Source organism: Chitinophaga costaii (assembly GCF_900094705.1).
GTDB lineage: Bacteria > Bacteroidota > Bacteroidia > Chitinophagales > Chitinophagaceae > Chitinophaga > Chitinophaga costaii.
Map to the genome: position 1 here is coordinate 57,672 of NZ_FMAR01000001.1, position 57,671 is coordinate 115,342.

Below are 57,671 nucleotides of genomic sequence, written 5' to 3' on the forward strand. Positions count from 1 at the left end.
TAACACATTACCGGTACAAAGTTTAGTAAATGTATTCTCTAACAGCTAAAGCAAAAGGTATGAAAAGGATTTCTGTTTTTTTGATAACTGCAATATTAGGGGTAATATCCGCTCGTGGAAATTATAGAGCACAGCAAAGAGATCATATATGGGTAGCTTATGATGGCGGATATAAGGAAATAGATATATATGATCCTGGAAACTGCATAATAGCCCCTGGTACATATTGCACTTATATAACAACAGTAAATTTTATTGAAAAACAAATGCCAGATTCGCTGTTTCACTATTATGATAGCATAGGTGTTTTTCAAGGTCAGAAAAAAGATTATATATACTCCGAATAATAATGTAATGGGCGTCCGATAGCCTGCAAACTTATTGCTCCTAACGAAAGATGTATTTCACCCACACAGTCTTCAAATTAGCTTGCGCAAGGTAATCTATAGTTAAATTTCAATTTTTCACTCTAAAAACAAAAAAACATGAACAAGGTTAAAATCTCTCTATTTGCCCTCGCTGCAGTAATGGCAGTAGGTTCAGCCTATGGCGGTGCAAAACGTGCAATTAAGTACTACGTCCAAGACGATCCCGGTTCAGGAAAAGTGTGGCGGGTCCTCACTACTCTATATGATCCAGGGCAATGTACTCTGGATAACGATACGTACTGCATTTATACGGTCGTTTCGACTGCGGTCCTTCCTACGAACCCCACTACTACCCAGCTGGTGACAGCAGGTGCTACACATCACATTTCTAACAAAGCATACGACTTATAATCGTTAGCTTAAAAAGATAACGGCGCCTCATATCATATGGCGCCGTTTTTCTATATGGCTGAGCGAACAATTTCAATAAAACGATTTGTTGTTTGAGGTCTCGACGGTATTGGCGGTTCTGAATAAAATATTCTTCCATCTTTTCCAATTAACATAAGTTGTGGAAACCCCCTAAAATTATAATACTTAATTAATGGATGCTCTTCCGCCATACCATTGGTATAAAGGTCAATACTTTTGCTTGCATATACTCCGCTTAGTACACTTTTTCTCCATTCATTTATGTCTTTATCTACTGAGATACTCACAAAGATCACATCCTTGGACGAGTCAAACACCTCATGAACTCTTTTCATAGCATTTGCTAGTTGTTTACAACCAGTGCATCCAGTAAACCAAAAATCTAATATTATTACCTTCCCTTTAAGTTTCTCTATGTAAAATGTCTGATTACTTGTGTCTTTTAGTGCATAATTTGGAACAGTTGCCCCTCTTCCAAATTTTGTTTTTATGTTATGAAGAATATTGTAACAATAATTATTTGAAGGTATTTCCTTTAGCGCAGCATCAAAATATTGATCGGTACTGTCTTTAACGATGAAATCAGTCAATGCGCAAACCAACAAAGCATATTTGGTTTGCCCGTCATAATCAGATAAAATGGATGAGAATATATATGAAAAATTAGTTCTATATATATCACCAGGTTGGGTGGGGTGAAACATCATATTTATATTTCTAAGCATTTTAAATACAAAGTCATAATAATATGGTGAATTTGTTATCAAGGTGCTATCATTCAAGCCTTCAAGGAAATGAGAGCTGTATTTAAAAAACGATGGTTTTATAACTTTCTCTATTGTATCATTATTGAGTGTTAGTAGCATTTTATTAATACATCTATTATATTCGTAATTTTCTTTGCATTTGAGGTCAAATTCAATTTGTTTTGTTACTCGAGCGGGTAATCGATTGCTTAATTGATGAAGTATTTCCATTCTTTTTAGAAAGGCTGTATTATAGGCATTATACACATAATCCATCATTTCCTCGCTCATACCGTCAAATGGTTGACTAAGTATAGGCTGTATTTTGGCGATTTTATTTGAAAAAAAATACCTTTCGGAATCTTTGCCTGTGAATATAAAATCCGTAGAATCAATTTTTAAATCGATGTTGTCTCCGGGGGATGCAACAAATATCTCTTTTGACAATTGATAGTAATTACTGTATTTACTATAATCTATTTTAATTTTTATAAATGCCGTGTTATTAAATTTTGGACTTGAGTAGTCGAATCTTCTACCATTCACAATAATTTTTTTTAAAATGCAATTTTTCCCTGTTAAATCAAAGAAATAATGGTTATAAAATTCAATGGTTAATGTCCCTATGTCCGGCGCATTGGGGCTTAAACTGCCATGAATGGTTAAGCGGCTATTGTTTGCATTTGCTAATGTATTACTAAATAGTGCTAAATTGAATATTATTAGCAGGACTACATTTTCTTTTCTAAACATGGTTTATATTTTAATTTTAGTCGAATCTTTCATTCTGCGTCACCTTATTACTTAAGTCAATTTCATCTTGCGGTATTGGCATAACATATTTTGAAGAATTTGGTTTTAGTATATACGTTTTACCTTCAATATTCCTGCTTAGCGTTATATTTTCACCCTCTTCATTTAGTCGTTTTATGTCTGCCCACCGAGTTGATCTCCATACTAATTCCTTTTTCCTTTCGGAATAGATAATCGACAATAATTGTGTCTTATCGGTGTACTGAATATTTGTATATGTTCCAGATTTGTACCTAGTTATTAAAAGATCATTTATAATTTTCGAAGCAACTTCCAATTCTCCTGACCTGGCAAGGCATTCGGCTTTAATAAGATAAATTTCATCAACAGCAAGGCCTGAAAAGGGATAACCAGTTGTAGTACCATTGTAGCCTCTTTTTACCGTATAATAGGTCTCATTTTCAATTTTAGTTGTTCTAAAAAATATTTTTTTACGTAGGTCATCGTCACTGTAGGATCGAATAATGTTAGTGTCAATTTTTGCAGTAGCCGAATTCCCAACATAGGTTTTGCTATAATCGAAAACCTGTGTCGTTCTTAGTATAACTTCATCGTTTAGCATTGGAAACGGAGAAGTGGATGATGTGCTTATCGTATTGTAATCTATCAGTTTATTGTATAGATTTAGGGTACTATCCGCGAAGGAATTTGCTTTTTCATAATCATGAATGTTTAAATAAATTCTTGACAAAAGTGCGTAAGCAGCTATTTTACTACCTCTATTCCTGTTTAATACTGGAAAGGTGTTATTGAATAATTGACATGAATAATTTATATCCGCGAATATTTGGTCGTAAGTTTCCTTAAGTGATGATCGCGCTTGTATTTCGTCGATGTTTGGTGTTAATTTTAAGGGGAGCCCTGGAGATTGATAGTTTTCAGAAGTATATGATTTGGCGAATGTTTGAACAAGAGCATAATAGTTCCAGGCACGCACAAAATATGCTTGAGCTCTTATTTGTTTACCTTCTTGTGATTGTTGGGATGATTGCTCCAATTGGTTAATTCCGTAAATAACCTCGTTGGCGTAAAAAATCGATTGATACGGCGTGTTCCAGTCAAGTCTGTTAATTTCACCTCCAAAAATATCCGTTGCCCAAATAAAGCTGTTTTTTTCCGTCACAGTGGACAATGAATTATATTCATTTAAAGTTGGAATAAAATATTCGTCACCTGATAAAGTTGGTAGTGCGGGTGTTTGATTTAAAAATGTCGTATTATCCAGCAGTGCTTGAAAATCTTGCAAAGTGCTTGGTATTACTAGGCTGCTACTTGGTTTTTTGTCAAGAAACTTATCTTTGTTGCAGTTGCAAAAAGTTGCCAGGATTGCACCACAAATAAATATGTAACCTATTTTATTCATATGACACTTATTGAATAATTAGAAAATACATTTCAGGCCAAGAGAATATGCTATTGGGGTTTTCAGCGAATAGCCGCCTGATGAAAAATCTGGGTCTATGTGTTGCTTATTTGCCGTATATAACAAAAAGTTGATATTGTTAATATAAATGTAAGCCTGGAGAGTTGGAAGCCCTCTTTTTAAAGGGACTGTATAACTAGCTTGAACATCTTTAAGACGGATATTATCTCCCCGCTCAACTAATTTATCTGAACCTCTAAAAAAAACATTTCTATTACCATCTATCGGATACAAGAGAGATGGTACAATCGTACGTTCTTCATCACTTGGTTTGCGCCACGCCTTATCAAAATCTGCTTGAAGTGATGAGCTGCCAAGCGTGTAAGAACCACGCCGGAAAAAATACCCCCCCTGGTACGCAAGGTTGAACGACAACTCAAGGGCATGATAAGTCAATGTATTGATTAGCGATCCGTAGGTTGTAGGCGTTGCTGAGCCATTATAAATGAGTTCATTAATATCTGTAGAATTGAGTATCGCAGCGTAGTCTTCCGTCAACTTACCCGATAGGTATCCTTGTGGATTACCAGCATTGTCAAGCATCCCAGACCGGTAACTAAGTATAGCAGAGTAAGGTTTACCCTGAATTGGGTTTTCATAATTCTGAGTGACGTAATACTGATTTGCGCCTTGGTTTGCGTGGTTGATTAGGATTTTGTCTTTGAGATAACTCAAAAGTAAGGTTGAACTCCAACTTAATTTTCCAGTTGTTATAACAGCTGTAATGTTCAGATCAATTCCTTTTGTTAACACGCTCGAATAATTTCCCGTATATTGAACGAATCCTGTTTGCGGTGCCACCGGGCTCTGGCCGATAAGATCCGTTCCTTTTTTGCTAAACATTTCAATACCTGCTGACAGGCGATTGTTTGTTGTGGTGAGTTGAAGTCCAATATTTTTAATATTCACTTTTTCCCATTTTAGGGACGGGTTGGGTGGATTTTGTATCTCTTCATAAGGAGTTCGAAAGATATTTAAAGTATTTGCATCATATACTCTAGCGGTCGTTAAGGCACTCAGCGATTTAAAAATGTTTCCGTTATAACCATCCGTCAACTTTATTTTTACTCTGGGAAAGTTATGAATGTCTTTAAAGATATTTTCCTTTGATAGCTCCCATGAAAAGCCGACTGACCAAAGTGGTACACCCTTTTGGTTTGCTTTTACACCGAAGAGATTGGATTCATCTTTTCTCGCACTTGCAAAAAGAGTATATTTATTGTTGTACGAGTAAGACGCATTACCATAATAGGAGACGACATTGTCGATGGTATAACTTGAGGTAGGTCCGCCAGGAATGTTAACCGTACTACCTGAAACAAACGTAGGGAATTGTGTCGCATAGTCAACATTGACAGTGGATGCTGTTTCTGGGTTATAGCCGTACAATGTATAGGTATTTCCCTGGGAATGAAAGTTACGAACTTCAATACCAGCAATGGCACTGATAAAGTTTTTACCTTTTAATTTGTTATAATTTAACTGTCCGCGAGTATAATTAACGGCGTAGCTATTTAAAATGTAACTAACAATATTCCCTAGGGGTACAGGCCTAACAACAGTACCGGAAGCATAATCAACCTGAGAGAATGAATTTATCAGGTTACGGGCTGTATAGGTAGATGTGTCAAGGTTCACAACATTTTCAGATGTACCACTTGTGTATTGATAATTAACGGATGCATTTAAATCTCGTGTGATCTTATAAGTTGCTGTTAAATTAATTTTGTATTCCGATGATTTCGTTGCATTGTTACGGTTATGCAGTTCATCGAGTGGCACGTAATTCCAGTTTAGCAGGTATCCTTGCCCTGCCGTGTCTATGAATGATTTCCGATAGTCTACATAAACAGGTATGTTATTACCTGATGCGTCTTTCAATGATTCATATGGGTAGGCTGGAGAGTAACCGCCGCCATTCTGGTAAGATTGGGTTTTATTATAAAAAATGTCGCTTGCTATGTTGAGCTTTTTATTAAAGAAGTCGAATCCGTTGCGGGCATTTAGGGTTATACGGTTGTTTTTATTAGGCACTATTGAAGCAATGTCTTTATCATACCCCACTGAGTAATAATATTGAGAATTTTCAGCACCTCCATTTATATTGATGTTGTATTGTTGATGCACTGCGGTAGTGTAAAAGTATTTTGAAAGCTCGTTACGGATGTCTGTTTTAGCTAGTTGTCCGAGAATGTCCGCAGAATCTTTCGCTGATATAAGACCCTGCTCTCTTTTTTCCAAAATGTCCACTACTGGCGATTCGATAGCCGTGGGATTGAATTGTAAATTTCCGCTATAGTAGCCGTTTGAATAAAGGAATTTTTCTACATCAATGTATTGCGCAGATGACAGCTGCGGTATACTCCAAAGGTTTGGCTTTGGAGAAAGCGTGATATTAGAATTAAAGGTTACTCTCGGTGCCTGATTATTATTCCCTTTTTTTGTTGTAATAACGATAACGCCATTACCAGCACGCACGCCCCATATAGAGGCGGCGGCAGCGTCCTTTAGGATGGAAATAGATTCAATATCGTTCGGATTAATATTATTTACATCACCGTCATAAGGAAAATTATCCAGGACGATCAAAGGTGTGGTGTTTGCGAATATGGTGGAGCGACCTCGTATACTTATGGCAGGGTCGTTACCAACGGGGTTGGTATTGAAGTATACCCCGCTTGCGACGCCATTGAGGCGACTCAATACATCGGAACTTACCGACCGGTTTAACAATTTATTGTCGATAAAATCAAAAGATCCAGTAGCACGTTCTTTTGCTATTTTCTGGTAACCGGTGGAAATCTCTATGCCATTAAGTTCACCAATTGCGGGAGATAAGGGGATGGTAAGGTTGGTATTTGATAAAAAAACCTTAAAAATACGCTTTGTAAAGCCAGTAAAACTGACTTCAATATTGCTATTTACCGGGACATTTTTGAGAAGGAAGGCACCACTTTCATCTGTTGAAGTACCTCTTTTCGTTCCTTGAAGGATAACAGTAGCGCCAGGCAAAGGAGTTCCTTTATCGTCCGTTACAATACCGGTAGCGCTTACTGTTGCTGAAGTGTTTCCCTCCTGTATGGTGGAACTAGTATTTGAGCCTTCCCGTTTACCATCCCCCCCCTGCTTCCTAGCCACAATAAAAATCTTATTTCCACTAATTTTATAATCATACTCCTCCCCCAATAACCGATGCAACACCTGTTCCGTAATAGGCCCTTTATAACTCACCGAAGCCAGCGCTTTGTCATCAACAATCTCATTATTATACTGAAATTCGTACCCCGTTTGTTTTGCAATCACATCCATCAAAGCTTTCTTCGACAAATTTTTATATTGCAAATTCACCAACTTTCCCCCAGCGGCTGTTTGCCCATCAGCAGACAACCAGGTTGATAGGGTTACTACAGTAATAAATAACATGGCAGCGCGCCGGTACAGTCGGTAAAATTTCTTCATAGACCCACTTTTGTAATTTAAATGAATGAAAAAAGATGACTTGCACTAGCCAGGAAGCCGTCTGGCTCCTGGCCCTACCTTCCTCAAAATTTTTCATAGGCAAAGGAATAGCGATAGCCGCCTGGAGAGCAGTGTATGCACATTAAAATAGCAATAGCAATAAATGGAACGTGAGATGAATAAGACAACCACTTACACAACTGATTAGTAAATGCTTGTGTAAGGCTTTCATTTAAAAATAATAGCACTAGAAAATAGGCAACATTGCCGGTAGCGATCCATTACTACCTATGTGCCACCCTATTATCCCTTTCAGGAAATCACCCATCTGAAAAAAACACTTAATCCGCAAGCGAAAAAACTGGGAGGTTTATCCGCATGAAGGCGGTTCCGGGATCTCCACCCCAGCCACCCAATTACTAATAAATACCTTGTTTGAAAAATCCAGCCACCAAACGACCGGAGACGCATACCGCAAGCACATTGTCTACGCAGCTATCCTCCAAAGACAGCGGCTTACGAATTGACTTATTTGCTGAACCATGAATGAGAGAACTGGCCCCTTGCAGAAAGACAACGCTACATGCTACAGGCATAGCACCGCGAACGATAACACTTTTCCCAAACATGACAATCTTTGCATTTAATAATTCAGTACCCCTTCATAAATGTTGTGTCTCTAAATGGCAACGAAGGACTGACGTGATACGAATATATTTCAAACAAGTAAAATAACAGATCGGCTACGGCAATAGCATTCCATGACTACTACTATACTATACGCCCCAACCAAAAAATAGTAACATCCAAAAACAAAAAAAAAGCTATTTCCCCTCCGATTTAGACATTTTCAAATTAAACCCCCTTTTTTAATATATTTATCAACAACATCCCCCTCCACCGCTTCACAAAAAGTTAACATTTCCATCCCAACTTCCTATTATATTTGTCTAAGCATGCGTGTTGAACATGAATGAACAAGATAGCATACAGCAACTAAAAGCAGGAAATGCCACCGCATTTGCCCATATATATGAGCAGCACCGTACCCATGTATTTGCGTACGCCATGCACCTGTTAAAAAATCATGAGATGGCGGAGGACATCACCCAGGAGGTTTTCATGAAATTATGGAACGACCGGGCCAGCCTGCGCCCGGATACGGAGCATCTGGGCCCTCTCCTGTCTGTTATGACCAAACACCGGTGTTTCGACGAGTTCCGGAAAACGGAGCGCCTTACCGCCGGCAGTAAGCACTATGCCTACCACAAGCAATATGCACAAGCAACCATACCGGTAGAAGACAAGGAAATGGGCCATATCATTGCCACAGCGGTGGCGCAGCTGTCTCCCGTAGACCGGAAAGCATTTACCTTATCCTACCTGGAAGATAAATCCAACCGGGAAGTGGCCCAGGCGTTGGGCATAGAATACGGCTCCGCCAAGAACCGTGTGAGCAAGGCCCGGCAGGCGGCGAAAGCCATTATCCTCACCATTGTGGGAAAGGGGAATGACCTTTTACGGTAATGATCGTATTAATAATAGTAATTCATTTATGAGAACCCAGGAACGACAAGCAGACATAACACCCCTCATTATCCGGCACCTTCACCACGACACCACGGAGGAGGAGGAGGCCTGGCTACAGGAGCAGCTCGATAAAGACCCTTCCGTGAAGGCGTTATTCGCACAGCTCCAGGAAGAATTCCGCCAGCCGGAGCTGCAACGCCTGGTGGCGGAGCTACCAGACCGGCTGCCCACGGCCACCATGTATGCTTTTGCCCAACGGCAAAAGCGGGTGATCTTCCTCAAGCGGTTCTATACCATCGCCGCCGCGCTGGTCATCATCTGCCTGGCATCCTGGTTCTTTATGTTTCCGAAAAGGAATACCGCGGTATCGCTCGTTACATCCCCTAATAAGATGCACCACGTGCAGCTACAGGTGGGCACTGCCACCATCGATCTTTCCCAGGATCGCCAGCAAGTGGTAGGCCAGGCCCAGGTAAGCGCCCAACAAAAAACAGTAGCCATCACCGCCCCTACAGATCATGCGGAATCTGCCACCCTCACGGTACCCGCCGGCAAGTTCTACAACCTGCACCTGCCCGATGGCAGCAAGGTGTTTGTGAATTCGGCCACCACGGTTACCTTTCCCACTGCGTTTACAGGAAACAGCCGGGATATTACGATTGATGGGGAAGCTTTTGTGGAAGTAGCGCCCAATGCCCACCTACCCTTCCTGGTGCATTTCCCCCAGGGAACGGTACGTGTTTTAGGAACATCCTTTAATATTAACACCTATACCCCCCACCAGGCCAACATTGCCCTGGTGAAGGGGGCTGTTCAGGTAAATGCGGGCGGCGATGCGGCGGTACTACGCCCCGGTTATGCCGCTGCTTATAGCGAACAAAGCGACAAGCTGCAAGTGGCTCCTTTTGATACCAGGATACTAAGCTGGAAGGATGGCACTTATTATTTTCATAACACCCCCTTACCGGATCTCTGCCAGGCACTGGCCCGCTGGTACGGCGTGGAGGTGGTGCTGGATAAGGCAGCCCTGAGCGGCATCCGCCTCACCGGCACCATCCACCGCGATGAACCAGTAGATACCTTTTTAGATAATATTAACCTCACCAGCGGGTTAACTTTTTATCAAAAGGATGGTGCTATTCATATAAAATAAACGCTCTCCTCCTCCTTCCATGGCAGGGCAAACAACCTGGCGTACACTGCCTCCCTTCCATCAACCACCCGGATAAAAAAAAGCCTGCACAAAGTGCAGGCATGAAACGAATAAGGCGGTGTAAGGGGGCGATCAATCCAACTTACGATATAACCTTTACCCGTCTTTCAAACTTTCGTCCCGGAAATTTCTCCCAAGATCCAAGCGCCATATATACCAATGCGTCCAAACCTGTAACCCATATGATGGATCGGTGTATTTCAGACTTTCCAACAAAACTTTTTCGAATGCTGTTTTAAAATTGTACTGATTGTTTTGATTCCACGCTTTCAAATAATCATGAATTCTTTTTTGAACTTTTGTAATCATAGTTTTTATTGTCTATTGATTAAAAAATAATTCTTCTGCTTAACAAAAAAATAAAACCAATTTTATGTTTTCAGCATGATTGGGCAGAATAAAAAGATGATTGTTCATTTTGACTACAACAACAGTCGTTTTGGTTACGCATTATTTGGGGCTATGTTGCATTTTTGCATTTACAAAAAAGTAAATGAACATAGAAATGAAAAAAACACCTTTAATAGCATTAGGCACTTGGTCTTGGGGAGCAGGCGCTGGAGGCGGAGACCAAGTTTTTGGTAATGATCTTACCGCAGAAAATTTAAAACCCGTCTTTGATTTAGCAATTCAATCAGGGCTTAATCTTTTTGATACCGCTTTGGTTTATGGAATGGGTTCATCTGAAAAAATTTTGGGCGTATTGGTAAAACAGTATGCTCGTGAAGATTTGATTTTATCAACCAAATTCACACCACAACTTGCTCCCAAAACAGCAAATCCTATGGAAGAAATACTCAACCAAAGCCTTGCAAATTTACAAACAGATTACATTGATTTTTATTGGATACACAACCCGACTGACGCACCACAATGGGTATCGGGACTAATTCCACTTCTCAAAAGTGGTAAGGTAAAAAACGTAGGCGTTTCTAACCATAATTTGAAACAAATAAAAGAGGCAAATGCAATTTTAGCAAAATACGGATTTAAGATCTCAGCAGTTCAAAACCATTATAGTTTGCTTTATCGTTATTCTGAAGAAGCAGGCATTATTGATTTCTGCAAAGAAAATAACATCATTTTCTTTTCTTATATGGTATTAGAACAAGGTGCATTATCGGGTAAATACAATGCCCTAAATCCACTTCCCGAAAGTAGCGGAAGAGGTAAATCCTACAACCCAATGTTTTCACAGTTAGAAGTCTTGATTGAAGCACTTAAAAAAATGGGCGATGGTAAAAATGCTACTGTCGCACAGATCGCTATTGCGTGGGCTATTGCAAAAAACACATTGCCAATAATAGGCGTAACCCAAGTAAAACAAGTGGAAGAAGCTGTAAATGCTTCCAAAATTATTTTAACTTCACAAGAGATAAGTGATATTGAAGTACTTGCAGCCAAAGTAGACGTTGATACACGAGGGTGGTGGGAAAAACGATAATTTAAAATAAATAAAAATGAATAATCAAAATACGAAACCAATTAGGATAAAAACGATAACGGAATTTCACAAATTGCGATGTTTGTCAAAACCGAAACATCCCTTAATTAGTGTAGTAGATTATTCGCAAGTTAAACATTTACCAAATGAAAGTGCAACAATATTTGATTTCTATTCGGTGTCAATAAAACGAGGTGTCAGTAAAATGATTTACGGACAGCAGCAATACGATTTTGATGAAGGTATAATGTATTTCATAGCACCAAATCAAACATTCAAGGTTGAAATAGATGAAGCGTATAAGCCGTCAGGGTGGATGTTACTTATTCACCCTGATTTTTTATGGAACACAACGCTTGCAAAAACTATCAGACAATACGAATATTTTGGTTATTCAGTAAATGAAGCATTGTGGCTTTCAGAAAAAGAAGAAGGAATAATTAGCGGAATTATTGCAAACATTCAAGAAGAATATCATTCAAATATTGATAAATTTACCAAAAATATCATCATTTCACATCTTGAAAATTTGTTGAGTTATTCCCAAAGGTTTTACAATCGTCAATTTATCACACGAGAAAAAGCCAATCATCAAATTTTAGAACGTTTAGAAGAATTGCTAAACCATCATTTTAATGATGATGATTTGATTTCAAAGGGTTTACCTACAGTTCAATACGTAGCAGGAAAATTAAACGTTTCTTCCAGTTATTTAAGCAGTTTACTTAGGATGCTTACAGGACAAAATACCCAACAACTTATCCACGAAAAACTAATTGAAAAAGCAAAAGAAAAACTGTCAACTACAGATTTTTCCGTCAGCGAAATTGCTTACGAACTGGGCTTCGAACATCCGCAATCGTTCAGCAAATTCTTTAAGATGAAAACAAGCCAAAGCCCGTTGGACTTCCGGGCTAGTTTTAATTAAATTTAACATTGACAGGTTAGTTCTCCCAATAGAAAAAGTTATTGGAGTAAATGCTGATTTAGTATGGCTACAAAGTTTCTAACATTCCGGTAGGCTATTTGCCTGGGGTTGCTGATCACCTGGACAATGGTATTAAAAAAATGATTTTGTAGTTCCATAGCGGTTAATGGGAGAAATTAAGAATTTCCTGTATCAGCTCGTCACTTTCTTTTCCAATGCCAGCTTATCTGCTGTAATCTCTTCCAGGTTACGTAAAGGCTGGTGACGATAAAAATATTTATGGAAGCTGATCTCGTAACCTATCTTAGTAGCTTCCACATTTATCCAGGCTTCTGGTACATGCTGCAGCACTTCTTTTTGGAAATAGTTGTAAATGCATAATAGCCTCTCATAACTAGGCGTAGGCCCTTCTTGACTGCTCATGCCTTTCCTAGGGGCTACCAGGCAGCAAGATAGAGTGCTGCGCCCTTCTTTACCCCATTCACGTAGATTTCTCTGGCTACCTTATTCAATGACTGTCTATAAACAAGCAGTTCAGCAACTCTTTAGTCCTGGTTACATTCGAACCGCTGAAGGGATATTGCAGTGAGTTTTGGTATCTTACATAAGCATTTGCAGGTCTAGACCCGTGAAGGCTGAACCGTCAATGCGGAATAAAATTTTTTTCATTTATCCATCGACCACTGCTTTTCAGCGGTGGTCTTTTTTATAGGCCTCAGTTATTACTGGCTGATCTGCGGCGTCAGTTGGTTCCGGGTGGCAGGTGTGTCAGCGCATGGGTGGTGGGTACCTAAGCGCTGCATCCAGCCGTATCCATTGGGCTGCTGTAATACAGGACACTTATAATGAGTTAAAAGTTTCCATTGGAACTTTTCTGATTCAATTGAAAAATTATTTTTAAATTTAATAAATGACTACCGCAGCATACGATATCGTAAAAAAGGAGCTCCTTAAAAAGAAAGCCCAAGTGAAGGCTTCACCAGCTGCTGCCAAAAAGGTATTGGTAGAAAGTGGTTTATGGAATTTACTCAAAGACGATACTACCGTAAAGCCCCCAAAGTCTCGTGATGCTTCCCAAGTCCCCCCTACTAAGAAACACGCCTAATTAAAGTTGACCTAGTCCTGTCTAAATAAATCGATCTATTTTTTCCCCACTGTAATGGCCAATATTTTATATAATGCCGAGCCCGGTTTGATTATTTATTTCAGGGCTGCGAAAAAGCTGTGTAAATCTTTTACTTTCCAAATTTTCTCGGATAATAGGACAGTGTAAACAAAAAATACTGTTTCAATGCACTTTCACTTCCGTGGGTAAGCAAGTTGCTACTGCCATAGTTGATGATCCCCATATTCTGATGAAGCATATCCATGGCAGTTAATTTTACTTCCACGTTTTTCTGTTTCAAAAAACGATACGCAGCCGTGGCATTCCAAACGAAAAAATGGGTGGCATTACTGCTGGTAGCGGTGGTATAATTGTAGTCTATATTGGAAGAAATATTGAGACTTTCGAACAAATTTAAAGTAGCGCCGAGTTTAACTACATTCAGATAATTCCGGAATAGATTGTTGGCTGACCAACTTTGAGAAGACTGGTAATAGGAAAATTCCTCTGCTATTACTATCTGCAGCTCATTATGCGTATAGGTTGCATGTAGACTGGAGGTAGCGTTCAGGTTATCCGACCAGTTTTTTCTACCATTGATATAGGAAGGCGTATGCGATAAATTCAGTTTGGGATCGAACGACAGTGTTATTTCATTTTTATTAATGTCAAATGCTTTACTGATAGCCCCTTCCAGGTTTAAGTATTTATAACCATCCGCATTCACCGTATAATACGTGCTTCTGCCCAGTTGATCAGTAAAACTGCTATCTGCAAAACTATTTTTAATGATCCCGGCTTTGGTACTGAAGCTATAATTTAAGACGTTTCTCCTGTTAAAGCTTGAATGATTCCAGTTGAATGCCAATTCCTTTTTATCCGTGGGCTGCAGCTTTGTATTACCTACTCTCAGGATATACTGGTTACTGCTATCCGTTAAGGGCACTAATTGGTTGATGCCAGGATAATCACTGGTGAAATTCATGTTCAGGCTTATCTGATCCAGGTATTTACCCCATTGGGCATTTGTGTAATTTATACCTATGGTTGGGATCAGCTTTTTATATTGCCGATCCAGCTCCTGGAATGCATGATTGGAGCTATTTTTAAGGGTATAGAACTGTGCCTGCGCTAAAAACCCAAATGAAAGGTTTTTGGAGTAACGATCGCTTAATATCCAGTCAAATGATTTTCCAAGATTGATGCCGGGCATTTCATTGATGATAGCCGCATTACTTTTTACAGTGAGGTATTGATTTATGAAATGACCGCCCGAATCTGTTACCATATTATTCACATCCTCTGTGTTCAATATAAGCCGGTTCTGTAGTTTTACGGAGAATTTATTCATGAATCCGTGAGCGTCGAAGAGCCATTTGGAAAAATCGCCCCAGCTTACAAACAGATCATTGTGTAGCGAATTCCGTTTTTCATGATAGTTCCTGTCATAATGGGCATTCAAAGCACTATCTGCATAAGACGTAAAAATAGTTTTGTTGGCATTTTCCTCCACACTATCATTGATACTGAAAGTATTATTGACGCGGATATCTCCAGGTAATAGGCCGTATTTTAATGGACTTTTAGTAAACCCTGCCGCTATAGTAGCGCTCCTGGCCTTTTGGTTGTTATCCGTTGTTATGTTATTACTGCTCTGTAACTCTTTATTGAATCCGTAAACATCACTTTCCTCCCTATACTGGCGATGATCCTGCTGTGCACTGATGGCAGGATTTATAAAATACGAAGTCTGGTAGTCTTTTTTTTCATATTTCCCATTAAATTGCTGGGTATTACTATGCAGGAATTGGTTACTACGCAATTGCTGCCGCTGAATACTATCTCTTCCGAGGGTGACAAGCGTTTCCGTACTTCGACTGGTATTGTTTTTTTTATAGATACTGGTAAAATCTGCTGTTATACGATTGTTTTTGGAAGCCCCAGGGTCGGGAATGAAATCATGCTGAAAGAAAAGCCCACCTGCATGAGAGGTGGTGATGCCTTCCAAACTAAGGTCAGACTGGTATTCCAGCCCTCCATCGCTTACGCCTTTGTAGGTACTATTGCGCAAAAGGGTATTGCTACTGGGGGCTATCTTATTGACATTATTACTGACCCCCATAATACCAAACTGGGTACGACTATTAAACCAGTTAAAATTAGCTGCTGCATCGTAATGCCCACCGGTACCATAACCCGCGGAAAGCGTACCTAAATAACCAAAATCTTTGCCCTTTTTTAGCTTAATATTAAGCTGGGTAATGGAGTCCATCGGACTTCCTATATCCGTGCGTTGCTGATAAACCTGGATCTTGTCAATAACGTTTTTAGGAATATTTTGGGTGGCCACCTTGGTATCGCCACCGAGGAACGGCTTTCCATTAACCAATACATTATTCACTTTTTTTCCGCCTATGGTAATAACGCCATCGCCCCATATGGTAATACCTGGCAGCTTTCGCAACAAGTCTTCCGCTACCGCATTGGGATCTAACTTAAAGGCATCCGCATTGAATTCCAGGGTATCTCCATTCATTTGAACAGGGGGGACTGCGGTAACGACGACATCCTTAAGATTTACAGGCGTATTTTTCAGGTAGAGTAGCTGAAGATCTACGCGATGGTTTTCGGTGGGAATTTTGAAATATTTAATGAACTGCTGGTATCCCACATAGGTGACGATCACTTTTAGCGGTACGTTTAACGGGAGCTGCTCAAAATAAAATGCACCGAATCCATTGGTAAGCTGATAGCTAAGTAAGGCAGTGTCATTTACAGTATAAACTGCTATAGTTGCCAATTGCAACGAATAATTACGCAGTGAATCCCGTACAGTACCCTTTACTTCACCTGTGCGTGTGGAGTCGGTACTTTGAGCCAGCACAGGTGAGATACTTATTAATAGTGCTACCAATAGAAGAATTTTCTTCACAAAACCTGAAATTGAGATCTGGGTTGCAAACGAACGATAACCGGGTTGCTTTTAATCGTATTTCTATTAAAATAATCTTTCATTACATTATTGAAGGGAACATTTTTTTCGGCGGCCAGGGTCTTTCCACTAAACATTTCCTGGGATGATACGTAAGCGTAAAGTGCAGATCCGTCCGTTGTTAAGAAACTGTATGCATTAAAGTTAAAAGTGGGCTCAGTATCCACACCGAAAACAGGCAAAAAGCTATTGGTACTGTCGCTCTCTATATGCGCTGTTCCAATAAGGGTACTACTGGACAAATCATATACATAAGAAGTGTTTTTGTTGCTAAGATCATCCAGTTTAAAAAAGAGTAGTTGGTGGAGCTGATAAAAAAAGGAAAGCCCAAAGATGACTTGGTGGTCATTATTTATGTAGCTGAACCGTTTTTTATAATAAGCCGGATTACTGGAAAAATCAATTGGCAAGGAGCGACTGAGCGGGAATATAAAATTATAGACAGGCTGAACCTTCATGCTGTCGGCCGTATACACATGAAAGTCGTAGTGGCGGACAAACGTAACTTTGCCATCTATACCAGTATCGAAAAAGTAACTGTTATGCGTGAAAATCAAATCGTCATTTCCAATTACATGATTATAATTGATGAAAGGAAAGAATTGTTGGTATGTGTTACCTGCATGCATAAACTTCAGTTCGTGATCCAGGGTGTCCTGCTTTGATTTTTTATAGTCGTAATTTACAGCATAGTAAATAACCTGCTCCTGGCCTAATGGATAAATATATTGAAATTCGGTACGCGGGATCTGCGTTTCAATAAGGTGTCCTTCAAAATCGAATATTTTAATCTTATTGAAATAATAGCCTACGCTAATCTGTTTTTTTGTATTATCCACTACAAAAAACCTGGCACCATCATTTTGGTTTTTGGGGCCGCAACTCATCCGGGAGTAAAACTTTCCATTCTTCAGGAACAAAAGAAAGGAATTCGTATCATTATCCAGAATTATATAGTACAGATCCGTAACATAAAGCTGGTCGATCTTTCCAAAGATGCTTTCTCTCGAAGTTTCGAGCGGGATATAATCCACCTTTTCGAAGAGTTGTGAAATAGAACACCCTATCGCTGCTGCCGGATCTATTCTTAATTCAACTTGGGCAATGGCGGTAAAATGGGTTAGTAGTACAATGAATAAGCATAATTTGCGCATCTTATTTTCCCAACTTTTTTGAATAAAAAGATTTAAAGAAATTAAAATATACAATTATTATCTGAAATATTTACTTCCTGTTTGATAAAGGAGGATGGGGACTTTTTATTAATGGAAGGCAGGAATGGCGGTATGGAACGAGTGATGTAACAAGTCCCGAACAAGCTATCGGTATACAGCCAGACTGAAAGACGACACCCCATTATAGAATTGCAATTTTGAACAACCTGGTTCGAAATCCTATTTTCTCCACCATTTCGCTGAGACTAAATAGGGTTATTGAAGGCCACCGATGTCGTATGTTTGCACGTAAAAATGTCGTATGTTTGCAGGAAATCTACTAATGATTATTGGTCATGAAAAATAGTAAGACCTTAACAACCCGTGTGACCGAGCGAATAGCCCGGAAAAGAGCCAAGGTGCTGATCCGTGAAGATTTCACGGACCTGGGAGGTTATGACCAGGTAGGACGGATCTTACAAGCATTGGTCCGTGACGGAAAACTTATAAAAATCGGCTATGGCCTTTATGCCAAAACCAGGATTTCCACACTGAACGGCAGCACCGTTCCTGCCGCCCCCCTACCGACCCTTGCCAAAGAAGCGCTAAAAAGATTGGGTGTTAGCATCACCCCCACCCGGGCAGAAATCGACTATCAACAGGGACGCTCCACACAGGTACCCACTGGCAGGTTAATAGGTATTCAAAAAAGATTTAACCGCAAAATTAGCTTTAAAGAAGCTACCATCAATTATGAACTCAATACCAGACAAGTCCCTTATTGAAGAAGTTGCCCTTGAATTAGGCATAACCGAGGCATTTATAGAAAAGGACTGGTACGTTACCCAAGTGATCAAAATGATCGCAGCCGCCACTCTTGCAGGCTTTACAATGGTATTCACCGGAGGCACCGCACTTTCAAAAGCACACGGCCTGATACAACGGTTTTCTGAAGATGTAGATTTCAGGGTAATTTGCCCTGATCTGGACCTGTTAAATGGCAGCCAACAAAAGAAAAGGCTGTCGGATTTTAAAAAAAGTATTGTAGCAGTTTTGGAAACTGATTTTGTAATAGCTCTTCAAGGAGTGACGGCCAGAAATGCCAATCGTTTCTTTGCCATTGAACTTGAATATCCCACTTTTTTTAGCCAAAGCCAATCTTTACGGCCTCATATACTGGTGGAGTTCACCATTACCGATCTCGCCCTGCCGTCCATTCGGCTACCCATATCCTCATTTATAAATAAATTAGCCGGGAAGGCGCTAGAAGTACCGGCCATTGAATGTATAGACCCGGTGGAAAATGCCGCCGATAAATTAAGTGCCTTCGTCTGGCGGATATCTGACCGGGTAAGAGGCGACAAGGAAAAAGATGATCCAACCATTGTCAGGCATATTCATGACCTAAGCATACTAAGTGATATCGCCATAGCCCATGCGATTTTCGCTCAGTTAGCCATTACAATTATTAAAACAGATGATGGTCGGTGCAAAAAAATTGAGGGCCTCTCATTAAAGGAAAAGTTTGAAACCGTTATAGGAATCATTGAAAAAGAAAAAGGCCAATACAAGGAAGAATATACTGTTTTTGTTCAGGGGATGTCTTATGCAAAAGACGGCATAGTTCAACCCTTTGGTCAAGCCCTTCAAAAAGTGAGGGATTTAATTGCGCATGTACTAGCTACATAAAACAACTTAGCAATATCAATAATTTCAGCAGGTCAATATCTCAATCCAACATATGAGTTATAAAGAGTTTGTCGAGAAGTCCACTCAAAGGGGATATAACTCCGGACGCGATGCCTGCAGCTTGAGTGATGGTGCGATGAGGCTTTTCCAGCATCTGGGGTCTTGAAGGATCACAAACAAAAATTTCAGGCCGGTTGACTTCCAAAACCTTCCGGCCACAGGTGCCTTACCTACCTTACTTCCTGATCACTGATATGAATAACCAACTGTTTTGTATGTATATTGCAAATTACAGGTGGCTATCAAGATAGTTGTAATCCTGCTTTCTGAGGAATTCCTTTAAAGAATACAATGAAAGATATAAAAGCCCATATAATAATTCTAAACTTATTTGTTGAAATCATAGTATTATCAAATTTATGGAGGAGCATAAGCCCCCCATTTAATTAAGTCTAATTCTTGCTAAGTAAACTGTCTAATTCATTTTTAAGGGTAACCAGGTCGCTTGGTCGTGACATATTCATACTTACAAATTTCCCTTGTTTATTCACTAGTAAATATCTTGGTATAGATTGTACAATTTCATGTCCATATACTCTTTTAGCAATGTCGTTTGAAATATTTTTCCCTGCCAGGATATGGTATCCTTCAAGATCAAAATATTGGATATTTTGCTCCCAAGTATTTTTTTTGGAAGTATCATCCAGGCTTATATACATTAACTTTATATTCTTTTCTTTTAGAAGATTATTCAGCTGATTTTTATATCTAAACTCCTCTTTGCATGGCATGCACCAGGTTGCCCATAAATCAATATACACTGCCGTGTCTTTAAAGTGTGTTTTTATAGCCTTATCGAGACTATTGATGGCTCTTGTAGAATCAATAAGATGTATGTTACTATTTATTTTAGCGCTGCTTTTATTTAAATTTGATTCATTTACTTTTTTGAGGTGTTCTATAATTTTTATATAAGTAAACCCAGGAAAAGTATTTTTCAGGTGTGAAAAGATGGTGTCAAATGAGAAACCATATTCCTGATTTTGAAGCGTTTTAAAAATAATCATATCAGCCCAAAAAAACTTATTATATCCGGGTATTAAATGTGCGCTGGCTTTATATTCGAGTCCATTTTTATAAAAAAAAGTATCATATACAGGATAATCTTGATTTCTGAATAGTTCGTTATATTCACCAACAAAATCTGCTAATAAACCAGTTCCAAAATTGGTATGCAGCAGAAAAGGGTCTACATTAATAGAATGCTGAAGTATGTCCCTTTTTAAATCCTTTTCCGGTTCAGGAACTATCCATAGATTATTTTTCTCTAAAGCACCCATATTATGATACACATGCCAAAACATTGCATTTCTAAAATCACTTTTCATAATTTCCAGGCAATATTTGGAAATTTTTTTTTGCTTATATATTGAATCAAAGGGTAGTAGGTACTTGTTTATTCCGGATAAAAGCGTATCATACAAATTAGATCCTGCTGGATATTTTTTTACTAATAAATCCATTGCATAATTAAACTTGTAAAAGTAATTCGAGTTCATCTTATTATAAAGATTATGCATGGCCGAGTTACTCCCGGTAAAAATTACTGGCTGCATAGCAAAACTATCTGCATAGGGGATTGTTTGCTGTTCAGAATAAACGCTATCCCCATTCTGGGCTAAAATGAAAATATTCCCTTTCTTAGTCTGTATTTTTGTAAATCCGATAGAATCTGAAGGAAAAACTATTTTAAATTCTCCGCTGTCATTTATAATATTGGTAGTTTCAAAAATTTGCGAGTTGTTAAATCCATCAATTGGTTTAAAGTAAATAACGCTATCGCCCTTATGGTATCCGATTAGTTTTCCTTGAATAATCACGTATTTTTTTTTGTGAGAACAAGCAACTAAACATAAACCGATAAAAGCCCATATTATAATTCTAAACTTAATTGTTGAAATCATAGTATTATCAAATTTATAGAGGAGCATAAGCCCCCCCCCATTTAATTAATTAGGAAGTCGCATATTGGAATTTCAACTATAAAAATGACAGTCGGTTAAGCTGCAATATTTAATTTATTGGGGCCACCATCGATTATATTAACTTGCCCAAAAAAACAACATCGCTTTAGTATATAAGTCTAATTTTTGCTAAGTAAACTGTCTAATTCATTTTTAAGGGTAACCAGGTCGCTTGGTCGTGGCATATTCATACTTACAAATTTCCCTTGTTTATTCACTAGTAAATATCTTGGTATAGATTGTACAATTTCATGCCCATATACTTTTTTAGAAATATCGTTTGAAATATTTTTCCCTGCCAGGATATGGTATCCTTCAAGATCAAAATATCGGATATTTTGTTCCCAAGTACTTTTTTTGGAAGTATCATCCAGGCTTATATACATTAACTTTATATTCTTTTCCTTTAGAAGATTATTCAGCTGATTTTTATATCTAAACTCCTCTTTGCAGGGCATGCACCAGGTTGCCCATAAATCAATATACACTGCCGTGTCTTTAAAGTGTGTTTTTATAGCCTCGTTAAGGCTATTGATGGATCCTGTAGAATCAATAGTATGTATGTTATTATTTATTTTTGTGAGGGTGCTATTTAAATTTGATCTACTTACTTTATGGAGATGCTCAATAATTTTTATATACGTAAAATCAGAAAACGTATTTTTTAAGTGTGAAAAGATGGTGTCAAATGAAAAACCATATTCCTGATTTTGAAGCGTTTTAAAAATAATCATATCAGCCCAAAAAAACTTATTATATCCGGGTATTAAATGTGCGCTGGCTTTATATTCAAATCCATTTTTATAAAAAAAAGTATCATATACAGGATAATCTTGATTTCTGAATAGTTCGTTATATTCCCCAACAAAATCTGCTATTAAATTGGTTCCCCAATTAGTATGCAGCAAAAAAGGGTCTACATTAATCGAATGCTGAAGTATGTCCCTTGTTAAATCCTTTTCAGGTTCAGGAATGATCCATAGATTATTTTTCTCCAATGCACCCATATTATGAAACGCGTGCCAAAACATTACATTTCTAAAATCACTTTTCATAATTTCCAGAAAATATTTAGATATTTTTTTCTGTTTATATAACGAATCAAATGGTAGTACGTATTTATTTATCCCGGATAACAGCGTATCATACAAATTAGATCCAACCGGATATTTTTTATTTAATAAATCCATTACGTAATTAAACTTGTAAAAATAATTTGCGTTCATTCTATTATAAAGAGTATGCATGGCAGCGTTACTCCCGGTAAAAGTTACTGGCTGCGTAGCAAAACTATCTGCATAGGGTATTGTTTGCTCCTCAAAATGAATACTGTCACCATTTTGGGCTAGAATAAAAATTTTCCCTCTTTTTGTCTGTATTTTAGTAAATCCGGCAGAATCTGAAGGAAAAACTATTTTAAATTCTCCGCTATCATTTGTAATATAAGTAGTTTCAAAAATGTGGGAATTGTTATATCCATCAATTGGTTTACAGTAATTAACGCTATCGCCTTTATGGAATCCAATTAGTTTTCCTTGAATAGTAACGTATGTTTTCTTTTGTGAACAAGCCACTAAGAAAAAAACAAGTATAGTCCAAATTACAATGCTACTTTTAGTTGTATAAATCATAATTGCATTAGATTTAATGGAGGGAATTGGAAATATTATATGGCGAAACCAGGTTGCGTATCGCTGAAATAATTTTCATAAAACATTAACTAATTAAAATATACAAAGAGTTAGAAACACTAAGTATCATAGTCTGGGCTAAGCATTTAAACTAATTGCATTGAAACTTTAGTAATACGTGTATGGCATAACTTTCACCAAAAACTTGATTTCAACAAGTTTTCAACTATCTTTTAAACAGGGCAACCAGAATTAAATTATTAATTAAATGTTATAATCGTTTTTAAACAGAAAAATGGCGGGATTACTTTATTTTTTGGGTAATATCTAAAGTTATATTGTTTGTAAAATATACAATATATTTCTAATTTTCAAAATTTAAATTTTTCGATTTTTCTGATTTGACAAATTGTTTATTGAATATATTGTCAGGGATAATTTCTTAATTTTCAGCCATAGCGCATCGGTTCAAAGCCATCTATATGTGTCGCGGTATATTACGCGAATGCCGGAAGATACCCCAGCATATCCTACGCGAAACACAGCTATGCCATCTAAAAATATTAGACTTTGGGTTTCCATCTATCGGTCAGAAGACCACCTAACTGGCTGGTTTTAGTGGCCCGCATGCGCTCGTGCATATTCTGTATATACTCCTGATATGCATCCCCCACCCCACTCCATGGTATAATAACCAGGGCTACCTGCTACAAAAATCATTAGCAATGCTTACTTTTGACTGCAATGGTATTTTGAACAGCATATATGAAACAATTAATATTATTTTTTACAATGGCGATTTCAACAATTTCAGCACAGGCACAGGGCGATTCAATTCCGGGATTTTATGACGGCACCCGGCCGGAACTAGTATTTCACTTATATATTTTGCCCAACCACACGTTCTATATCGAACAAATGTACGGATCAGAAGACCGTTTAATAATAGGCTCCTGGAAAGCGTTGGACGCATCCCACATCGTATTAACGGAGCAAAGAACACAACAGGATCCTTTTGTTGTTTTTACATCTCCCGGTTCGGGGAAAAAACGGCACTTTAATTTTCAATATTTTGACCAAAATACGGAAACGGCGTTAGCATTCGGCACTACATTCGATGCGAAAAGTTTAAAATATATTCACCACCCAGACGAAAGCAGCTTTTCCAGGACTAACTTTATAGATATGTCCAATGATAGCGCAAAAGCAGTGTATCTAAGCCTGCCTGTAACGGAAACCCAACACGAAGTATATTCCTTTGACATGCATGCAAACGATGAGTACGTGTCCATCATGTACAATCCCGTTTCCACCATGCCCAACTTTGAGATGAAGGCCGTTATTAAGCAGGATGGCCTCTATTTATCTGACACCTCCGGCCGGGAAGATTTTGTAGGGAAGCACCAACCACTCCCCCCGCACTACGAACAAGATTTACAGGAATTAAAAGATAGTGAAAACATACCTGATACTTTACATACCGAGATAGAAGGTAAGGAACGCGCATTCAAGCGCATAGCGCCCACCCGCCGGTTTACTGCGGAAGTAACATTGGACGAACAGCAAGCTTATTTTGGGGCTTCAGACGATGAAATTAAAACCTCTGCTCCTGCAATTGCACCCGCTAAACCATAACACCAGCCCTCGAAAACGTAGGCCCAGTGATGACCTGGCTGCCAGACAACTTAAAAAATATTTTTAACCGATCGTTTGCTTGCGGTATGAAAAAGCTCAATACAATATTCCTCACCCTCCTTGCTATAATGATTGTTAGTATGCATTCCATGGCACAGTCTTCCAACCAGGTAACCGAATACCTGCACCTCCCAGGCCCCGTAACACTGTTGAATAACACTTACCTGCTGGCATGGTCTTCCCATCCGTCTGACAACTACTACAAACAGGAGTATATACCGGCTGGCGACCCCCTCGATAAGTTCCATAAAATGGTGATGGTGGATGTACTCACCGGCAGCGCCACTCCCAGCCAATTGGCCGCCGCCAAAATAGAAGAACTGAAAACACTAAAAACGACTAATCCTGTGGTGAACTACCAGGTTTACCAAAAAGACCAGGCCATACTACTCGACTTCCTGGTGAGTGAAAATGCTGCGGATGGCAACTCGATACTGATCCTGGAGCGCAACGTATACCGCTACGTTCCCTATAAGGATAACGCCGGAAATACGGGCGTACTCCTTTTCGCCTGCGCAGAAAGGGCCTACGCCAATGAGGTGATGCCCTATCTTACCAACCTGAAAGGAAAAAGAGAGGAATTGCTGAATGCGGTTGGCAATTACCAATTGCCAGCTATTGCCATCAAATAAACGATCCATTCATCCACCCATGCCTCTATTACCTTTGCTTTTTACGCCGGCTACAGGGGCTATATCTTACCCCTGTAGCAGCCCCGTAAAGCACGGTAGCAAGGCCTGCCGGAAAGCAACCTCATTTTCACTAATTTTTGATGGATACCAACAACCATATTACGAATAAAATGGAATGAGTAAAGCGCTAAGAGAATATATTGAAAAAATAGTGCCCTTGACGGACAAAGAATTTGAGGTGGTGTTATCTCATTTCACCCATAAAAAATTCAGGAAACATCAGTTTCTTGTGCAGGAAGGCAATTACGTAGACAACGATTTTTTACTGCAATACCCCACCCTGCTCCAACGTGTTCCCAAAACTTTCATTGCGGCCTACCTGGGCGTATCCAGAGAAACCTTGAGCCGGTTGTCCTCCGCTGTATAAGTGTGCTATACATCACCATAAAAAAGTGACCTGCTTCCTGTGTAACCCATCCTATTTTGCCGACCTTTGCCTAACAACTAAACAGCCATAAAAAATGAAAAGGATCATAATGGCCGCTGCTTTAGCGGTAGTAAGTGTTTTTACAGTTTCAAATGACCTACAGGCACAAAATAAAAATACAGGCAACATGCATAAGAAAATTCTATTTGTGGTGACAAGCCACGACAAAAAAGGCAGTACAGGAAAACCAACCGGTTATTTTTTGGGGGAAGTATCGCATCCGTGGGAAGTACTGTACCACGCAGGCTATGAGATAGATTTTGTAAGCCCCCAGGGAGGCACCCCACCTGTGGACGCATTTGACTTGAAAGATCCTGTTAATAAAGCCTTCTGGGAAAATAAAGTATACAAAAATAAAATCAACCACTCCCTAAAACCCAGTGAAATTGATCCCAATGACTATTCCGCTATTTTCTTTGCCGGAGGCCACGGTGCCATGTGGGATTTTGCGGACAATACCGCGCTGGCAAATATAGCAGCCAGGATTTATGAAAATGGCGGCATGGTAGCTGCCGTATGCCATGGCCCTGCCGGACTAGTTAACGTAAAGCTAAGCAACGGTAAATATTTAGTGGACGGTAAGAAAATAAGTGCTTTTACCAATCAAGAAGAAAAAGCAGTTGCACTGGATACCGTTGTTCCGTTTCTGCTGGAAGATAAGTTAAAGGAACGGGGAGCAAAATTTGAGCAATCCCCGAAATTTCAGCCACATGTTACCGTTGACCAAAACGTAATAACCGGGCAAAATCCATCATCTGCAAAAGGGGTGGGTGAAAGTATGTTGGCAGCATTGAGGGGGGTAAAATAAATAGGACTGCATGTGATAATCTGAGCTGTAGCTGCCCATCCCCCTCCACCCTAACAGCTCTTAAAAACATACTGGTTATTAGCATTATTCAGCGCCTCATCCAGCTTTTGGGCGGTAGGGGTAACAGACAGCCCTCCCAGGTTGGTACAACGCAGGGCATGCGGCATGCTATGCCCTACTTTGTCCATGGCGTCTATCACCTCATCCAGGGGAATCAGGTGATTATAATCGGCCAACGCCATATTAGCGCAGGAAAGCGCATTAGTAGCCGCCAGCACATTTTTGCCGAGGCAGGGGGCCTCAACCCGGTTAGCGATGGGATCACAGATCATTCCCAACGAGTTTTGGAGTGCCAGGGAGGCGGCAGATAAAGATTGTGCAAAGGAACCGCCGGCCATATATACCAGCGCAGCAGCGGCCATACTGGCGCCGGAGCCGCACTCGGCCTGGCAGCCGCCCACTTCCGCCGCAAAGGTGGCATGGGCAGAAATGAAAACGCCAATAATACCCGCTGCCAGCATAGCCTGCACCAGCACCTCTTCCGGCAGTTCCAAAGCATCTGCCATCCCTATCAATGCACCTGGCAGCGCCCCGCAGGAGCCGGCCGTAGGTGCAGCCACAATAACGCCCATAGAACTTTTTACTTCCATCATGGCAGAGACGTACATAATGACACGATTGTTTACCTGCCCTTCTATTAGCTTATTGGAATCAAATTGCTTTTTAAAGTTCACCGACTGGCTGCCCAATAAACGGTCTTTATATTTAGTACCCTTTAATCCCAGGTAAATAGCATTTTGCATAATGCGCACGATACGTTGCATTTTACCCAGTACTTCGGCTTTAGAGAGCAGGCCCCGCTCACATTCATACTCCACGGCCAGCTCCCATAGCGCCTTATTTTTATCAGCATTGTATGCCTGCATGGCTGCTGCACTGATAAACGGCACCGTTACATTTTTCCTGGACAATACGGGCAATACCGGCAGCAGCTGACGGATATACGCCACTGCGGGCATTTCTTGCAAAGCAGCAATAGTAGCTGCATCCGGCAATGCCTGGCTGCTTATTTCAAGAAAAGGCACGCTCCCGGGATGCGCAATTATCTCCTCTGCGGCAGGCATAATTGCGAAGGCCTGTTGCTGCACACTGGACAAATCCTCCTTTGCATGGCAATAAACAAGCGTGACAAAAAAATCGCCTTCCATGTTCACCTGCGCCCCATCTATCTCAATAATGGTGATCATCCCTCCACCGGTGGAAATCCCGGTAAGGGTTTTACTTTCTACGGCATTGCTTAAACAGAGGGTATAAGTATTTGGATGTGTGGCGCCAGTAGCGCGAATGTCAATATCAGTGATTATACCTGCCTGGGAAAGGTATTCTTCGGATGCAGGCAAGCGCTCATCATCCGCCTCCCAGCCCAATAAACCACCAAACAACCCCATATCCGATCCCTGTGTTTTATGGGTGGTGGCCAGTGAACCATCCGGGTCAAATACGATGTGTACCTGCTGGATATTCCCCTGCATGAGATCACGGCAAATACGGCCAATTCGTAAAGCGGCAGCGCAATGGGAGCTGGAGGGGCCCCGCATAACCGGGCCGATTACATCATTGAATATACTGGGATAATTTGCCATACACACTAAATTTAAAAAAAATTAATCCTTTTTTTCCTGCAAGTTTTGCTTCCAGAATTTCTCCATGGTTTCCCGCAAATGGAGGGAAGTATTCTCCCTTTCATAAATTCCATGTGAGCGCATGGGATACGACATCATAGCAAATAATTTATTGTACTTGATCAACCGGTTTACCAATAGCTCAAAGCTCTGGTAATGTACGTTATCATCGCCGGTGCCATGAATAATCATCAGATTGCCTTGCAACCCATTGGCGTACGTAATGGGAGAACCTTTTATATACCCTTCTTTATTTTCACTTAACAGGCCCATATACCGCTCCTGGTAAGTAGCATCGTACAGGCGCTGATCACTTACAAAAGATACGGCAATGCCGGTTGTATAAATATCGCTATGGCGAAACATACAATGTAAGGTCATTTGACCACCACCGCTCCAACCCCAGATACCTATTTTATGGGGATCTATATAAGACAAACTATCCCTAATTTTAGCGGCAGCCATAGCCTGATCATCTGCCGACAATAACCCTATCTGTCCATATACAGATTTGCGCCAGGCCCTGCCCCGGGGAGTTTTGGTACCCCTGCTATCAATACTCATCACCACATATCCTTGCTGCGCCAGGTATTGATGCCACAGATCGCCCCCACCCCAGTTATCCTGTACGGTGGAAGCGGCAGGCTCTCCATATACATAAAAGAGGAGCGGATATTTTTTTGTTGAATCAAAGTTTTTTGGGGTGATCATCCATGCATCCAGCACCACTTCTCCAATGTTTACCTGGAAAAACTTTTTGGGGCTAAGGCCTAAACCTGCATACCGTTCTTTCAGCGTATGATTATCTTCCAGCACCTTCCATTCCTGGTGGTCTGGCAGGTGTACCAGGCTAATGCGGGGCGGCGTATTGGCATCCTGATAAGTATGAATAGCCCAACGGGCATTGCCAGACATTTGGTAACTACTTTGCCCCCGGAGGCTGGAGGGTGTAATGCGTTCTGCGCTACCTTTGCCATCCAACCGGCTCCTGTACAGAAACCGCTGTGTATAATTAAATGGGGAGGCTATATAATACACATAACCGCCCTTTTCATCAATACAATTTACCTGCACTACATCAAAATTCCCTTTCGTAATCAGCGCCTTTTGCTTCCCATCCCGCGACACTTTGTAAAGATGTTGCCATCCATCCTGCTCGCTGGACCAAGTAAAATAACGGTTATGATCCAGCCACTGTATATCATCATGCAGATCGAGAAAAGCGCTATCTGTATCTGTAAGGATATTGGTGAGCTTCATCGTAAGCATATCGGCCATCCATACTTTATTCGCATTCTGCTTACGGTTTAATTGCTGGATCATTAAGGTAGAAGAAGCGGGTATAAAATCCATTCTTGCGAGGTAATGATCCCTGGGGGCACCGGGAATATCCAACCATTTTGTAGCACCACCGGCCGCAGGGATGACCCCTATCTTCACGGCAGACAAACGGGTACCTACTTTAGGGTAGGGTAAGGGTATAGGTTGGGAATAAATAGAATCTATATTGTTAATCATGTAAAACACACCCGTACCTTCTGTATCTGTTTGCCAGTAGGCAATGAACTGCCCGTCTGGGCTCCACCGGAAGCCATCCCTGCAATCCAGCTCTTCTTCATACACCCAGTCAAACGTGCCATTAATGATATTATTTCCCCCATCGGTGGTGAGCTGGGTAATGTGTTGCGTGGCAATATCCTCCACGAATATATTTTGATGGCTTACGTATGCTACGCGGCCCCCATCCGGAGAAAATTTTGCAAACATTAAGGAGCCTGCGTCCAGGTTTTTCCCCAGTTGCTGCAATTGACCGGTGGCAAGATTTAGCACCCAGTAATCGCCACGGGTATTATACCGCCACACCCGGAAAGTGTTCGTAAATAAGAGCATTTTACGATTATCGGCAGACCAGGCATAGCTGGCCACTTCCAGCGGATGCTGCCATCCCGCTGGGGTAAGCTGCTGGGCAGCTACCAATACAATGCGCTGTCCGGTGGCCGCTTCGTATTTTACAATCTCATTGCCCGCCGCCGATTTTTCCAGTGCAGAATATCCATCATTCGTATTTAGCCAGCGCACCGGGCCAAACCCTTTCTGGTTGTAGATGCCGCTGTTATAAATATCTTCCAGTGTTAAGTCGTTGTGGCGGATGTGCTCACCCACCTCCTTTTGTGGCGGAGCTTCCGGAACTTGGGCCTTTACCGCAGTGGCAAGCAGCAGCGGCAGCAGGGTAATGGCTGCACCCAGGCAGTAGGTTTTACATTTCATCATTTCTTTCAAAAGTTATTTTAACCAGTTTGACTGATTACATTATTTTAATGCGGTAGTTTTCTCCTGGTATCGTTTCAAATTGCAGGGTGTGGCTGGCGGTTTCCTTGGTATGTATTTGTTTTCCGGCGGCGTTGTATACCGCATAGCGATTACCTGGCTGCATTTTTAACACACAGGGCTTGCCTGCCACAGATCTTATATCCAGCTTTTGCAGTTTATTTTCTGTCCAGCTAAAAGAAAGGTTAAAGCCCCCTCTTGCTTTAAAGCCTTGTATGCTGCCGCTGCTCCATTCTTGCGGCAAAGCGGGCAACAGGGAGATTACACTATCCTGTGATTGTACCAGCATTTCGCTAATGGCTGCGGCAATACCCAAAGGCCCGTCTACCTGTATAGGAAAACCTGCATTGCCAAAAAACTGTGGGTTAGATTCTTCTTTAAAATAGCCTTTGATAATCCGGTAAGCATGATCACCCTCCATCAGCCGCGACCACATGGCCGCTTTCCAAGGTCTTGCCCATTCTGCAGATCCATCGCCCCGCTGTATTAAACTTTTGCGGCAGGCCGCTATCCACTGCGGGGTGCGCTGCAATGAAAAAACATCGCCAGGGTATAATCCATATAAATGAGAAATATGCCGGTGTGGATGTTCACTTTGTGGCCAGTCTTGCGCCCATTCCTGCAAAGTACCATCCTGCGAAACCTGTGGCGGCAGCAGCCGCCCACGCAGTTGGGCTACCTGGCCGGCAAAATCCCCATCCGTATGTAACACCCCTGCGGCAGCGATATAATATTTAAAAAGATCACTCAGAATTTCCATATCGATAGCGGAGCCCGCGCAAATAGATGTTCCCGGCAAATAGGAGCCGGTAACTTCATCAAAGTAGCGCCCATTGCCGGGCCGCGCAGGAAAGTTCTCCGGGGAGGTGGAAGGATTGGTGACCAGCCATTTTCCGCTGGCATCCGGCGTTAAAAAATCAGCAAAAAACTGAACCGCCCCTTTGATAACAGGATAAATATCTTTCAGGTAGGCGGTATCCTGCGTATAAAGGTAATGCTCCCACAAATGCGTACACAACCAGGCGCCACCTACGGTAAAGGTGCCCCAGGTAGGGCCGTCCATAGGTGCGGCCACCCGCCATAGATCAGTATTTTGGTGAAACACCCAGCCCCTGCATCCATAATGTTCTTTGGCTACTTGGGCTCCCTGGTCTGTTAATTCTTTCACCATACGGATCAAAGGAGCTGCACACTCAGATAAATTGGCCGATTCTACTATCCAGTAATTCATCTGGGTATTAATGTTGGTCGTGTATTTAGCGTCCCACATTGGGTTTTGGCCATTGTTCCAAATACCTTGCAGGTTAGCCGGTTCTGTACCTGGGCGGGAGGAGGCAATGAGTAGATAACGTCCAAACTGGTAAGCCAATGCAGCCAGTGAAGCATCTGGCTCTTCCAGGTTGCGGCTTTTACGCAGGTCTGTGGGTAAATAGGATAATGGCGAAACGGGTAGCTCCATCTTTACCCGGTTGAACAAACTTTCATAATCGCTGAGGTGGGCCTGCTTTAGCGTTTCATAGGTTTTGCCGGTAATGCCGGATAAGTAATCTTCCGTACGCTGGTGCTGATCGGCACTCACATCTTTATAATTCACAAAATTGGTGGCTGCCAAAAAATAGAGGGTAACGGCATCTGCCTCTTTTACCGTTAATTCACCATTGTCTACTGTTACTGTTCCCCCTTCTGCCACCGCTTTAATACGGGCTTCGTACCGCAACTTTCCTTCTACACCCAGATAGTCTGCTGATTTTCCGGTTACCACCAGGCCATCTGTGCCACTGCCGTCCATCCGGAAATAATCGGTAGCGTAATTAGAGTGGGCCTGGTTTCTGACACCCCGGAGCTGGGCTTTGAAAGAGATACTACCTTTTTTATCTGCCGTAAAGCGGATAGCCACTACCTGGTGCGGAGCGGATGCAAATACTTCTTCTTTCAGCAAAACATTACCTGTTTTATAGGATACCGCAGTGATACCAGTTTCCAGGTCCAGCCAGCGTTTATAGTCCGTACTCTCTTTATTAGGAAAGAAGATATGCAGCTCCGCCAGGGATTGATATTTTTGTTGTTCCACCGGATAGCCCATCAATGCCCGGCCAAAGAGATTGTGCGCTTTCAGGTATTCACCCTCCCTGACCAGCTTTTGCACTTCCGGCAAAGCGCGGTAGCCCCCTTTCACCACAGTGGAGTAAGGGCCGCCAGACCAGTAGGTATCTTCATTAAACTGTATGGTTTCCTCACCCGTAGTACCAAATACCATGGCACCCAGCCGGCCATTGCCTACCGGCAGGGCATCTTCCCATTTAGCAGCAGGTTTATTATACCAGAGCAATGTTGAAGGATTAAATGTTTTATCTGCTATTTTTTCAGCTATATCTTTTTGCTGTGCCAAAGTGGTATTACTGATAAACAGGGCCAGCAAGGCAATCGCAGCAAGCCTAATTTTATTGCTGAGTAGATTATTTAGTGTAGTGCTGTTCATGTTCTTTACCATAAACTATTAAGTGAAAAAGTAAACGCTATCCCTATGGTATAGCTATTGGTGAAGGGTTGCTTATACGGCAGCCTATGCCTGGTACCGGGCAGCATACCTCATCTCTTCTATCTCCTGCACGGTTTTGGCCAGGGGTTGCCCCAGCAGGCGGGCACCCGTAGGTGTTATTAAAAAATTGTCCTCTATGCGTATGCCACCGGAAAAGCGATAGTTTTCCAATTGTTCATAATTGATAAAATCACCCAACTTATTTTGCGCTTTCCAACTATCTATGAGCTGTGGAATAAAATAAATACCCGGTTCCACCGTGAGTACAAAACCGGCACTTAGTGGCTTGCCCAATCGTAGGGATTTCCATCCAAACTCATTTCTTTGCAGTATGGCATCCGTATATCCTACATATGCTTCTCCCAGATTTTCCATATCATGTACATCTAATCCCATCATATGTCCCAGGCCGCATTGAAAGAATAAGGTATGCACGCTTTTTTCCACGGCTGCTTCCACGTCTCCCCTAATAATCCCCAGGTTTTTTAAACCTTCCAATAACTTTACACAGGCCAGCCGGTGAATATCTTTAAATGCAACACCCGGTTTTAATGCGGCTACTGCTGCTTCAAAAGAAGTTAATACCACGTTGTACACATCTCGTTGGCTAGCGGTAAAAACGGTATCAACTGGAAAGGTGCGGGTAAGATCGCCTGCATAATGCATGACATTTTCTGCGCCGGCATCTGCCAGCACCATATGGCCTTTTTGTATTTTATGGCCGTGATAGTGATTATGCAAGGTTTGCCCGTTGATGGTGAGAATGGTGGGATAGGATAAACGGCCGGCTGCCGCCAGGGCTACATATTCCATTTTAGCCGCTATCTCATACTCATACATGCCGGGCCGGGCAAACTGCATAGCCGCTACATGCATTTCGGCACTGATGGAGGCGGCTTTATCAATTTCTGCAATTTCAACTGCTTGCTTCACCTCCCGCTGGGCCACTACGGCCTTTATGAGCGGTACGGAAATATAGCGCTCCACCAAATCAATGGGCATTTGCAGCCAGCTACTCACCCGTAATTTATTGTCTGCCCGGTAAAAAGGTAAGGTATGAATAGCCGTTTTATGATGGATAGCAGATTGCAAGAATGCGGCTACTTCCTTTAACGGGCTAACCATACTTATGCCCACCTGTGCGGCCAGCTCCTGTAAAGTAGGCATGGGCCCCGTCCAGATAACATCTTCCAGGTCTGCTTCCTTGCCATATATTGCCTCCACATCCTTTTCAACATCTATAATGCCCACCAGCCCGGGTATATCCAGTCCGAAATAGTACAGAAAACTACTATCCTGGCGGAAGGGATAGTAATTATCTGTATAATTCATAGGACTGTCTGCGTTGCCGGTTAAAAGAATAATGCCCTTACCTATCGCTTTTTTTAAAATATGCCTTCTTTCAACGTAAACTTCTTTTTCAAACAGCTGTTGCATATCGGAGCGTTTAATGTGCGTCTGTATGGAGGGATGCAGGTGGTACTGCCTGTACCGGCAGCCCCCCTTCTCTTGTATACTGGTTATTAACCAGCCGTAAAATACCTAATGGATTGCTATTTTTCAGTGCATCCGGCAGCATACTGTCTTTAAAATTTTGATAACATACGGGCCGTACCCATCTTTTGATAGCGCTGGTGCCTACGGAGGTAAATCGGGCATCGGTGGTAGCGGGATAGGGCCCTCCATGCACCATACTGGCGCAAACTTCCACGCCGGTGGGTGCCTGGTTCAGAATAACCCTTCCGCTCACCGTTTGCTGGAATGCGATTGTTTCTGCAAAAAAGGTGATATCACTATCCGTAGCCACCATCGTGGTTGTCAACTGCCCGCCTGCATGCTGTAGCACCTGTTGAAGCTGTGCGGCTGATTGGCAAATCACCACTAAAGAAAAGGGGCCAAATATTTCATGGGTAAACAGGGTATGCTGTAAAAAATCTGCTGCCTCGATGCTGGCCAAAACAGGCACCCCTTCCCCTTCGGCAGCCGGTAGTGGTGGGGTGGGTGTTAATACCGTTATTTCAGGGCGTGCTACTATCTCTTTTACCCGTGTAGCATAGTGATGGGCTATGCCGGTATGTAACATTTTTTGAGGGGCAGTGCGGCCCATTTCCATGCCTAATACCAGGAGGAAGTTTTGTAATGCCTGGCCCTGTATCCCCATGAGTAGGCCGGGGTTTGTACAAAACTGGCCCACGCCCATAGTGATAGACTGCGCGTATTGCGTGGCCAGTTGTCTTGCATGCCGGGTAAGCGCATCCGGATAAAATACGACTGGATTTACGCTGCCCATTTCTGCAAAAATTGGTATAGGGTCTATACGTTCCCTGGCATAGGCTAACAGGGTTAAACCTACCTGTTGAGAGCCCGTAAAGGCTACAGCCTTGGTGTATGGGTGCACCACCAAAAGTTTGCCCCCATGATTTCCGCCGGTAGCTACGTGCTGCACCGTATGTGCCGGCATATTAGTAGCCTCCAGGGCCGTTTTAATCGCTTCAAACACCAGCCGGGAGGTTTCCGGATGGGCGGGATGCCCCTTTATAACTACGGTGGCGCCTGCGGCGAGGGCACTGGCGGTATCTCCACCTGCCGTAGAAAAAGCAAAAGGAAAGTTGGAGGCACCAAATACAATAACAGGACCGAGGGGTACCTGCATTTTCCTGATGTCTACAGATGCAGGGGCAGCCTGGTTCTCTGCTGTATCAATAGCAGCTTCTACCCAGCTTCCTTCCGCTATCAGGTCGCCAAACATTTTTAATTGGCGGGTAGTACGGCCTATTTCCGATTGCAGCCTGGTTGGGGAAAGAAAGGTTTCCCGGTGCGCCTGCTCCACCAGCCTGTCCCGCTGTAATTCCAGCTCTTCCGCTATGCGATATAAGAAAGCACAGCGCTGCCGGCCAGGTAGCTGGCGGTATAGTGCAAAAGCACGCTGCGCATTTTGCATGACCGTGTCTATATGCAACTTTATATCATCTTCTATTTCACTTGGCATATGCATCACTATAAGGAGAGGTAGTCTGATAAAGAGGGCCTGTTAGCAATCGCGTCCCGGATAATTTTCAGGGTATTTTCCCTTTCTGTACCCACCAGCGTTAATCTGGGTGGTCTTACTATTTCGGTTCCCAGGCCGGTTTCTGCTTCTGCCAGTTTAATGTATTGAATTAACTTAACGTGTATGTCCAGTTCCAGTAAAGGCATAAACCACCTGAAAAGCTGTATGGCTTCCTGTATCTTACCCGCTTTAGCCAACCTGTAAACGGCCACGGTTTCTGCAGGAAAGGCACACACCAAACCGGCCACCCAACCATCGGCACCCAGTAATAATTCATCCAGGGCCAGCGTATCTACACCACACAACACCTTAAAGCGCTTGCCATACCGGTTTATCATCCGTGATACATTCGCCACATCCCTGGTAGACTCTTTTACGGCCTGGATGGTAGGCAGCTCGGCCAGCTCGTCAAACATATCAAACGTTATCTCTGTTTTATAGTCGATCGGGTTGTTATACAGCATAATGGGGAGGTCTGTAGCCTGGGCTACCGCCTTAAAATATTCAACCGTTTCCCGGTTATCACTTTTATAACGCATGGGTGGCAATAGCATGAGGCCATCTGCCCCCCATTCTTTTAGCAGTTTGGCCTGCTTTACTGCTGCTGCCGTAGCACCTTCCGCAATATTGACTACTACCGGCACTGCACCAGCCATTTTTTCAATTGAAAATTTGACGAGTACCTCCCGTTCTGCCAACGTAAGCACACTGCTTTCTCCCAGTGTGCCTGCCAGTACAATGCCATCCACCCCTGCCTTCACCTGGGTTTTTAGACTACGTTCCATGGCGGGGAGGTCCAAATTATCATCCTTGTCAAACTTAGTTGTACATGCAGGAAATATACCTTTCCATTCCATCATATCAATAAATCTTATTTAAAGCAAAAATATCGGGGCAGCCCGCAGCAAGATTTGTGATAATTGATGAAGAATAACCGCATATTAACCAGGTTTACACCCAGGCTGTTTACTTAACCTATTTTGATTAACTATTTACTTTTTTTAACCCACTTGCCAGGGTATTTTATAAAAACGGATAATTTTTGTACATTGGAAAAGCCTGTCAACCATCAATCTATTGTCATGAAAATTCTTCAATTCACCTTGCCGGTTACGGATAATCAAAGCATCATTACCAAAGAAGAAACGCTATCCCAGTTTTATCCCTACCTGCACCGGCACCATGAAATACAACTAACCTGGATAATCCGGGGAGAGGGTACACTGATTGCCGATGATGCGATGCACCCATTTCATGACAATGAAATCTATTGGATCAGCACGAACCAATCGCATGTATTTAAAAATGATGCAGATAGTAAAACCTCCGGCAAAAGGAAAACACATTCTATCGACATTTTTTTTAACCAACATACACAGTTAGGATCTTTCTTTTCTATTCCGGAAGTGAGGCATTTAAAAACATTTTTGCAACAGCATGATACCGGATTTCGCATACCGGATGAGGCTGTAAAGGAAATATCTGCTAAAATGCTGCTGGTAAGGAACACGAGCGAGCTGGAACAGTTCTATCATTTTATTGACCTGCTGAAACAAATAGCTTCCCTACAGCAACTAAAGCCCCTGTCATCCCAACCAAAGGCTACCTATAATGATTATGAAGGCATTCGCATTGCTACTATCTATAATTATGTAATGCAGCATTACCAGCAAACCATAACCCTGGAAGAAGTATCCAAACTGGTGTATATGACGCCGCCTGCTTTTTGCCGCTATTTTAAAAAGCATACCCAGCACACCCTTGTTTCCTTTATAAACATGGTACGCATTAACGAGGCTTGTAAAAAACTGGTAGGCAATGAGCACAACAGCATTGCGGCGGTGGCTTATAATACAGGATTTAACAGCATTACTAACTTCAACCGGGTTTTTAAAAGCATTAAAAACATGTCACCAAAAGAATATGTAGATTCTTACCTGAATAAGCTTCAAATAGCCTAGTAAAGGCAAACCGTAACCACTAATTGATGTATCATTTACATATTTTAACCTTTTAAAAAGAATGCGCGCGTTATTTAATAATTTCAACTGCGCACATGAAAGTATTACCATTTACCATATCGCACTCCTTTCAACAATCTGTAATCGTAAAAAAAGAGCATCAACCTTTTTTTTATACGCATTTACACCGGCATGATGAAATACAATTAACCTGGATACAGGAAGGGGAAGGAACACTGGTAGTAGGGAATACGATGGAGCCTTTTACAGCAGACGATATCTTTTTCCTGGGCGCAAACATTCCGCATGTATTGCGGCATGACCCTTCTTATTATGTACCGGAAAGCACTAAAAAAATTCGTGCCACCACTATCTTTTTTAATCCGAAAGGGAAATTAGCCGCTGTGCTGGAACTACCGGAGATGGAACCGGTAAAAGTATTGTTACAGAAATTCAAAGAAGGATTTAAAGTGCCAATAGTATGCCAGCGCACTTTAGCAAAACATATTACACAAGTTATAAACAGTCAGAATTTTGAGCGATTATTTACCTTCTTTGGATTAATGTTTTATTTGGCATCGCTCAAAAATTTACACCCTTTCAGCACGCACTCCGCAGAAATGCTCACCGTGCGGGAAGCTGAGGGCGTAAAGATTGGCAAAATTTATAATTACATCCTGCAACATTTTGCTACAGATATCAAGCTGGATGACATAACAGGCATTGCGCATATGACGCCACAAGCCTTTTGCAGATATTTTAAAAAGCATACTGGACATACTTTTATTTCCTTCCTTCATGAAGTAAGGATTCATGAAGCCTGTAAGCGACTCACAGGAGGTTCTTATGAAAGCATTGGTAGCATAGCCTATACATGTGGATTTAACAATATCACACATTTTAACAGGATATTCAAAAAGCTGAAGGGCTGCAATCCAAAGGAATATGCAGACACCTTCTCTAAAAACATAGCGTGATACGCGTTAATGCAGTGAAAAGCGATTATAAATAAAAGTTTTTATTGAATTAAACCCGTATATCTATCGGGATCTATTATTTCAACCAAAAAGAATAATTAAGCAGCTACAGGGGGAACAAACTATCAACCAACAATTATTATAAGCTACTGCACAAGCATAGATCAATACTAATTTGAATATTCAGTTATTCATCATGGATTCTCTTATGTACATAACGGATTAAAATTTTCAACCTGGCCGGAAAAACAACCAACATCATCGCACAATAACAAAATTTCTCATTCAAAAATTTACCAATTTATGAGCAGAATAAAGTTTCTGTATTTACTGCTTTTTTCATGTTTTACAGGTATAAGCTTCGCCACCGCACAAAAAATCACCGGAAAGGTATTTGCGGGCGAAGATCAAAGGCCGTTGGCTGGCGTATCTATTTTGGTAAAAAATACCAAGGAAGTAGTTCAAACAAATGAAGAAGGCGCTTTCCAGATAAATGCCACTGTAGGGCAGGTACTGGCTTTCAGATACCAGGGAAGAAGCACCGTCTTTGATACCGTAAAATCTGTAGGCCAGGTGCTTTCTATTTCACTGGAACTGACAGACGTAAGCTTAAATGATGTAGTGGTAACCGCACTGAGTATAAAGCGGGAGAAAAAAGCCATCGGCTACGCGGTACAGGAAATTTCTGGAGCAGATATTACTAAAACCAAAGACCAAAGTATTATTAATCAGCTATCGGGAAAAGTTGCAGGTGTACAGGTTACAAGCGCCAGTGGCGCCCTGGGAGCATCCGCAAGAATTGTGATCCGTGGCAACAGCTCTTTCGGAAATAACCAACCCCTGTTTGTGGTGGATGGGGTGCCCATCTTAAATGATGCCACTGCCGTAACATCCGGACAGGGTGTAGATTATGGCACCGGCGCAGGAGATATTGATCCTGAAAACGTAGAAAGCATGTCTGTGCTGAAAGGCGCCAATGCCGCCGCCTTATACGGATCGAGAGCAGCAAATGGTGTTATACTCATTACCACGAAAAAAGGAAGTAACAAACGGTTGGGTATAGATATAAGTTCCTCTCTTACGGGAGATGATGTGTATATACTACCTAAATATCAAAACATGTATGGGCAAGGACTATATGGCGATGAATACATATGGCAGCAAACGCATCCGGAACTCTCCTATCAGGATTATGCCAAAACATATGCTTATAATTATGTAGACGGGAAGGGCAATGGCGTTAATGACATGATAGATGAAAGCTGGGGACCACGGATGAATAAGGGACTGTTAATAGATCAGTTTTTCGGCAAAAACCAGCCCTGGATATCACACCCAAACAATACAAAAAGCTTTTTTGAAACCGGCATCACCAGTAATACCAATGTAGCGGTAACCGCAGGTACGGATAACGCCCGTGGCCGGCTATCCTTATCCAATATGCATGCAGAAGGGGTACTGCCTAATAACGACCTGGATCAAAAAACAATTAATTTTTCCGGATCCCTCACCCCCACCAGCCGGCTAACCATTGAAACCAATGTAAATTACTTGATAAGGAGTAGTGATAATATAGCCAGAGGATCTTATGGCTCTTCTGAAAATCCATTCATGTCGGTAGGAGGTTGGTTTGGCAGACAGATAGACATGAAACTGTTAAAACAAAACTGGAATAAAGATGATGAATTGGGTAATCCGTACAACTGGCAGCAAGGAGTAGATAACCCTTACCTAGCCATGTACAAAAATACCAACGCCATGGACCGGCACCGTATATATGGAAATGTGAATGCTATATACAAATTGGCCGATTGGATATCTGTAAAAGGCGTTGTAGGTACTGATTATTATACTGAGTGGCGGAAAAACGTCGTGAATTCCCGCTCAAAAAGAAGCACCAGTGGCGGCCGGTTTGAGCAAACCGCACTATCCACCAGCGAAACAAATGCGGACCTGATGTTACTGCTGCAAAAGAAAGTGTCTTCATCCATAAGAATAGACGGAGTGATAGGAAGCAACGTGAGAAAAAATAAATACGAGTCTATGTGGTTAAGTGCTTCACAGCTTACGGTGCCAGACCTGTACACGATAGCCAATGTGAAAGGAAATATTTCTTCTTCCATGTACACGTCTGAAAAAGAAAACCAAAGTGTATATGCATCGGCCAACGTTGCCTATAACAACTACCTGTTCTTAAATTTAACGGGGCGCAATGACTGGAGTTCTACACTACCCGCAGGCAATAGATCTTACTTTTACCCTTCCGTAAATGCAGGATTTGTATTTACCGACGCTTTTGGTATCCGGTCTGATGTACTCAGCTATGGAAAGCTAAGACTGGGATGGGCACAGGTGGGCAACGACACAGACCCTTACCAGACGAAAGCCACCTACTCCCCTTCTTCCACTACCTGGAATGGGGTAACCATGTATAGCTACAGCAGGAAGGTACCCCCGGTAAACTTAAAACCAGAAATTACTACTTCTACGGAGGCTGGTGTGGACTTACGCTTCTTCCGCAACAGAATATCGCTTGATATGACCTACTACAAAACAGCCACTAAAAACCAAATTTTGTCTGTAGGCATTTCCAACACAACCGGTTTTGGTTCCGCCTTGATTAATGCAGGTAAAATTCAGAATGCAGGGATAGAAGTACAGCTGGGCGCACAGATTTTTGACAATCCAGGTGGTTTTAACTGGAATGTAATGCTTAACTGGGCACGTAATAAGAATAAGGTAGTGGAACTATATCCTGGTATTGAATCTTATGACCTGGGATCTGCCAATGTGGTTATTCAAGCTGTTCCCGGAAAGCCATATGCTGAAATATTGGGCGGTGCCTATAAGAGAAATGACCAAGGAAAAATAGTAGTAGATGCATCCGGCCTACCAGAAGTAGTATCCAATCAACCTATAGGCAATGCTTTACCTAAATGGACAGGTGGCATTAATAACTCTTTTTCTTATAAGAATTTCAACCTGAGTTTTTTGGTTGATATGCGGTGGGGCGGCGATATTTTCTCCTACACCCTTTGGCATAACCAAGCCAACGGAACCGCCATCAATACCGTGGAAAATGGTATCCGGGAAAAGGGCTTAATCGTAGATGCAGTAAAAGAAGATGGCTCGGCCAATGATATTAGGGTAAGTGCGGAAGATTATTTTAGAAGCGGTTATGTATGGAACCTTCATGAAAATTCTTTAATAAAAGGCACCTATATTAAACTAAGAGAATTAGCACTTGGATATAAAATCCCGGTAAAGCGTAACAAATTCTTGAACAGCGCAGCCGTGTCCATTGTAGCCCGTAACCTGGCCTTGTTATATACAGACCCTTCCAATATTGTACATATAGATCCTGAAACCAGCTTAGGCATTGGCAACGGTGGCCTTGGGGTGGAAATGTATAACCTGCCTTCCACACGTAGCATAGGTTTGAAAGTACAGTTAGGTTTCTAATACATTCCTGGTCAACAAAAATTAATTAAAACATGAAGCAAACAACCATAAAATATTTTATAATAACCAGCATTTGCCTGATGGCGGCGGCCTGTACAAAGAATTTCGATGAGATGAATACAGACCCCAACAAACCCACTACAGCACCTTCTACCAATGTATTGGCCAATTCTACCTATTCCATTGCAGCCACCCTTTTTGGGGAAAGGCTTGGGATTTTTTATGAAGGTTTTTACGCAGGACACACGGCCCCCGGTATTGCCATTGCTGCCAGTTACGAATACAGGGATGAAATTGTTGCTGGCCATTGGAGCAGCTTATATTATGCCATGAACGATCTACAAAAGATTGTCGACCAGTCTGCTGCGGATGGTAGTTTGAATATGCAGGCAGTGGCGCTTACGCTCAAAGTATATGCAGCTCAATATTTAACGGATATGTGGGGAGATGTACCGTATACGGAGGCTTTTAAGGGAGAAGAAGGGGTAACCCGTCCGGCATATAATACACAGGAGGAAGTGTATAATGCCATGTTTACGGAGCTGGAAACAGCCGCTAACCTGTTCACTCAAAACGCCATTGACGGCCTGGGAGGCGGCGATATATTACTGGGCGGAGATGTAAAAGCATGGCAACGCTTCTGCAATTCGTTACGCTTAAGGCTAGCCATAAGAATATCCGGTGTAGCACCCGACAAAGCCGCCAGTGTATTGAAAAGCGTACTGGATAACAGCGCCGATTATCCCACCTTGAATGAAGATGAAAATGTATCCCTGAAATGGGTAGGAGCCTCGCCTTATAATGATCCCTGGTATACTTATTTAACGAGCAGCGCCAATTACTATGCCATGTGCTCCACAGTGATAGATACGCTTAAAGCTTACAATGACCCCAGGCTACCGGTGTATGCACAGCGGACAACCTTATCAGACCCCGCTAACCCAGGGTTAAATGACTACGCAGGCTTAAAGTCAGGCGAGCCGTCCAGCAGTTTTTCAGTAAGTACGGTGTCTAAAATAGGCGTTAAATTCGGTTATACTGCCGCAGGCTTCTCACCTTTTATGCGCTATTCAGAGATTTGCTTTATAAAGGCGGAGGCCTTATTAAAGGGCCTTATTACTAGTGGAAATGCTGAAAGTGAATATCAGAAAGGTATTATAGCTTCCATGAAGGAAAATGGCATCACCGATTACAGTGCCTACCTTGCTAAGCCTTCCGTGGCCTGGTCCGGTACATCCGCAGATTTAACAAAGGTATACCTGCAAAAATGGCTGGCCATTTTTAAAGAAAGCGCAGAAGCCTGGAGTGAAACTAGGAGAACAGATGTTCCGGTTATGAGTGCTGTGCCCTATGACTACCATGGCAGTCATAACAGACCCCCATTCAGGTATCCATATCCTAACTCGGAACTAACGTTAAATGGAGAAAATATAAGCGAGCACCTAACGGGGCTGGATAATAATGATTATTTCTGGGGCAAGCAGGTATGGTGGGATACCCGTACTGGCGTGCATTAATGCAGGCTTGTTCTTAGTTGGTATACTTGAGAATATTTTTAAACTATTTGCGCTATGCACTGCAGTATGTGAATGCTGCAGTGCTTTTTTTATGCAGCACTTTGCTGTTATCGTGAAATATACTACGCCTGATCTGTTGGACGGATCACTATTTCATTGATCGCAATACGTCTTGGATTCGTTACGATATAGGCAACCGCTTCGGCTATATCTTCCGCATGCAATTGTTCTAAGTCACCGAACCTGGCTTTAAAACCTTCCCATTGCCCTTCTTTTTGCTCAAATAATGCGGTGGCGGTAGCGCCGGGTTCTACCACAGAAAAACGCAATGATTGCTTCGTAAATTCTTGTCTCCAGGCCTCCGTGGCAGCTGTTACCGCAAATTTAGTCGCATTGTATATGGCAACGGTTGCTGTTGCTACACGCCCAGCCACCGAGGAAATATTTACAACATCGGCCACTTTACGTGCACTGGTTGATACAGCAGCAAGCAGGTATGGCAGCGCAGCCTTGGTGATGTACATTAACCCGCGCAAATTAATATTTACCATTTGATCCCATTCTGATAAGGGAGCGGTAATAGATGGGCCATTCAGCATTACACCTGCGGAATTGACCAATGTATCCAGCCGGCCAAATTTTTCTATTGTATGCGCGATCACTTTGTCTGCCGCTTCCGATGATGTAATGTCCGCATCGATAGCATACGCAATACCTCCCGCTGCTTTAATCTGTTGTTCAAGCTTCTCCAGCAGGTCTTTACGCCGTGCCACCAATACTACCTGGGCACCTGCTGCTGCCAAACGAATAGCCACTGCCTGACCAATTCCACTGGAAGCACCTGTAATGATGGCTACTGTATTGTTAAGTTGTTCTGCCATGGTATTAAGCAATTAAAAATAAATGAGTTTTTTCGCTTGTATAGTAAATATAATGAATTGGAAGGGCAAAAGCGTTGGCACGTTAAACATCATATGGCTATGCGATAGGAGACGGTACATATTTGATGGTAAAATTCTCGAACACTTTTGTGGATAATTTGAAGCTTTTGCTTAATATGTTCTAATAAATTATTCTGCTGCTATATCCTATACAGACAGCTTTGATGTGACTACTTTAATTTAAATGCTATAATTTAATTAATGTGTACATAAGCATGTTTAGGCTCATGTCGGCAAAATGCAATCAAAAAATGTCATTTTTTTGGTTATGTTTGTAATATGTAATCAAAAATAGCTCAATAAATGTACACGATTCCCCTATTGCCACCAGGAATGGATATTGAAACCAAGGCTATTTTGAAGAAGGTGGCTGTCGCACATCGCTATCTGGCAGAACTTAAGGGCGTGTCTGCAAGCATACCAAATGAAAGAATCCTGATAGACACATTAGTATTGCAAGAAGCCCGGGAAAGCTCAGCTATAGAGAACATTATTTCCACATTTGACGAGATATATCAGAGTGACTGGGCATCAGGCAACTTTGCAACTGCCGCCGCTAAGGAAGTCCATTCGTATGCCAGAGCCTTACAAAAATGATTTGAACTGGTTAAGAAAACCGGACTCCTTACCAATAATCATATATTGGAAATTCAAGCTTTCATTGAGCATAACCGGGCGGGCTTTCGTAGACAACCTGGCACTAAATTACTAAATGAACGAACCGGAGAAGTTATATATACGCCACCACAAGATTATGAGCACATTATTCAATTAATGACCAATCTTGAACAGTTCATCAATGATAATGAGTTATGTCCGGTTGATCCCCTTATTAAAATGGCACTCATTCATCACCAATTTGAAAGCATCCATCCGTTTTATGATGGAAATGGGCGAACGGGAAGAATTATCAATATTCTTTACCTAATTAAAACAAACCTGCTTAAAATTCCGGTACTCTATCTCAGTCGTTACATTATAAGGCACAAAGCGAACTATTATCGGCTGCTGCAACAAGTACGAAACACCGAAGATTGGGAACCGTGGCTGTTGTTTATGCTAGAAGCCGTTGCTGTAACAGCTCAAGAAAATATTGAAACCACTATTGCAATTCGGGAAGCGATGCAACAATACAAAGAAAGTATCCGCTCCAACCATCCTAAAATATATAGCCAGGATTTATTAAATAATCTTTTCTCACATCCCTATACGAAAATTGTATACATCATGAATGATTTACAAGTTAGTAGAGGGACTGCTGTAAAATATCTGGAAGAATTAATAAAATTGAATCTTCTAATGAAGCAAAAAATTGGGCGGGATAACTATTATATTAATAAAGCGTTGTTTAATGTGCTAATAAGAAATGATTCATAAAAAAAGCGTCTATAGTACTTTATCATCCTGGGCTTATAGCGTTCGTGTACTGTAGATCAACCTTCTGATATTATCGAACTCCATATCAGAAAAGGGCTAAAATGGGAATTCCTGGAAATTTTTTGAGGTACTATGGTTCGATCTATATTTAGCAGGTTGAAGGGGATTAACCTATAGTCTTGAAATAGAAACGAGGACACTTAAACAGTATCCTCGTTTGTGATCCCTATGGTACAAAACTCGAACCTTTTTTTATTTGATCTACGAAAATTGGCGGAGATGGTATGACAATCCGACCTTATGTTAAAATAGTATTATATTATCAGATAGCCCCATCGGCACTTTGTACAGGTTTATCCATTTCATTCAGCGATGGGAAAGGTTGCCCCTTTATCAAGGCCTGATGCTGTAATTGAATTATAGACTACCAGTGACCAAAAATCTTTGCCGGAATGTTAGCAGGTAAATGAAGAGAGTAATTCTTTCCGCCATAAGGTAATCCCCGTCTGCAACTTTAGTGAAAGCATTTCCGGACTGTCTTTTGGGAACTGCCGTAGTTTACTTCTTTTCTATTGTGAAGTTTTAGATTTTATTGGTTCTTTTGCCTATAATTAATTTTGCGCTTCGGCCATTTTGCCATATAAATCGGCCAGTCTGTGAAATGCTTCTTTGTATTCCCAATTGGGCAATTTTTGGAAGCGGGGATCGTGTTTCGGATATGTTTTGACCAGTGCATAAGAGGTCATGTCCATATCTTTACCCTTTTCCTCACTGAATGGCATAATCGGGAAAGCAAAAACATAAACGAATACGCCTTCGATACCACTTTTACTTAGTATATTAACCTGCGTCTCTACATAGTCTGCCTGCTCCTTTTCGCTGCGGACAGGAATTATCCCATCCTGATAGATGATAGTTCCATCCGGGTTTACTCCCTGAAAAACGGCAAACCCACCATCTCCTTTTACTGCTGCTCCTTCGTAGGCGCAACTTCCTACTTCCATTACCAATAAAGGTTTATCTGATCTATATTGTTCTAATTTTCTCAAATACTCTTCCTCGGTTTCACCTCTGCGATAGTAGTCTATACCTACGATATCGAAAAGATCCCAGTTTACTTCTTCCCATGTTCCTGACGAATAGGTAATTTTTCCGTTGAAATTAGCCCTAACGCCTTTGCAGATCTTAGCCAATATTTCATTGAGTTTTTTGTTCGCGTCATCCATTGCCCGTGTCTTTTCAGGACCATGCCCCGGAACGCCACCGTTGGTTACCATAAACATGACACGATCGTTAAAGGTCTCGCCCGGGAACGCGCCCTGACTAAAAATAGTATATTCACACCCGGCGACGAAAACAAGATCGACTCCTTTCTTTCTTAGCTTTTCAGCCGCAACTGCGGCCTGTGCCATGTACTTAATCGTTTCCTCAGCATCTGCATTCATTTTCCATGGGTTAAAAAGAACCTTTAACCCTGCTTCATGCGCTGCTTCTGTAGCCACTACAAGACGTTGGATTTCTTCTCCTTCGATACGTACCGAGTTGGCATGTAATTCTTTCGATATCACCTTCATATCATGTTTCACCTGTTCCGGGCTGAAAGGATCAACGGAAAATGGTCCAGGACTAAACTGTAGTCCGACATCGTATACTACTCCTCTATAATTCATGTTGTTTGCATTTTTTAGTTGTTCAACCTTATATTCTTTCGTATTATTGATAGTGATTTCACTTCCTTTGCTAGTATGAGACTGGATTAGCGAAATCAGTAATAAACCGTATTTTGTGGCTTTCGGTACCTGTAATTTTGTCATTTTTAACTATTTTTATTGGATTGTTGTGCAAGCTTGTTGACAATCCTTTTACAGACTTTGGCCTCAATCTGAATTGAACTTAATCAGTAATGAAACCAATTGTTGCAATTCTTCTTCTGTCAGGTTTATAACATGATCCTCTAATCTGTGAATCTGTTTTCCTATCTCCTCATATAACTTTTTACCACGGTCTGTCAGGTTGACTTTAATCAATCTTCTATCGGTTTTGTTCGGTTCTTTGCTGACCATATCTTTCTTCACCAATCTATCCACTAACCGGGACACTCCAGCGTTTTTTTCCAGCATCCATTCAAGGATATCCGAGGTTGATAGAGCCCCTGCGGAATGCAGGATCGCAATAACATTATATTGTTGGGGCGTTATGTCAAATTCTGCAAAGAACTCTAGCGCCTTGTCGTTTAATGTGTTATATGCTTCCGAAATTTCAACTCCAAATCGATGTTTGAGTGAAAGGCTCTCTCTCTGTTTTTTACTCATAATACTACTGATACAATAATTACCTGATAAAAATTACATATGGGCGCCACCATCAATCCTCAGTTCCGTGCCAGTGATGAACCTACCATCTTCTGATGCCAGCATAGCAATGGCGGCGGCTACAGCGTGCGGAGAACCTAAACCTCCGGGCAGTGCAGCCACCTGTTTTGAAAATAACGAAGTATCTATACCATCTGGAAATTTAAGTGAGCCTTCATTTGTCATACCGGTCTGTATCCCGCCCGGAACAATACTGACTGCTCTTAAGCCTTTTGATGCATATTCGGCAGCAATAGCATGGGTTAACGCCTGAATTCCGCCTTTTGTGGCTGCATATGCGGCAAAATAAGGATGTGCAAAGTTGGCGGCCGTGGAACTGAAATTTATGATCACTCCTTTTCCCGATTGTAGTAATGCCGGTAGCGCTTTTTGGGTAACCAAGAACGTACTTGTCAGGTTTGTTTTGATCAACGTATTCCAAAGTTCCAAAGTAGTTTCATGAAAATGGGCTGCACGGAGGATACCTGCCGCATTGACAACCACATCCAATCCTCCTATGCTTTCAATTTCACTTCCAAGTTTTTGTTCAATTTCCAGCTCGTTGGATAAGTCAATTTCCAAAGTTCTCAAATGTTGGGCAACACCCAATTCCGTTGCTATTTTTATCGTCTCTTGAAGTCCTTTTTGTGAAATGTCAGCTGCGATTACCCACCCTCCTTCATACAATAGTCTTGTTACAGTAGCTTGACCGATCCCAGAACCACCACCAGTGACGAATATTCTTTTGGCTTCAAATCTTTTTTCCATATTGAAAATATTTTATAAACAATAAGTCTTGCAAAGATAATGATTAATCATCAATGACGCGTCATTGATATAAATTATTTCATGCCTATATGTATTTTATATAGTACACTAACCATTGGCTACATGGAATTCAGTGCTGTAAGACCTATTCCCAATACATTTTTGGGGCAGGAATTTCTGCGCTTATAAGTGTTCAAACATGCACATCAATCAATATTTTTATTCACAATTGACACCTTATAGAAGGTGGCTAAAAGTAATGCCTCTTACCAGGTTAAACGAGCATAGCACTTACAATTCCTGCTCTTTATCTTCAAGTTGTTGAGTTTGAGGTAAAACATCTATATCTGTATCTTCATTAGGGAAAATTGAAGAGAAATAATCTATATGCGCTGGAGCAGCGTTTGAGCCAAAAAGAAAAAGGGACAAACCTTTCTAAAAAAGATTTGTCCCTTATGGTGATCCCCTTGGGATTTCCGATCTATTTACCAGTCTTATCTAAGTTTACTTAAAACAACCATAACACGGCTTACTATCTGCCAGGCGTTCGCGTAAAGCCTTCATATTATTGCTAACCTTCTGTTGCATGATCTTGGCATATATCTGCGTAGTGCGGATACATTTATGCCCCAACATCTGGCTTACCGTTTCTATCGGCACATCATTTTCAAGTGTCACCGTGGTTGCAAAAGTATGCCGCGCGGTATGCGTGGTTAAATGCTTTTGAATACCGCATACGGTAGCTATTTCTTGTAGATAGGCATTATACCGCTGGTTACTATTAACGGGCAGCAAACGGTGGTATAAATTGCAATACGGGCTTTCTTTGTAGCGGTCTTAAGTTAACCAAAATTGTTTCAACTTCACTTATCCTGACATCACTTAACATTGGTCAAACGCAATACAGGATTGTATAAAATATGTTTACCGACATATTGCCGCCAACAAAGAACTGCAGCGGTTTTACACCTATACCCACTCCCCCGATGAGCTGATTATTCAAACAGCAGTGATGAACTCCCCGTTTGGAGAACAGATCCGGCAACACCAGGAAACAACCATATAGGATAGTGGTACTGCACCCGTTACTGATTACGGAAAACATCTCCGGTATATCGACTGGGATATTACAAGGGAACAGCCCGCCATTTTGACGGAACAGGACTTCGATAAAATATTGGATTCGGATGCTATTTTCGCCAGGAAATTTCATCCGGAGAAATCAAAATTATTAATAACTAAGCTGGATGAATTTCACCGCAGGGGCAAGGATTAATCATTGGTTAAACAGCAGCGTGGCCGCCAAAAAGAGGCTCAAACGCTTAAAAAATGGCGCAACACTTCCACCGGAAATACTTCTATTGCTATGTGGGGATGCAGGCAGGCAACGCTGCAACTATAATCTGCAAAAATTGCTACTTTATGTAAATACCAAACAACTCCTTCGAATAAAACTTCCGTACGGTTATTCACCTCAAGGTCTGTCAGGTTGTCTGTTAAACCGCAGCCATTCGCTTTAAGAATGGCCTCCTTAGCCGTCCAGTACTCATAAAAACGGCTAATGGAACCATTGCTATGCTGAATACTATTCCATTCCGCATGGGAAAAGCAGTTGGCAAAATCTGTCAGCTCCACTGGCTGATGATATTCTATATCTACCCCAACCGGCCCGCTATCACTGATTCCACAAATAACCAGGTGGCCTGCATGTGAGATATTAAAATCAACACATCCCGGAATAAACGGACGCCCAAAACTATTATACTCAATATCAGCCAGTCCGGTCATACACTCATTTTTCTTCAGCGCATACAGCAAAAGATGTTTTCCTAAAACAAAGGCATGCGCGTCCTGCCATCGCCGGAAGGAATGTGCCTTCTGTTGCATGGGGCGGGGTAAAGCCTCAATGAGTGAGGTAAAAATTGATAAGGGCAACTGCCGGGCGTAATACACGTAATAAATTTTCAATGGCATTTATTTACCAGCTTTTATTAACGCCTCTTCCGGAATACCTGTGCAGTGATTTATCGTTGGAGGTTTGTGGATGCATAAAACTCTTTATCAGCCCCGGCTGGATAATACCCTTATCAATGCCGTATTTAAGCAACCCTATGGTCGATTTTACACCCAGCTTCTCTTTCATATCCTGCCGTATTTTTTCTATAGATCTCACACTTAAAGAAAAGGATTGCGCAATCTCCTTATTGCTCTTCTCTTCCCATAAATACTGTAATACCACCTTATCCCTCCTGTCGAGCAGGTAAATAGTTTCGTCGATTTCCGTATTAAGATTATGCTCTTTGTTGAAGTAGAGGGCTTCTGTAAACAGGCTGTTTCTGTAAATTCTATTGTTGGCGGCAGAAACTATCGCCCGTAGCAACTCTTCGGGTTCCTCATCTTTTGAAATACATCCATGGATACCTAAGTCAAGCAGTTCCACCATAATATCCATATCGTTGCCTGATGATATAACGAGGATTTTCATACCCGGATACTGGTCACGAAGCATACGGATTATGTCATTGCCATTGGCTTTAATCAGCAACGTATCCATCAGCAGGAGGTCTACACGCGTTCTTTTTAAACCACCCATTAACTCTGTTACACTGCCTACATGCAATACCATGTCTATATTTCTTGTACTAAAATAAGCTTTAAGCAACTCTCTAAAGACAGTATGTTCATTTACCATACCCAGGTTAATCAGCTCCATGTTAAATTATTTACGGGTTAATTACCAATATGTAAAACGTGGGACCATGGCGCTGCTAGTTGGCAAGCCACCTTACTATCATTGTATCAGCTAACACTAACAATGCAATGCTTTTATGTTGTAAGCTCTCTAAAATGGCTATCCTAATTCAATGCTTCATAAAAGACAGATGGCAATTTTTAAGGTTTTCAGTTGCCAGCTATAAGTACAAAAAACAACTACAAACAATAACAAACGATTCGCACCGTTTACGGACCTGCACGTAAACGACATGCTTCACCTTCGCGATTATTTTGAGCAATGAACCAGGATAACATAAATGGGGCTTAAGTTCCTGCTAAAAATAAAGGAAAAATTCAAAACAGCAATCGTAAAATTACGAAACCATAATTGCAGTTTTTACTAATAAAATATCTATTTTATATATAAAAAACACTGTTATCCAGCAAAAAAATGATCAAAATCATTAATATCACCGGATATCCTGGGGTGTACAATACTAGAAAAATTTTATTTAGTAGCGGGGAAAAGGTGCATTTAGGGGAAGAAGGTAGCGATGCCTGCAGATCGCAGGCATCGTTTAATGACATTTTCGCTGATATAGGGGCAATACCAGCCAATTCATATGAACTTATATTCAGTTCCTGATACGTTCCTGTTCTGCTTCAGAACTTCCGGATTTCCTTTTCGAACCACCATCCGATGATTTACCGAAATTATAGCTCAGGCCAAGGGTAACCACTTCAGAGTTGTAGATATTGTGAAAAGTTCCTCTCGCATTTGGCATATGGCCAATAGCGCCGTTGTTTTCATACAAATGAAAGAGATCCCGCGCGCTTAACTTCAACACGCCTTTGTCTTTCCATATTTTTTTCTGAACACCCGCATTCAGCTGTACCAGCGGGTCTACGGTAAACTGCGAGTTAGTTCGCTTTGTGGAATAGTAACCGCCAAAATCAGCACTCCATCCCTTACCTAAAACAAACTGGTTGGAAAAATCCACGGAGGCTGCCACCGCCGAAATATCCAGTTTTTCGGTATACAGCATACCTTTGAAGCTATTGTTGAATACATCTGCATAAATGTATACAGACCACCAGTTGGCTGGCTTCAGAGAAAGGCTGGTAGCAAATCCCAGGTAATCCACTGTTCCGATATTATCGCGGCTATTGATAAAAATGTTACCATTCTGCTGCACCACCTCACTCTGATAATCTTTCAGGTGTGTATAAATCACCGCAAAGGAATAAGTACTGCCATGATTAAAGGCCAGCTTGAAATTATTTACAAACTGCGGCCGGAGAAAAGGATTGCCGGATGAATAAGTATACTTGTCAGACAACAGTACAAAAGGATTCAGATCCTGGTAATATGGTCTTCCGATTCTTCTGCCGTAAGACAGGATAAGCGTATTCTTACCTACCGTATCCAGCTTGTAAGACACGTATGCAGATGGAAACAAACTCGTATAATGAATATTAAAAGTAGAATCAGGGCGCTCTTTATTCCCCTGCTGGTTACCTTCAATATTGGCATTCTCAGCCCGTAATCCTAACTGTAATTCAATACGCCGGAAACTTTTATTAAAATTCAGATAGCCGGCATTGATATTTTCCTTGTACAAAAAGCGGTTGGTTATATCATAATTTACAACAGGCGTGTTGTTCACTATATTAAAGTAGTTAGCAGCATTATCGGTACTCACATAGCTGGATTTAATACCTGCGTCCAGTTTGGCATTGTTCCGGAATGGGTGGGTATAATCAGCTTTTACTGTATAAATATTAATAGCCGCCGGGAGATTGGCAATTGTTTTTTCACTCCTGTTATACGTTTTATCAGCCGAGTAAAAGTCATTGTTGAACGACTGATCAGCATCAGCCGAATAGCGTACATAATCCAGGTCTACATTGAGTTGTTTGCCTGTGGAGTCGAAACGATGACTATAATTGAGATTAAACCCGTTGTTACTGAATTTTCTATTGTTTACATTATCTGCAACAATAACAGAATCGAGCTCCCTCGCGCCATTAAATAAGTTGCTGTAAACCGGGCTATGATCTTTTGAAGAAGAATAGGTACCTGTATAAACGACGCCCAGCGTGGATTGTGGCGATAAATAATAATCCAGTCCTGCTTTTACATTCCCATTATTGTTTTTGGGTCTGAAATACAAAGTTTGATTGATATAAGATAAAGGCACTCCTTGTTTGTCGAAATAATCACGGGTAAGTTCCAGTTTGCGATATGCCTGATTATAGCCGTATGAAAGGCTGGTAAATAAATTTATTTTATTAACGCGGTAATTTAAATTCACACTTTCATTAGCCTGCGGATAAAACGATTGCCCGATACTTACGGCCGCATTACCGTTCAAGCCTGCATTCCTTGTTTTCTTTGTACGGATATTAATCACGCCGGCAGCGCCGGCGGCATCATACTGTGCCGGCGGGTTATCCATTAATTCAATACGTTCGAGTGCGCTTGCCGGCAAGCTGCGCAGGTATGCGGCCAGGTCTGTTGCCGATAAATACGTAGGCTTATCATCGATCAATACCAATACACCGCCTTTTCCCTTAAAAAGAATATTATCATTACCATCCACGCTTACGCCGGGCGATTTCTGCAATACTTCGAGTGCATTAGCGCCGGTATTAGATGCCAGGCTGTTTACATTTACAATGGTTCTGTCAATTTTATTTTCAACATAATCTTTTTTCCCGGTGATGTTTACCGCTTTTAATTCCTTCGCATCATTTTTTAAAACAATGGCAGGTACTTTAACTTCCGGATAATCTGCCGACACCAACAGCGTTTCGCTTTGGTAACCAGCCATGCCCATGGCGCCAACACGCAGTTTATACGCGCCAAAAGACAATTTCGTAAAGCTAAAGCCGCCGTCTTCGCCCGCAGCGATCACGCCTACAACACTGTCCTGTTTAAAAAGTTCCACCCTGGCGCCAATCACCGGTGAATGATCTGCTGCCAACACAGTCCCGCTCACCGTACCAACTTGTTGCGCAATGGCCGGAATGCTTAACAGGAAACAACAGTGCAGGAGGCAAATGATACGTTTGCAATTCATGAGAATAGTTTTGAAGGATAATAACATACAATGAAAACGGCTAACAACACGTCTGCTTTTATGCTAATGGTTTTTCCGGAGTGTAATATTGCCGCTTACATTTGTAATCAGTACATCTGTACCGCCGGCATTAATTTTTACTCCCAGCCATCCCTTCCCTCCCATCGCTGTACTGCGCTGGTTTTGAAAGATGAGCTTCTGTTTACTTTTATCTTCCACATCAAAGTCGCTGGTCAGTGTACCAATATCTGATTTAAGCCGTACGTCTGCATTGATATTAGCCGGCAGGGATACGTCGATGGCGCCCGATACAGAAGAAAATGTAAGCGGGGTACCAGGTTTTACACTAGTCATTTTTACCGTTACGTTTCCATTTACCGTATTGGCTAAAACCGTTCCGGATATGCCTGTTAGTAGTAGGTTACCGCTTACATTATCCACCTCCACGTTTCCCTGTACACCGCTTAATTCGATATTTCCATTCAGCACGGTGCCTAATTTTACCGCAACATTTTTTTCCGGTATTTTGAGTTTCAGCACACAACGCGGACTCAACAACGGCGTGCTTATTTTTATCAATCCATCGTCGCCTTTTTGTACTTCGATGCGTTCACCGGAATTTTTTGGCGGGAATACAGCGTCTATTACAATTTCATTTCCGGCATATCCCTGAATGCTGATATCGCCTTCATACAAGCCAACTTCCAGGCGCCAGGGTTTTCCGGGCTGCAGGGCAATTACCTGGCGCTGTGCAAACACGGATGATACCTGCAACAGGCCGGTCACCATCACCACGTAAAAAATGGCAGTTGTAATATATCTGTATTTCATTTCTCCGGGTTTCATGATCAATATTCACTAGGTGAGCTTAAAAATACTCTGTTGAAGTTTCTGCCTTACAACGGTATCAAGATCTTTCTTTTCCAGCATCTTTTTCAATTCGTCGCGCGAAGTCTTTTCCTTGAGGCGTACCATTACGTCTGCAATAGCAGCGAGCAACAAGGGAGATTGCTGGTAATTAATGCTCTCCACCAATGCAGTCCTTACTTTTGCATCTGCCGTAAACCGGGCAAGTGTTTCCAATGTCATCAGTCTTACGCTTACGCTGGGATCGTTATTGAGTGTATTTACCAGGGCATCGATTAATTCCCCGTTGATGTTTTCCATTTTATCGGCATATCCCACGCCCTGGATCCTCCTGGTGGCAGATGCATTCTGCAGGAGTGATAACACGGCTATCTGGCGCGATTCATTTACTTCCGAAGAGAGGAAGGCAATTTGATCCTGCTGACTGCTTTTATGTTCATTACGGTCAAATACCAGCCATGCCAATACTGCTCCCAGCAACAGAAAAACAACATGAAGCCCAAGCTGCCAACGGGAAATGTTGTTGAATATCCCGGCCAACGCATGAGCAATGGATTCCCGGAACGGACGTTTTTCCTGTTCTACCGTTAAGCCATCCATCATGGCGTTAAATCTTTTCTCTATTCCATCTGATGGCTCCGGCACCGGCGCTGCAGCGAGTTCCAGCCAAAGCTGCTGTGTTACTGCCAGTTCCTGGCGGCAGGAAGCACAGCCAGCCAGGTGCTTTTCCAATGCCATGCGGGCATCGGGTTTCAGCTCGTTATTTAACCAATGCACCAGGTTTTCACTTTCCTTGCAACTCATCAGTATTGTGTTTTAATATGCTGTTTTTAAAAAAATCTGCTTTAATTGCTCTATAGCCCGGTGTACCCTTACTTTCACAGCGCCTTGCGTGATGTCGAGGATGGCGGCAATTTCGCTGTAGCGCAGATCCTGGTAGCGGCTGAGGATCAAAACTTCCCGGAACTCCGGCGACAGCCTCCCAAGGGCCTCCTGCACCATAGCCGCCTCCTGCTGTTTCAACAGCTTTTCATCGGCAGCCGCCCCGCTATCGATCCGCTCTTCAAATGCAGTCATTTCAAAGTGATGGCCGGCTTTTTTATGCTTCCTGATCACATCTTTCAGCACGTTACGCGACAAATGATACATCCATGTTCTGAACTCCCCTGTACCCATAAAGGTGTGGCGGGATTTTAACATGCGATAAAACACTTCCTGTACAATATCTTCACTGGTTTCGCGATCATTGGTCATACGAAACAGGAAACCATACAATGGCCGGTTATATCTTACAAAAAGCAGTCGCATGCCGTCCAGATTCCCCTCCTTTATCTTGATCATTATCGCATTATCTGTCAGCGCATCCAAATTACCGTGGCTAGTTTCGCTTAACATACATTGAAAACTCAGGAATTAAAAAAAGGTTACAGAAAAAGAGATGTTTTTTAAAAATTATCGGCTAACACCCATTAATATAGTTA

At 41.7% G+C, this 57,671-nt stretch carries 45 protein-coding genes (1 of these 45 only partly in view); 20 read left to right on the plus strand and 25 right to left on the minus strand.

Annotation, left to right across the window (positions count from 1 at the left end):
- The 3 genes from GA0116948_RS21740 to GA0116948_RS00235 form a co-directional block, all read left to right on the plus strand.
- Nucleotides 1-3, plus strand: the 3' end of a protein-coding gene (locus GA0116948_RS21740; protein WP_089707814.1) for a MauE/DoxX family redox-associated membrane protein. 486 nt of this gene lie to the left of the window's left edge; the window shows 3 of its 489 coding nt (coding positions 487-489); its start codon lies beyond the left edge, outside the window; its stop codon occupies nt 1-3.
- A 56-nt stretch (nt 4-59) separates the two neighbouring features.
- Nucleotides 60-347 (plus strand): hypothetical protein, encoded by a 288-nt coding sequence (locus tag GA0116948_RS00230; protein WP_123891661.1) that lies wholly within the window; start codon nt 60-62, stop codon nt 345-347.
- Between the two features lie 138 nt (nt 348-485).
- Nucleotides 486-779 carry a hypothetical protein gene (locus tag GA0116948_RS00235; protein ID WP_089707819.1) on the plus strand — a complete coding sequence of 98 codons (294 nt, stop codon included), beginning with the start codon at nt 486-488 and terminating at the stop codon, nt 777-779.
- Nucleotides 780-829: 50 nt separating this feature from the next.
- Here the strand turns inward: GA0116948_RS00235 and GA0116948_RS00240 are convergent, their stop codons facing one another.
- The 3 genes from GA0116948_RS00240 to GA0116948_RS00250 are packed head-to-tail and all read right to left on the minus strand — an operon-like array spanning nt 830 to nt 7,241.
- Nucleotides 830-2,299: a TlpA family protein disulfide reductase gene (locus GA0116948_RS00240; protein ID WP_089707822.1), complete on the minus strand. Its 1,470-nt coding sequence runs from the start codon at nt 2,297-2,299 to the stop codon at nt 830-832.
- 16 nt (nt 2,300-2,315) lie between these two features.
- A complete protein-coding gene (locus GA0116948_RS00245) occupies nt 2,316-3,722 on the minus strand; it encodes a RagB/SusD family nutrient uptake outer membrane protein (RefSeq protein WP_089707824.1) in 1,407 nt (468 codons plus the stop codon).
- Nucleotides 3,723-3,740: 18 nt separating this feature from the next.
- Nucleotides 3,741-7,241, minus strand: a complete 3,501-nt coding sequence (locus GA0116948_RS00250) for a SusC/RagA family TonB-linked outer membrane protein (RefSeq protein WP_089707826.1) — start codon at nt 7,239-7,241, stop codon at nt 3,741-3,743.
- 969 nt (nt 7,242-8,210) lie between these two features.
- Here GA0116948_RS00250 and GA0116948_RS00255 point away from each other — a divergent pair.
- The 4 genes from GA0116948_RS00255 (at nt 8,211) to GA0116948_RS00275 (ending at nt 12,356) form a co-directional block, all read left to right on the plus strand.
- Complete coding sequence (locus GA0116948_RS00255) at nt 8,211-8,768, plus strand: RNA polymerase sigma factor (RefSeq protein ID WP_089707828.1); 558 nt, start codon at nt 8,211-8,213, stop codon at nt 8,766-8,768.
- Nucleotides 8,769-8,796: 28 nt separating this feature from the next.
- Entirely contained in the window at nt 8,797-9,924 is a 1,128-nt protein-coding gene (locus GA0116948_RS00260; RefSeq protein ID WP_165798302.1) for a FecR family protein, read from the plus strand.
- A gap of 565 nt (nt 9,925-10,489) precedes the next feature.
- Nucleotides 10,490-11,428 (plus strand): aldo/keto reductase, encoded by a 939-nt coding sequence (locus GA0116948_RS00270; protein WP_089708869.1) that lies wholly within the window; start codon nt 10,490-10,492, stop codon nt 11,426-11,428.
- 16 nt (nt 11,429-11,444) lie between these two features.
- Nucleotides 11,445-12,356, plus strand: coding sequence for a helix-turn-helix domain-containing protein (locus GA0116948_RS00275; protein ID WP_089707834.1), 912 nt, complete (start codon nt 11,445-11,447; stop codon nt 12,354-12,356).
- Nucleotides 12,357-12,548: 192 nt separating this feature from the next.
- Here GA0116948_RS00275 and GA0116948_RS00280 read toward each other — a convergent pair whose 3' ends face one another.
- Nucleotides 12,549-12,779 carry a hypothetical protein gene (locus GA0116948_RS00280; RefSeq protein ID WP_205686005.1) on the minus strand — a complete coding sequence of 77 codons (231 nt, stop codon included), beginning with the start codon at nt 12,777-12,779 and terminating at the stop codon, nt 12,549-12,551.
- Nucleotides 12,780-13,266: 487 nt separating this feature from the next.
- On the opposite strand from GA0116948_RS00280, the gene GA0116948_RS00285 reads away from it, so the two are divergent.
- Complete coding sequence (locus GA0116948_RS00285; RefSeq protein ID WP_089707837.1) at nt 13,267-13,461, plus strand: hypothetical protein; 195 nt, start codon at nt 13,267-13,269, stop codon at nt 13,459-13,461.
- A 130-nt stretch (nt 13,462-13,591) separates the two neighbouring features.
- On the opposite strand, the gene GA0116948_RS00290 is transcribed toward GA0116948_RS00285, so the two are convergent.
- Both GA0116948_RS00290 and GA0116948_RS00295 read right to left on the minus strand, forming a co-directional pair.
- Nucleotides 13,592-16,393, minus strand: coding sequence for a peptidase associated domain and porin domain-containing protein (locus GA0116948_RS00290; protein ID WP_123891662.1), 2,802 nt, complete (start codon nt 16,391-16,393; stop codon nt 13,592-13,594).
- Nucleotides 16,390-17,607: a 6-bladed beta-propeller gene (locus GA0116948_RS00295; RefSeq protein ID WP_123891663.1), complete on the minus strand. Its 1,218-nt coding sequence runs from the start codon at nt 17,605-17,607 to the stop codon at nt 16,390-16,392. The genes GA0116948_RS00290 and GA0116948_RS00295 overlap by 4 nt, the downstream gene beginning before the upstream one ends.
- A 356-nt stretch (nt 17,608-17,963) precedes the next feature.
- On the opposite strand from GA0116948_RS00295, the gene GA0116948_RS00300 reads away from it, so the two are divergent.
- Nucleotides 17,964-18,392 carry a DUF6088 family protein gene (locus GA0116948_RS00300; RefSeq protein ID WP_089707843.1) on the plus strand — a complete coding sequence of 143 codons (429 nt, stop codon included), beginning with the start codon at nt 17,964-17,966 and terminating at the stop codon, nt 18,390-18,392.
- A complete protein-coding gene (locus GA0116948_RS00305; RefSeq protein WP_089707845.1) occupies nt 18,361-19,296 on the plus strand; it encodes a nucleotidyl transferase AbiEii/AbiGii toxin family protein in 936 nt (311 codons plus the stop codon). Before GA0116948_RS00300 ends, GA0116948_RS00305 begins: the two co-directional genes overlap by 32 nt.
- Nucleotides 19,297-19,748: 452 nt before the next feature.
- Here the strand turns inward: GA0116948_RS00305 and GA0116948_RS00310 are convergent, their stop codons facing one another.
- Nucleotides 19,749-21,260, minus strand: coding sequence for a TlpA family protein disulfide reductase (locus GA0116948_RS00310; RefSeq protein WP_165798303.1), 1,512 nt, complete (start codon nt 21,258-21,260; stop codon nt 19,749-19,751).
- Nucleotides 21,261-21,439: 179 nt separating this feature from the next.
- The gene (locus GA0116948_RS00315) at nt 21,440-22,951 is read right to left on the minus strand and encodes a TlpA family protein disulfide reductase (RefSeq protein WP_089707848.1); all 1,512 of its coding nucleotides are present in this window, start codon (nt 22,949-22,951) and stop codon (nt 21,440-21,442) included.
- A gap of 792 nt (nt 22,952-23,743) precedes the next feature.
- Here GA0116948_RS00315 and GA0116948_RS00320 point away from each other — a divergent pair.
- The 4 genes from GA0116948_RS00320 to GA0116948_RS00335 all read left to right on the plus strand — a co-directional run bounded on the left by GA0116948_RS00320 (nt 23,744) and on the right by GA0116948_RS00335 (nt 26,573).
- The gene (locus GA0116948_RS00320; protein WP_089707850.1) at nt 23,744-24,586 is read left to right on the plus strand and encodes a hypothetical protein; all 843 of its coding nucleotides are present in this window, start codon (nt 23,744-23,746) and stop codon (nt 24,584-24,586) included.
- A 140-nt stretch (nt 24,587-24,726) separates the two neighbouring features.
- Nucleotides 24,727-25,278, plus strand: coding sequence for a hypothetical protein (locus GA0116948_RS00325; protein ID WP_123891664.1), 552 nt, complete (start codon nt 24,727-24,729; stop codon nt 25,276-25,278).
- Between the two features lie 211 nt (nt 25,279-25,489).
- Nucleotides 25,490-25,705: a hypothetical protein gene (locus GA0116948_RS00330; protein WP_317041894.1), complete on the plus strand. Its 216-nt coding sequence runs from the start codon at nt 25,490-25,492 to the stop codon at nt 25,703-25,705.
- A 94-nt stretch (nt 25,706-25,799) separates the two neighbouring features.
- On the plus strand, nt 25,800-26,573 hold the full coding sequence (locus GA0116948_RS00335; RefSeq protein ID WP_205686006.1) for a type 1 glutamine amidotransferase domain-containing protein: 774 nt from the start codon (nt 25,800-25,802) through the stop codon (nt 26,571-26,573).
- A gap of 50 nt (nt 26,574-26,623) precedes the next feature.
- Here GA0116948_RS00335 and GA0116948_RS00340 read toward each other — a convergent pair whose 3' ends face one another.
- From GA0116948_RS00340 to GA0116948_RS00365, 6 genes are all read right to left on the minus strand, one after another.
- Nucleotides 26,624-28,216, minus strand: a complete 1,593-nt coding sequence (locus GA0116948_RS00340; RefSeq protein ID WP_089707856.1) for an L-serine ammonia-lyase, iron-sulfur-dependent, subunit alpha — start codon at nt 28,214-28,216, stop codon at nt 26,624-26,626.
- A 21-nt stretch (nt 28,217-28,237) separates the two neighbouring features.
- A complete protein-coding gene (locus tag GA0116948_RS00345; RefSeq protein WP_205686007.1) occupies nt 28,238-30,526 on the minus strand; it encodes a S9 family peptidase in 2,289 nt (762 codons plus the stop codon).
- 34 nt (nt 30,527-30,560) lie between these two features.
- Complete coding sequence (locus GA0116948_RS00350; protein WP_089708875.1) at nt 30,561-33,062, minus strand: glycoside hydrolase family 95 protein; 2,502 nt, start codon at nt 33,060-33,062, stop codon at nt 30,561-30,563.
- 84 nt (nt 33,063-33,146) lie between these two features.
- The gene (locus GA0116948_RS00355) at nt 33,147-34,559 is read right to left on the minus strand and encodes an aminopeptidase P family protein (RefSeq protein ID WP_089707858.1); all 1,413 of its coding nucleotides are present in this window, start codon (nt 34,557-34,559) and stop codon (nt 33,147-33,149) included.
- A 10-nt stretch (nt 34,560-34,569) separates the two neighbouring features.
- Complete coding sequence (locus GA0116948_RS00360; protein ID WP_240619099.1) at nt 34,570-36,111, minus strand: aldehyde dehydrogenase (NADP(+)); 1,542 nt, start codon at nt 36,109-36,111, stop codon at nt 34,570-34,572.
- Nucleotides 36,112-36,119: 8 nt separating this feature from the next.
- A complete protein-coding gene (locus GA0116948_RS00365; protein ID WP_089707861.1) occupies nt 36,120-37,031 on the minus strand; it encodes a dihydrodipicolinate synthase family protein in 912 nt (303 codons plus the stop codon).
- Nucleotides 37,032-37,253: 222 nt separating this feature from the next.
- Between GA0116948_RS00365 and GA0116948_RS00370 the strand changes: the two genes are divergently transcribed.
- The 4 genes from GA0116948_RS00370 (at nt 37,254) to GA0116948_RS00385 (ending at nt 44,088) form a co-directional block, all read left to right on the plus strand.
- Entirely contained in the window at nt 37,254-38,132 is an 879-nt protein-coding gene (locus GA0116948_RS00370) for a helix-turn-helix transcriptional regulator (protein ID WP_089707863.1), read from the plus strand.
- Nucleotides 38,133-38,227: 95 nt separating this feature from the next.
- On the plus strand, nt 38,228-39,109 hold the full coding sequence (locus GA0116948_RS00375) for an AraC family transcriptional regulator (protein WP_089707865.1): 882 nt from the start codon (nt 38,228-38,230) through the stop codon (nt 39,107-39,109).
- 303 nt (nt 39,110-39,412) lie between these two features.
- Nucleotides 39,413-42,571 carry a SusC/RagA family TonB-linked outer membrane protein gene (locus tag GA0116948_RS00380; protein WP_089707867.1) on the plus strand — a complete coding sequence of 1,053 codons (3,159 nt, stop codon included), beginning with the start codon at nt 39,413-39,415 and terminating at the stop codon, nt 42,569-42,571.
- Between the two features lie 32 nt (nt 42,572-42,603).
- The gene (locus GA0116948_RS00385) at nt 42,604-44,088 is read left to right on the plus strand and encodes a SusD/RagB family nutrient-binding outer membrane lipoprotein (protein ID WP_089707868.1); all 1,485 of its coding nucleotides are present in this window, start codon (nt 42,604-42,606) and stop codon (nt 44,086-44,088) included.
- Between the two features lie 122 nt (nt 44,089-44,210).
- Here the strand turns inward: GA0116948_RS00385 and GA0116948_RS00390 are convergent, their stop codons facing one another.
- A complete protein-coding gene (locus GA0116948_RS00390; RefSeq protein WP_089707870.1) occupies nt 44,211-44,969 on the minus strand; it encodes an SDR family NAD(P)-dependent oxidoreductase in 759 nt (252 codons plus the stop codon).
- Between the two features lie 363 nt (nt 44,970-45,332).
- On the opposite strand from GA0116948_RS00390, the gene GA0116948_RS21380 reads away from it, so the two are divergent.
- Nucleotides 45,333-45,626 (plus strand): Fic/DOC family N-terminal domain-containing protein, encoded by a 294-nt coding sequence (locus tag GA0116948_RS21380; RefSeq protein WP_205686008.1) that lies wholly within the window; start codon nt 45,333-45,335, stop codon nt 45,624-45,626.
- A 6-nt stretch (nt 45,627-45,632) separates the two neighbouring features.
- The gene (locus GA0116948_RS00395) at nt 45,633-46,406 is read left to right on the plus strand and encodes a Fic family protein (protein WP_262486982.1); all 774 of its coding nucleotides are present in this window, start codon (nt 45,633-45,635) and stop codon (nt 46,404-46,406) included.
- Nucleotides 46,407-47,017: 611 nt separating this feature from the next.
- Here GA0116948_RS00395 and GA0116948_RS00400 read toward each other — a convergent pair.
- The 10 genes from GA0116948_RS00400 to GA0116948_RS00455 form a co-directional block, all read right to left on the minus strand.
- On the minus strand, nt 47,018-48,220 hold the full coding sequence (locus GA0116948_RS00400; protein ID WP_205686010.1) for a hypothetical protein: 1,203 nt from the start codon (nt 48,218-48,220) through the stop codon (nt 47,018-47,020).
- A 63-nt stretch (nt 48,221-48,283) separates the two neighbouring features.
- Complete coding sequence (locus GA0116948_RS00405; RefSeq protein WP_089707872.1) at nt 48,284-48,718, minus strand: MarR family winged helix-turn-helix transcriptional regulator; 435 nt, start codon at nt 48,716-48,718, stop codon at nt 48,284-48,286.
- A gap of 33 nt (nt 48,719-48,751) precedes the next feature.
- The gene (locus tag GA0116948_RS00410; RefSeq protein ID WP_089707874.1) at nt 48,752-49,525 is read right to left on the minus strand and encodes an SDR family NAD(P)-dependent oxidoreductase; all 774 of its coding nucleotides are present in this window, start codon (nt 49,523-49,525) and stop codon (nt 48,752-48,754) included.
- A 504-nt stretch (nt 49,526-50,029) separates the two neighbouring features.
- Complete coding sequence (locus tag GA0116948_RS00415) at nt 50,030-50,320, minus strand: tyrosine-type recombinase/integrase (RefSeq protein ID WP_089707876.1); 291 nt, start codon at nt 50,318-50,320, stop codon at nt 50,030-50,032.
- A 519-nt stretch (nt 50,321-50,839) separates the two neighbouring features.
- A complete protein-coding gene (locus GA0116948_RS00425) occupies nt 50,840-51,343 on the minus strand; it encodes a 4'-phosphopantetheinyl transferase family protein (protein WP_165798304.1) in 504 nt (167 codons plus the stop codon).
- Nucleotides 51,344-51,503: 160 nt separating this feature from the next.
- Nucleotides 51,504-52,238, minus strand: coding sequence for a response regulator transcription factor (locus GA0116948_RS00430; RefSeq protein ID WP_089707884.1), 735 nt, complete (start codon nt 52,236-52,238; stop codon nt 51,504-51,506).
- A gap of 637 nt (nt 52,239-52,875) precedes the next feature.
- Nucleotides 52,876-55,323 (minus strand): outer membrane beta-barrel protein, encoded by a 2,448-nt coding sequence (locus tag GA0116948_RS00440; RefSeq protein WP_165798305.1) that lies wholly within the window; start codon nt 55,321-55,323, stop codon nt 52,876-52,878.
- A 63-nt stretch (nt 55,324-55,386) separates the two neighbouring features.
- On the minus strand, nt 55,387-56,154 hold the full coding sequence (locus GA0116948_RS00445) for a DUF4097 family beta strand repeat-containing protein (protein ID WP_123891665.1): 768 nt from the start codon (nt 56,152-56,154) through the stop codon (nt 55,387-55,389).
- Nucleotides 56,155-56,181: 27 nt separating this feature from the next.
- On the minus strand, nt 56,182-56,994 hold the full coding sequence (locus GA0116948_RS00450; RefSeq protein WP_089707891.1) for a HEAT repeat domain-containing protein: 813 nt from the start codon (nt 56,992-56,994) through the stop codon (nt 56,182-56,184).
- A gap of 12 nt (nt 56,995-57,006) precedes the next feature.
- Nucleotides 57,007-57,531: an RNA polymerase sigma factor gene (locus GA0116948_RS00455; protein WP_089708880.1), complete on the minus strand. Its 525-nt coding sequence runs from the start codon at nt 57,529-57,531 to the stop codon at nt 57,007-57,009.
- Between the last annotated feature and the right edge of the window lie 140 nt (nt 57,532-57,671).

Excerpts from the sequence above, each read along its gene's own strand:
- GA0116948_RS00230 (WP_123891661.1), top strand. The coding sequence starts at position 60 with ATGAAAAGGATTTCTGTTTTTTTGATAACTGCAATATTAGGGGTAATA.
- GA0116948_RS00235 (WP_089707819.1), top strand. The coding sequence starts at position 486 with ATGAACAAGGTTAAAATCTCTCTATTTGCCCTCGCTGCAGTAATGGCA.
- GA0116948_RS00240 (WP_089707822.1), bottom strand. The coding sequence starts at position 2,299 with ATGTTTAGAAAAGAAAATGTAGTCCTGCTAATAATATTCAATTTAGCA.
- GA0116948_RS00245 (WP_089707824.1), bottom strand. The coding sequence starts at position 3,722 with ATGAATAAAATAGGTTACATATTTATTTGTGGTGCAATCCTGGCAACT.
- GA0116948_RS00250 (WP_089707826.1), bottom strand. The coding sequence starts at position 7,241 with ATGAAGAAATTTTACCGACTGTACCGGCGCGCTGCCATGTTATTTATT.
- GA0116948_RS00255 (WP_089707828.1), top strand. The coding sequence starts at position 8,211 with ATGAATGAACAAGATAGCATACAGCAACTAAAAGCAGGAAATGCCACC.
- GA0116948_RS00260 (WP_165798302.1), top strand. The coding sequence starts at position 8,797 with ATGAGAACCCAGGAACGACAAGCAGACATAACACCCCTCATTATCCGG.
- GA0116948_RS00270 (WP_089708869.1), top strand. The coding sequence starts at position 10,490 with ATGAAAAAAACACCTTTAATAGCATTAGGCACTTGGTCTTGGGGAGCA.
- GA0116948_RS00275 (WP_089707834.1), top strand. The coding sequence starts at position 11,445 with ATGAATAATCAAAATACGAAACCAATTAGGATAAAAACGATAACGGAA.
- GA0116948_RS00280 (WP_205686005.1), bottom strand. The coding sequence starts at position 12,779 with ATGAGCAGTCAAGAAGGGCCTACGCCTAGTTATGAGAGGCTATTATGC.
- GA0116948_RS00285 (WP_089707837.1), top strand. The coding sequence starts at position 13,267 with ATGACTACCGCAGCATACGATATCGTAAAAAAGGAGCTCCTTAAAAAG.
- GA0116948_RS00295 (WP_123891663.1), bottom strand. The coding sequence starts at position 17,607 with ATGCGCAAATTATGCTTATTCATTGTACTACTAACCCATTTTACCGCC.
- GA0116948_RS00300 (WP_089707843.1), top strand. The coding sequence starts at position 17,964 with ATGAAAAATAGTAAGACCTTAACAACCCGTGTGACCGAGCGAATAGCC.
- GA0116948_RS00305 (WP_089707845.1), top strand. The coding sequence starts at position 18,361 with ATGAACTCAATACCAGACAAGTCCCTTATTGAAGAAGTTGCCCTTGAA.
- GA0116948_RS00310 (WP_165798303.1), bottom strand. The coding sequence starts at position 21,260 with ATGATTTCAACAATTAAGTTTAGAATTATAATATGGGCTTTTATCGGT.
- GA0116948_RS00315 (WP_089707848.1), bottom strand. The coding sequence starts at position 22,951 with ATGATTTATACAACTAAAAGTAGCATTGTAATTTGGACTATACTTGTT.
- GA0116948_RS00320 (WP_089707850.1), top strand. The coding sequence starts at position 23,744 with ATGGCGATTTCAACAATTTCAGCACAGGCACAGGGCGATTCAATTCCG.
- GA0116948_RS00325 (WP_123891664.1), top strand. The coding sequence starts at position 24,727 with ATGCATTCCATGGCACAGTCTTCCAACCAGGTAACCGAATACCTGCAC.
- GA0116948_RS00335 (WP_205686006.1), top strand. The coding sequence starts at position 25,800 with ATGAAAAGGATCATAATGGCCGCTGCTTTAGCGGTAGTAAGTGTTTTT.
- GA0116948_RS00340 (WP_089707856.1), bottom strand. The coding sequence starts at position 28,216 with ATGGCAAATTATCCCAGTATATTCAATGATGTAATCGGCCCGGTTATG.
- GA0116948_RS00345 (WP_205686007.1), bottom strand. The coding sequence starts at position 30,526 with ATGATGAAATGTAAAACCTACTGCCTGGGTGCAGCCATTACCCTGCTG.
- GA0116948_RS00350 (WP_089708875.1), bottom strand. The coding sequence starts at position 33,062 with ATGAACAGCACTACACTAAATAATCTACTCAGCAATAAAATTAGGCTT.
- GA0116948_RS00355 (WP_089707858.1), bottom strand. The coding sequence starts at position 34,559 with ATGCAACAGCTGTTTGAAAAAGAAGTTTACGTTGAAAGAAGGCATATT.
- GA0116948_RS00360 (WP_240619099.1), bottom strand. The coding sequence starts at position 36,111 with ATGCCAAGTGAAATAGAAGATGATATAAAGTTGCATATAGACACGGTC.
- GA0116948_RS00365 (WP_089707861.1), bottom strand. The coding sequence starts at position 37,031 with ATGATGGAATGGAAAGGTATATTTCCTGCATGTACAACTAAGTTTGAC.
- GA0116948_RS00370 (WP_089707863.1), top strand. The coding sequence starts at position 37,254 with ATGAAAATTCTTCAATTCACCTTGCCGGTTACGGATAATCAAAGCATC.
- GA0116948_RS00375 (WP_089707865.1), top strand. The coding sequence starts at position 38,228 with ATGAAAGTATTACCATTTACCATATCGCACTCCTTTCAACAATCTGTA.
- GA0116948_RS00380 (WP_089707867.1), top strand. The coding sequence starts at position 39,413 with ATGAGCAGAATAAAGTTTCTGTATTTACTGCTTTTTTCATGTTTTACA.
- GA0116948_RS00385 (WP_089707868.1), top strand. The coding sequence starts at position 42,604 with ATGAAGCAAACAACCATAAAATATTTTATAATAACCAGCATTTGCCTG.
- GA0116948_RS00390 (WP_089707870.1), bottom strand. The coding sequence starts at position 44,969 with ATGGCAGAACAACTTAACAATACAGTAGCCATCATTACAGGTGCTTCC.
- GA0116948_RS21380 (WP_205686008.1), top strand. The coding sequence starts at position 45,333 with ATGTACACGATTCCCCTATTGCCACCAGGAATGGATATTGAAACCAAG.
- GA0116948_RS00400 (WP_205686010.1), bottom strand. The coding sequence starts at position 48,220 with ATGACAAAATTACAGGTACCGAAAGCCACAAAATACGGTTTATTACTG.
- GA0116948_RS00405 (WP_089707872.1), bottom strand. The coding sequence starts at position 48,718 with ATGAGTAAAAAACAGAGAGAGAGCCTTTCACTCAAACATCGATTTGGA.
- GA0116948_RS00410 (WP_089707874.1), bottom strand. The coding sequence starts at position 49,525 with ATGGAAAAAAGATTTGAAGCCAAAAGAATATTCGTCACTGGTGGTGGT.
- GA0116948_RS00430 (WP_089707884.1), bottom strand. The coding sequence starts at position 52,238 with ATGGAGCTGATTAACCTGGGTATGGTAAATGAACATACTGTCTTTAGA.
- GA0116948_RS00440 (WP_165798305.1), bottom strand. The coding sequence starts at position 55,323 with ATGAATTGCAAACGTATCATTTGCCTCCTGCACTGTTGTTTCCTGTTA.
- GA0116948_RS00445 (WP_123891665.1), bottom strand. The coding sequence starts at position 56,154 with ATGAAATACAGATATATTACAACTGCCATTTTTTACGTGGTGATGGTG.
- GA0116948_RS00450 (WP_089707891.1), bottom strand. The coding sequence starts at position 56,994 with ATGAGTTGCAAGGAAAGTGAAAACCTGGTGCATTGGTTAAATAACGAG.
- GA0116948_RS00455 (WP_089708880.1), bottom strand. The coding sequence starts at position 57,531 with ATGATCAAGATAAAGGAGGGGAATCTGGACGGCATGCGACTGCTTTTT.